The organism is Chryseobacterium hagamense, from assembly GCF_007991455.1.
In the GTDB taxonomy this organism is placed as follows: Bacteria; Bacteroidota; Bacteroidia; order Flavobacteriales; family Weeksellaceae; genus Chryseobacterium; species Chryseobacterium hagamense.
On record NZ_BJYJ01000003.1, the window covers coordinates 230687 to 277468 of the forward strand.

Annotated in this window: 40 protein-coding genes (1 of these 40 running past the window's edge); 9 read left to right on the plus strand and 31 right to left on the minus strand. The window is 45.5% G+C overall.

Features of this window, described 5'->3' with window-relative positions:
* On the plus strand, nucleotides 1–429 hold the 3' portion of the coding sequence (gene metQ, locus CHA01nite_RS05690; protein ID WP_146940343.1) for a methionine ABC transporter substrate-binding lipoprotein MetQ. Its footprint begins 384 nt before the window's first position; the window shows 429 of its 813 coding nt (coding positions 385–813); its start codon lies beyond the left edge, outside the window; the stop codon is at nucleotides 427–429.
* Between the two features lie 556 nt (nucleotides 430–985).
* Nucleotides 986–3247 (plus strand): glycoside hydrolase family 3 C-terminal domain-containing protein, encoded by a 2262-nt coding sequence (locus CHA01nite_RS05695; protein WP_146940344.1) that lies wholly within the window; start codon nucleotides 986–988, stop codon nucleotides 3245–3247.
* Nucleotides 3248–3853: 606 nt separating this feature from the next.
* On the opposite strand, the gene CHA01nite_RS05700 is transcribed toward CHA01nite_RS05695, so the two are convergent.
* On the minus strand, nucleotides 3854–4600 hold the full coding sequence (locus CHA01nite_RS05700) for a metallophosphoesterase (protein ID WP_146940345.1): 747 nt from the start codon (nucleotides 4598–4600) through the stop codon (nucleotides 3854–3856).
* 633 nt (nucleotides 4601–5233) lie between these two features.
* Complete coding sequence (locus tag CHA01nite_RS05705) at nucleotides 5234–6616, minus strand: MFS transporter (RefSeq protein ID WP_146940346.1); 1383 nt, start codon at nucleotides 6614–6616, stop codon at nucleotides 5234–5236.
* Between the two features lie 143 nt (nucleotides 6617–6759).
* Between CHA01nite_RS05705 and CHA01nite_RS05710 the strand changes: the two genes are divergently transcribed.
* Complete coding sequence (locus tag CHA01nite_RS05710; RefSeq protein ID WP_146940347.1) at nucleotides 6760–7230, plus strand: Lrp/AsnC family transcriptional regulator; 471 nt, start codon at nucleotides 6760–6762, stop codon at nucleotides 7228–7230.
* A gap of 298 nt (nucleotides 7231–7528) precedes the next feature.
* Nucleotides 7529–8296: a methyltransferase domain-containing protein gene (locus tag CHA01nite_RS05715; RefSeq protein WP_146940348.1), complete on the plus strand. Its 768-nt coding sequence runs from the start codon at nucleotides 7529–7531 to the stop codon at nucleotides 8294–8296.
* Between the two features lie 49 nt (nucleotides 8297–8345).
* Here CHA01nite_RS05715 and CHA01nite_RS05720 read toward each other — a convergent pair whose 3' ends face one another.
* The 13 genes from CHA01nite_RS05720 to CHA01nite_RS05780 form a co-directional block, all read right to left on the minus strand.
* Nucleotides 8346–9011: a hypothetical protein gene (locus CHA01nite_RS05720; protein WP_146940349.1), complete on the minus strand. Its 666-nt coding sequence runs from the start codon at nucleotides 9009–9011 to the stop codon at nucleotides 8346–8348.
* A gap of 6 nt (nucleotides 9012–9017) precedes the next feature.
* A complete protein-coding gene (locus CHA01nite_RS05725) occupies nucleotides 9018–10535 on the minus strand; it encodes a patatin-like phospholipase family protein (RefSeq protein WP_146940350.1) in 1518 nt (505 codons plus the stop codon).
* 476 nt (nucleotides 10536–11011) lie between these two features.
* Nucleotides 11012–11932: a helix-turn-helix domain-containing protein gene (locus CHA01nite_RS05730; protein WP_146940351.1), complete on the minus strand. Its 921-nt coding sequence runs from the start codon at nucleotides 11930–11932 to the stop codon at nucleotides 11012–11014.
* A 514-nt stretch (nucleotides 11933–12446) separates the two neighbouring features.
* Nucleotides 12447–13322, minus strand: coding sequence for an SDR family oxidoreductase (locus CHA01nite_RS05735; RefSeq protein ID WP_146940352.1), 876 nt, complete (start codon nucleotides 13320–13322; stop codon nucleotides 12447–12449).
* Nucleotides 13323–13745: 423 nt separating this feature from the next.
* Nucleotides 13746–15008: a threonine ammonia-lyase IlvA gene (ilvA, locus tag CHA01nite_RS05740; RefSeq protein ID WP_146940353.1), complete on the minus strand. Its 1263-nt coding sequence runs from the start codon at nucleotides 15006–15008 to the stop codon at nucleotides 13746–13748.
* A gap of 11 nt (nucleotides 15009–15019) precedes the next feature.
* On the minus strand, nucleotides 15020–16501 hold the full coding sequence (ilvC, locus tag CHA01nite_RS05745) for a ketol-acid reductoisomerase (RefSeq protein WP_146940354.1): 1482 nt from the start codon (nucleotides 16499–16501) through the stop codon (nucleotides 15020–15022).
* A gap of 158 nt (nucleotides 16502–16659) precedes the next feature.
* Nucleotides 16660–17250, minus strand: a complete 591-nt coding sequence (gene ilvN, locus CHA01nite_RS05750; protein WP_146940355.1) for an acetolactate synthase small subunit — start codon at nucleotides 17248–17250, stop codon at nucleotides 16660–16662.
* 130 nt (nucleotides 17251–17380) lie between these two features.
* On the minus strand, nucleotides 17381–19123 hold the full coding sequence (gene ilvB, locus CHA01nite_RS05755; RefSeq protein ID WP_146940356.1) for a biosynthetic-type acetolactate synthase large subunit: 1743 nt from the start codon (nucleotides 19121–19123) through the stop codon (nucleotides 17381–17383).
* Between the two features lie 229 nt (nucleotides 19124–19352).
* Entirely contained in the window at nucleotides 19353–21038 is a 1686-nt protein-coding gene (gene ilvD / locus CHA01nite_RS05760; protein WP_146940357.1) for a dihydroxy-acid dehydratase, read from the minus strand.
* A complete protein-coding gene (ilvE, locus tag CHA01nite_RS05765) occupies nucleotides 21031–21933 on the minus strand; it encodes a branched-chain-amino-acid transaminase (RefSeq protein WP_146940358.1) in 903 nt (300 codons plus the stop codon). Before ilvE ends, ilvD begins: the two co-directional genes overlap by 8 nt.
* Before the next feature lie 447 nt (nucleotides 21934–22380).
* Nucleotides 22381–22977: a Crp/Fnr family transcriptional regulator gene (locus tag CHA01nite_RS05770; protein WP_146940359.1), complete on the minus strand. Its 597-nt coding sequence runs from the start codon at nucleotides 22975–22977 to the stop codon at nucleotides 22381–22383.
* A 242-nt stretch (nucleotides 22978–23219) separates the two neighbouring features.
* On the minus strand, nucleotides 23220–23672 hold the full coding sequence (locus CHA01nite_RS05775; protein ID WP_146940360.1) for a hypothetical protein: 453 nt from the start codon (nucleotides 23670–23672) through the stop codon (nucleotides 23220–23222).
* A 115-nt stretch (nucleotides 23673–23787) separates the two neighbouring features.
* Nucleotides 23788–24639 (minus strand): cyanophycinase, encoded by an 852-nt coding sequence (locus tag CHA01nite_RS05780; protein WP_146940361.1) that lies wholly within the window; start codon nucleotides 24637–24639, stop codon nucleotides 23788–23790.
* Nucleotides 24640–24874: 235 nt separating this feature from the next.
* Between CHA01nite_RS05780 and CHA01nite_RS05785 the strand changes: the two genes are divergently transcribed.
* Complete coding sequence (locus CHA01nite_RS05785; protein WP_146940362.1) at nucleotides 24875–26014, plus strand: cysteine desulfurase family protein; 1140 nt, start codon at nucleotides 24875–24877, stop codon at nucleotides 26012–26014.
* Between the two features lie 453 nt (nucleotides 26015–26467).
* On the opposite strand, the gene CHA01nite_RS05790 is transcribed toward CHA01nite_RS05785, so the two are convergent.
* The 16 genes from CHA01nite_RS05790 to CHA01nite_RS05865 all read right to left on the minus strand — a co-directional run bounded on the left by CHA01nite_RS05790 (nucleotide 26468) and on the right by CHA01nite_RS05865 (nucleotide 42825).
* On the minus strand, nucleotides 26468–28708 hold the full coding sequence (locus CHA01nite_RS05790) for a xanthine dehydrogenase family protein molybdopterin-binding subunit (protein ID WP_146940363.1): 2241 nt from the start codon (nucleotides 28706–28708) through the stop codon (nucleotides 26468–26470).
* Nucleotides 28709–28737: 29 nt separating this feature from the next.
* Complete coding sequence (locus CHA01nite_RS05795) at nucleotides 28738–29757, minus strand: FAD binding domain-containing protein (RefSeq protein ID WP_146940364.1); 1020 nt, start codon at nucleotides 29755–29757, stop codon at nucleotides 28738–28740.
* Complete coding sequence (locus CHA01nite_RS05800; RefSeq protein ID WP_146940365.1) at nucleotides 29754–30233, minus strand: (2Fe-2S)-binding protein; 480 nt, start codon at nucleotides 30231–30233, stop codon at nucleotides 29754–29756. The genes CHA01nite_RS05795 and CHA01nite_RS05800 overlap by 4 nt, the downstream gene beginning before the upstream one ends.
* A 903-nt stretch (nucleotides 30234–31136) precedes the next feature.
* Nucleotides 31137–32048 carry a bifunctional molybdenum cofactor biosynthesis protein MoaC/MoaB gene (moaCB, locus tag CHA01nite_RS05805; RefSeq protein ID WP_146940366.1) on the minus strand — a complete coding sequence of 304 codons (912 nt, stop codon included), beginning with the start codon at nucleotides 32046–32048 and terminating at the stop codon, nucleotides 31137–31139.
* Between the two features lie 245 nt (nucleotides 32049–32293).
* Nucleotides 32294–32734: a molybdenum cofactor biosynthesis protein MoaE gene (locus CHA01nite_RS05810; RefSeq protein ID WP_146940367.1), complete on the minus strand. Its 441-nt coding sequence runs from the start codon at nucleotides 32732–32734 to the stop codon at nucleotides 32294–32296.
* A complete protein-coding gene (locus tag CHA01nite_RS05815) occupies nucleotides 32718–33836 on the minus strand; it encodes a HesA/MoeB/ThiF family protein (protein ID WP_146940368.1) in 1119 nt (372 codons plus the stop codon). The genes CHA01nite_RS05810 and CHA01nite_RS05815 overlap by 17 nt, the downstream gene beginning before the upstream one ends.
* 1 nt (nucleotide 33837) lies before the next feature.
* On the minus strand, nucleotides 33838–34065 hold the full coding sequence (locus CHA01nite_RS05820; protein WP_170234690.1) for a MoaD/ThiS family protein: 228 nt from the start codon (nucleotides 34063–34065) through the stop codon (nucleotides 33838–33840).
* Nucleotide 34066: 1 nt separating this feature from the next.
* Nucleotides 34067–34555 (minus strand): molybdopterin-binding protein, encoded by a 489-nt coding sequence (locus CHA01nite_RS05825; RefSeq protein ID WP_228458348.1) that lies wholly within the window; start codon nucleotides 34553–34555, stop codon nucleotides 34067–34069.
* 4 nt (nucleotides 34556–34559) lie between these two features.
* Nucleotides 34560–35294 carry a sulfite exporter TauE/SafE family protein gene (locus CHA01nite_RS05830; protein ID WP_146940370.1) on the minus strand — a complete coding sequence of 245 codons (735 nt, stop codon included), beginning with the start codon at nucleotides 35292–35294 and terminating at the stop codon, nucleotides 34560–34562.
* Between the two features lie 20 nt (nucleotides 35295–35314).
* Nucleotides 35315–36493, minus strand: a complete 1179-nt coding sequence (locus tag CHA01nite_RS05835) for a molybdopterin molybdotransferase MoeA (protein WP_146940371.1) — start codon at nucleotides 36491–36493, stop codon at nucleotides 35315–35317.
* Nucleotides 36490–37074, minus strand: coding sequence for a nucleotidyltransferase family protein (locus CHA01nite_RS05840; RefSeq protein ID WP_146940372.1), 585 nt, complete (start codon nucleotides 37072–37074; stop codon nucleotides 36490–36492). Before CHA01nite_RS05840 ends, CHA01nite_RS05835 begins: the two co-directional genes overlap by 4 nt.
* Complete coding sequence (moaA, locus tag CHA01nite_RS05845) at nucleotides 37074–38054, minus strand: GTP 3',8-cyclase MoaA (RefSeq protein WP_146940373.1); 981 nt, start codon at nucleotides 38052–38054, stop codon at nucleotides 37074–37076. Before moaA ends, CHA01nite_RS05840 begins: the two co-directional genes overlap by 1 nt.
* 1 nt (nucleotide 38055) lies before the next feature.
* Nucleotides 38056–39180 carry an XdhC family protein gene (locus CHA01nite_RS05850; protein WP_146940374.1) on the minus strand — a complete coding sequence of 375 codons (1125 nt, stop codon included), beginning with the start codon at nucleotides 39178–39180 and terminating at the stop codon, nucleotides 38056–38058.
* 368 nt (nucleotides 39181–39548) lie between these two features.
* Nucleotides 39549–41696, minus strand: a complete 2148-nt coding sequence (locus tag CHA01nite_RS05855; protein WP_146940375.1) for a xanthine dehydrogenase family protein molybdopterin-binding subunit — start codon at nucleotides 41694–41696, stop codon at nucleotides 39549–39551.
* Nucleotides 41697–41705: 9 nt separating this feature from the next.
* Nucleotides 41706–42338, minus strand: a complete 633-nt coding sequence (locus CHA01nite_RS05860) for a hypothetical protein (RefSeq protein WP_228458349.1) — start codon at nucleotides 42336–42338, stop codon at nucleotides 41706–41708.
* A gap of 19 nt (nucleotides 42339–42357) precedes the next feature.
* Nucleotides 42358–42825: a (2Fe-2S)-binding protein gene (locus tag CHA01nite_RS05865; RefSeq protein WP_146940376.1), complete on the minus strand. Its 468-nt coding sequence runs from the start codon at nucleotides 42823–42825 to the stop codon at nucleotides 42358–42360.
* 302 nt (nucleotides 42826–43127) lie between these two features.
* On the opposite strand from CHA01nite_RS05865, the gene CHA01nite_RS05870 reads away from it, so the two are divergent.
* The 4 genes from CHA01nite_RS05870 to CHA01nite_RS05885 all read left to right on the plus strand — a co-directional run bounded on the left by CHA01nite_RS05870 (nucleotide 43128) and on the right by CHA01nite_RS05885 (nucleotide 46590).
* Complete coding sequence (locus tag CHA01nite_RS05870) at nucleotides 43128–44045, plus strand: universal stress protein (RefSeq protein WP_170234691.1); 918 nt, start codon at nucleotides 43128–43130, stop codon at nucleotides 44043–44045.
* Between the two features lie 10 nt (nucleotides 44046–44055).
* On the plus strand, nucleotides 44056–44508 hold the full coding sequence (locus CHA01nite_RS05875) for a GNAT family N-acetyltransferase (RefSeq protein WP_146940378.1): 453 nt from the start codon (nucleotides 44056–44058) through the stop codon (nucleotides 44506–44508).
* Between the two features lies 1 nt (nucleotide 44509).
* Nucleotides 44510–45613, plus strand: coding sequence for an alanine racemase (locus CHA01nite_RS05880; protein WP_146940379.1), 1104 nt, complete (start codon nucleotides 44510–44512; stop codon nucleotides 45611–45613).
* 104 nt (nucleotides 45614–45717) lie between these two features.
* Entirely contained in the window at nucleotides 45718–46590 is an 873-nt protein-coding gene (locus tag CHA01nite_RS05885) for a helix-turn-helix domain-containing protein (protein WP_146940380.1), read from the plus strand.
* Nucleotides 46591–46782 lie beyond the last annotated feature (192 nt).

Consider the following 46782-nt stretch of genomic DNA (forward strand, 5'->3'; position numbering starts at 1 on the left):
AGCACGGTGGTGATCCCCAATGACCCTACGAACGGCGGCCGGTCTCTCCTGTTACTGCAGAAAAACGGCTTGCTGAAATTACGCGACGGTATCGGCTTACTGCCCAAGGTGACGGATATTGCCGACAACCCGAAGCAACTGAAAATCCTGGAGATTGAAGCGCCCCAACTCCCAAGGGTACTGGATGACAAAGAAGTGGTGATCGCCATCATCAACAATAACTTCGCCGCGCAGGCCGGGCTGGATGCCGATAAGCAGGGCCTTTTCAAAGAAGATAAAGATTCCCCGTACATGAACGTGATTGTTTCCAGAGAAGACAACAAAACCTCGGAAAAGGTGAAAAATTTCGTAAAGGCTTATGAATCGGATGAAGTAGCGGAAAAGGCGGAGAAAATTTTCAAGGGTGGTGCCGTGAAGGGATGGAAATAATGTCAATGGTGAATAGTGAATAGTGAATAGTGAAGGTAATTTTTAACTGAAAAATTGAAAACCTTTTGTTCCTATAAAATATTTTTTATTTTTATTAAAAGTATTATTTGGGAAAGCATTCATGTTTATCCAGTACAGACAGGCGAAACCCTGTCTGCTTTTTTTACGGATAGGATTGTATCCTACTCTGTTCTAAGCCATCACTTGGGAGCTTTCAAATAATATAAATCAGACTTTGGTTTAAAATAAAACCAAGACTGTTTTATTCAGGACTAAATAAGGACTTCTTCTGACAGAATAACAAAATGTCTGGTTTGATGATCAAAACCTATGGATCTATGTTTGACAGGGATGATTTCCGGCATCCGGCATTCCTCTCCCAGCTCTTAATCCAGATTCTTCTTCGAATTCACGGTACTATTGATGCTTTTGTGAAAGCTGAATTTACAGGCTATAAAGCTGGTTATTAATAACCATTTATCCTAATTTTTATTTTCTCAATTTGAGACTATAATTTTTTTTGCTATTTTTGCTATCAATCAAAAAAAGGATTTTTATGCTAAAGAAAACCGCCATTGTAAGTTTATTTACCTTTATTTCTGTTTCTTATATGGCTCAAAATACAAGACTTCCCGTTTATCTGGACGAGTCGAAACCTGTGGAACAGCGTGTAAAGGATGCCCTATCGAGAATGACGCTGGAAGAAAAAGTGGCGATGCTTCATGCGCAGTCGAAATTCAGTTCACCGGGCGTTCCGAGACTGGGAATCCCCGAATTCTGGACGACTGATGGCCCGCACGGGGTGCGCCCTGAAGTGATGTGGGACGAGTGGAACCAGGCGGGCTGGACCAACGATTCCATTATTGCCTATCCTGCCCTGACTGCTCTTTCCGCGACGTGGAACAAAAAAATGTCGTGGAATTACGGGAAAGCGCTTGGCGAAGAAGCCCGTTACCGGAAGAAAGATATCCTTCTGGGACCTGGCGTGAACATCTACCGCACGCCACTGAACGGAAGAAACTTCGAATACATGGGCGAAGATCCTTATTTAACATCAAAAATGGTGGTGCCTTATATCAAAGGCGTACAGTCCAACGGTGTGGCTACGTCGGTAAAGCATTTTGCCCTGAACAACCAGGAAATGTTCCGCCACACGAGCAACGTGAAAGTGGATGAACGTACGTTATATGAAATTTACCTGCCCGCGTTCAAGGCTGCCGTTACCGAAGGCGATTCCTGGACGATCATGGGCGCCTACGATATGTACAAAGGCCAGTATGCCAGCCAGAACCAGTATCTGCTGAATGATATCCTGAAAGGGGAATGGAAATACAAAGGCGTCGTCGTATCCGACTGGGGCGCGGTAAACAATACCGAACAGGCCATCCACAACGGGCTGGATCTTGAATTCGGAAGCTGGACCAACGGTCTTTCGGCCGGAACAAAAAATGCTTACGACAATTATTATCTGGCCAAACCGTACCTCGATCTTATTAAATCCGGAAAAGTGGGAACCAAAGAGCTTGACGATAAAGTTTCCAGACTTTTAAATTTAGCCTACAAAACAACGATGAACCGGAATAAGCCTTTCGGGAATATCGCTTCGGAAGAGCATAAAGCCGTTGCCAAAGAAATTGGCGAAGAAGGAATTGTACTGCTGAAGAACCAGGGGAACGTCCTTCCGATTGATCTCAGTAAAGGCAAAAGAATTGCAGTGATCGGAGAAAATGCCATCAAGATCATGACGGTCGGCGGCGGATCTTCTTCATTAAAAGTAAAATATGAAACCCTTCCGCTGGACGGCATCAAATCCCGGTTCGGAAAACAGTCGGACGTACAGTATGCCCGTGGATACGTGGGCGACATCGGCGGCGAATACAACGGCGTACAATCCGGACAGGACCTGAAAGACACCCGTTCTCCGCAGGAACTGCTGAATGAAGCCGTGGAACTGGCCAAAAGATCCGACTATGTAATTTTCGTGGGCGGACTGAACAAAGCGGACTTCCAGGACAGTGAAGGCAACGACCGTAAAAGCTATGGATTGCCTTACCACCAGGACAACGTGATCTCAGCTTTGGCCAAAGCCAATAAAAACCTTGCGGTAGTACTCGTTTCAGGAAACGCCGTGGCCATGCCGTGGATCAAAGAGGTTCCGACGGTAGTCCAGGCCTGGTACCTGGGTTCCGAAGCCGGAAATTCAATAGCAGCAATTCTGGCGGGTGATGCCAATCCTTCAGGAAAACTGCCGTTTACTTTCCCGGTGAAGCTGGAAGACAACTCGGCCCACCAGTTGGGAGAATATCCCGGAAATAAGGAAGAGCTGGCAGCCGATAAAGGCAAAGACCAGAAAAACCCGATCAATATTACCTATAACGAAGGAATCCTGGTAGGCTATCGTTGGCACGACACCAAAAAAATCAAGCCGCTGTTCAGTTTCGGTCACGGATTGAGTTATACGACTTTTGAATTCGGAAAAGCCAGAGCCGATAAAAAGACGATGGCTCAGGACGATACCATTACCTTTACGGTTTCCGTAAAAAATACAGGATCGAAAGCCGGAGCGGAGGTCGCCCAGCTGTATATTTCAGACCTGAAGTCTTCGGTACAGCGGCCGGCAAAAGAACTGAAAGGTTTTGAAAAGGTATATCTGAACCCGGGAGAACAGAAAGAAGTCACCTTTACCATCGATAAGACGGCCTTAAGCTTCTTCGACACCCAAAAACACGACTGGGTAGCGGAGCCGGGCGATTTTGAAGCCCAGATCGGAAACTCTTCGGATGCCATCAAAACCAAGGTGAAGTTTACCCTGAAGTAATTTTACTTATATATATTTCTAAACGTGACTGCCCGGGCTTTGGCCCGGGTATTTTGTTTGGCAGTGGTGACAGGCCGAATCTGTATTACTAATGGATAAACCCGGAAAACTCCGATTGATGGGCTGGATGAGGGAAGCCAGAGGTTGGAAGTATTCCAGTCATCCTTACAATCGATAACCTTAAATATTGAGAAATATTGATTTGATACTGATATTTTAACGTGAATTCGGCAGTATCTAAATTATATTCCGTTTTTCAATTAATTTAGAAAATAAAACTAATGCTAATTCGGTCAGCATTTTAAATGAAATCGCTCTAAGATAAAATGACAAAAGATTAAGTTTAATAATCAGGACCTGTGACCCTATTTTTGACAAGAAAAACTTCCGGCATCCAGCTTCCCTCTTCCAGCCTATTAATTCAAGTTCTTCTTCTTGTTCATGTTATTTTAATAAACACCGGACATCTTAGCCCCGATTGCAACGGCATCCTTTTTTGTTGCGGGTGGAGCGAAGCGGAGGCCGTGACAAAAAAGATACAGTGGAAAGCGGGAAATAGCTCCGAATAAAGGGTAAGGGTAAGAGAAATGACAAATCGTCTTTTCATTAAACCTCTACCATCAGTTCTTTTTCATAGCCATTATACCTTTCATTGATATAGCCGTGCGGGTTGCAGATGATTTCCGTTTCTCCGATATTGTATCTTTTCGGGGTATGGATGTGGCCGTGGATCCAGTACAGCGGCTGGTGATCAAGGATAAAATCTTCCAGGTCCGAAGCATAGGCCGACGTTAACGGATCTTCCTTAAAATGTTCCGGAACCGACTGAAGACTTGGGGCGTGGTGCGTCACTACAATATTCTTCATGCCTTTTGAACTTTCCAGGCTCTCTTTAAGCCATAATCTTGAAAACTGATGAATCTTAAAGATGTCAACCGACCGCATTTTCGAATAGGACGGATCCCGCCTGATCTGCCTGTAGTCGTTCATCCCGTTCTGGCAGACAAACCCGTAATACCTCGGATCACCGAATACCGAAAAATCAGTCCACAAGGTCGTTCCGTGAAAACGGACATCCTCAATATCTACGGAATCATTTTCAAGTACGGAAACGTTGGAATTCCGGGCAGCCTCTTTTATTTTATTGAGGGTTTTCGGATAGGAGCCTTTGTAATATTCGTGATTGCCGAGAACATAAATGACCGGCTGATCCGGGATTTTTTCTTTGATCCATTCGATTCCCTTGGTTCCCAGATTCACATCCCCTGCCAGCACCACGACGTCCGCCCTATCAAACGAAAGGTCGGAAACTCCGAATTCGCGGTGAAGGTCGCTGATGATCTGTATTTTCATAAATAATTGACTAAAAAGCAAAAGTAATAAAAGACAAATAAACTAACGTGGATTCGAGTTACAAACCGTACTTAAAAGGCTGGAAGAGGGGTGCTGGATGCTGGAAGCACTATTGTTCAAGAATATTGCCATTAATTTTGAATATCAACTGATTTTTTCACTACGCTAAAGCCTTAAGATCTTCACTTTTCTTTTAATTCCATTAAATCGCTTAAAAACAAATAAGTGCCATTGAATTCACATTAAACTTCCATCTTTTTGAGTCTGTGCGGAAGTACGACCGTTCAATAAGGTACAAAAAGAAAAACACCTTAAACACATAGGAGATATAAGATTTTTAATTTCTCGCTGTGCATATTTCAGATCACATAAGAATTTAAAAATCGAAGATTTTTTATTTAAACAGCCTGATATTCATTCTATCCTGTCGTCAGGTAAAGATTTCAGTGAGAATCTTTCCAGACTGTTCGTTGAGATCACATAAGCCCTGAAAAATCAAAGATTTTTCAGGGCTTATGTGATCTAAAAAATATTTTCAGACCGTTAAAATCTCTGTGACTCATGTGTTTCAAATAAAAGAACCGGCGCAGTGCACCGGTTCCCAATCAATATCATTTAGTTAAAGGAAAATATTTATGAGACGGCGATTTCTTTCTGCCGGATCCGAAGGTTCCGGAAAATCAGATACGAAAGCATGGCCAAAGCAAAAACAGCGTATCCGATCAGAATGGTAATGCTGAGCGTTCCTACTGCCAGCGCGGAAGGAAAAACCTGGCTCATCAGGGTCATGAACGACAATCCGAGTCCTGCCCCCAGGAAATAGCTGGTAGAACCCAGGCTGGCCGCCACCCCATAATCCGAGGCGCTCACATCCCGGATCCCCAGCACGGATAAAGCCGTAAAACAGAAGGTCATCCCGATTCCTGAAATACAGGCGGCTCCCGATAAAACCAGCAGCAACGGATGCCCCGAATGCACGGAGATTAAGAGCAAAACGGCACCCGTAAGCATAAAGACCCAACCGAAAATTCCCATCTGCGACGGATTCATTCTTTTTGCCACATGAGGAAGGACAAACTTCGCCACCAGTGCCGACAGGATGCTGAACGGTACCAGCATCAGTCCGGCCGATGCCGCGCTTTGCCCCATGTCTTTCTGAAGCATCAGCGAAATCAGGAATAAAAACCCGATAAAAAACGCCCCTAAGGCAACAAATGCAAAATTGGAAACCGTTAACGAAGTATGCCGGAATATAGTAATGTCGATCAAAGGTTCAGGCTTCGATTTGAGGCGGTAAACAACCGACAGAAGCAGTACGGCGGCCAGCGCCAGAGATCCCGTCACCATGAAGATATGCGCTCTGATATGGACCAGTTCATGCGTCCCGTAGGTCAGGCCCAGCAATCCCAGTACCAGCAGTACCCCTGAGAGCAAATCTGTTTTCTGAGCTTCTCTTTTTTCATCTTGCGGAAGATAACGGAGGGCAAAGATTAAGGTCATCAGTAAAACCGGAACATTGATCAGGAATACCCAGTGCCAGCTCAGATATGTGCTGATGATCCCTCCCAGTGACAGCCCGCTCCCCGACCCGATGGCGGCGAATGAACTGAAAATCCCTATGGCCCGGCTCCGCTCGCGTTCTTCCCGGAAGGTATGGGTAACAATCGACATGGCCGAAGGCATGATAAAAGCGGCACCCAATCCCTGCAGAGCCCTGAACACAGCCAGCGTTCCGAAGCTGGTTGATAAACCGGCTCCCAGGGAAGTGAGCATAAAGATCAGCGAACCCCACAGAAAGATTTTCCGGCTCCCGATCTGATCGGACAATTTTCCGCCGATAATCAGAAATCCACCGAAAAACAGGACATACAGCGTCTGCAGCCATTGCACCGTCTCCGCGCCGATTCCGAATTGTGCCTGAATCGAAGGGATTGTCAGGTTAATAATGGCAATATCCAGTGCTTCTACAAATGTTCCCGCCGAGGCAATCATCAGGATCAGGTTCTTTCTTTCCATATTTTTCAATTATGCTGCAAAATTAAAATTAACAGGACGCTTGTCAAAATTAAACAGTAATTTTGGAACACATTTAAATTTAAAAACACTTTAAAAGAACAAAATCTCCGTTTAACCTTATTTTATCATAAAAAACAGAACAAATGGCCACCGAAAATTATGTACCGGACGAAAAGGACCTCTCCATCCTCCGTATCCTGCAGAAAGACGCGAAGCTGAGCGTCCGTGACATCGCTGCCCGCATCAACCTCAGCCCTACGCCGACGCATGAAAGGATCAGGAGGATGGAAAAACTGGGCATCATCAAAGAGTACACCACCGTTATCGACCGGAAAAAGGTGAATAAAGGAATGATGGTGATCTGCATGATTGCCCTGAATGTCCACAATAAAAAAACAGCCGGCAAATTCATTGAGGAAGTGAGCAGGCTGAAGGAAGTGGTGGAATTTTACAACATCAGCGGTGATTTCGATTTCATGCTGAAGATCCTCGCCCCGAATATGGATGAATTCCATGAATTCTTTGTCAATACCTTATCCGAAATCGAAGGCATCGGACAGACCAAAAGCATCTTCGTGATGAACAGCATCAAGGAAAGCCCGCAGATTTTATAATCCGGTTAAGCGATAATCCGGCGGTAAAGTTTTTATTAATTTAACGTGAATTCGGATGAAACGGCTGGAAGAGGGATGCCGGATGCAGGAAGTTTTTTCTGTCAAAATAGGATCAGAGGCAATTATGATCAAGCTGCATCTTTTGTCATCCTGCCGGAAGAAATTCCATTTAAATCCTAACGGGATTGGCCTTAATTTTATTTTTGAATAAATTAAACATTTGAACATCAATTGAAAACGCTCGAATTCACTTTAATTTAAATAAAATCACTATATTCCATGGTCTTAAAAAACAGTTATGCCCTGGAATCCCGAAGTCTACAACCGGTTTAAAAATATCCGTTTCAAACCTTTTTTCGATCTGTCTGATCTGATTACCGATCACGGAAACATGAAAGCCATCGATCTCGGCTGCGGGACCGGCGAACAGACCGCCCTTCTTGCTGAAAAATTCCAGCAGTCCGTCTTTACCGGCATCGACTCTTCCCCGGAAATGCTGGCCCGGGCAGAAAACCTCCGGCATGAACGGCTGCATTTCAGGCAGACGACGACAGAAGAAGTCCTGGAAAGCGATGAACGCTGGGACCTCATCTTCAGCAATGCGGCGCTGCAATGGTCGGACCATCACCACGACCTTTTCCCGAAACTCATTTCCAGACTGAATCCGGACGGCCAGCTGGCAGTACAGATGCCCTATCAGCCGGGAAATCTCCTGAACCGGATTTTATTTGATCTGGCATCGGAAGAACCTTTCCGTACCCAATTGGATGGCTGGAATATCCATTCTCCCGTATTAACCCTTGATGAATATGTACAGATTCTTTTTGAAAACGGCTTAAAAGATTTAAATGTATTCCAGAAAGTATATCCGATCATCGCAGAAGATCATGACACCTTATTTAATTTTATCTCCGGCTCTGCCCTGATCCCATACCTGGAACGGCTCACCGAAGATCAGCAAAACGCTTTTACCACCGAATTCAAACGCAGAATTGCAAAAGAATTCCCGAAACTCCCGGCGGTGTATTCTTTTAAAAGGATTTTGATGTATGGACGGAAGACCTGAAAAGCTGCTTCTCCGGTCAGAAGCTGCTTTTCAGGTTAGATTCATTGTATTAACCAAATAAAGTAGACATCGCGTACCATCGGATGGCATCAATTCTAGCAAACAATTCCGAGATCAAAGGCTGAACGGATAGAACTATCATGACTGTCGCCATTATTCCGATGACAATGACGATCCTGTAAAGAATATTGAAGTTGTTCCTGAAATATTTTTTATCAATAATGATACAGCCGGCCAGCGGGCATAAGGCCAGCAGCCATTTCATTTTCGCCAGGAACGGCAGCCCGGAAACAGTAACGTCGGTACGGCTTATAATTTCACAGTACAGCCGGTTTTCCCACCAGTCGGAAATGACATAGGCAACGGAAACCACCAGTAGAACATTTAAAATCGGGGTCATTTTTTTCCGGTCTTCCTGTCGGATTTTTCTCATTCGCTTATCATCAGCGTTGATGCTTTTAAGCGTCAGCACATAAGTAATGAGGAAAATCCCGTATACCCATAAAAAGATATCATCATAATTAAGGGTCGTAAACTCTGCGGCCCTCAGGTGAGGAAATCCCCGGTAAACCTCCTGAAAATCCGCTGATGAATTAATTTCAAATGATTTTCCTTCCAGAGCCATTACAGCCTTCGGTAGCTGCAAAAACATGATAACCCCATACAGGGCAGCGGCGAAAAGGATGCAGGCATCTTTTAATATTCTCAGTATCATATCAGTTTATTTAATGTTCTGTCTTTGTATTTTATATTCTTTCCAGTCGAATTTTTCCAAAAATTCCAGAGCGGCTTCTACGCCTTCCAGGAACAGGGCATCTTTTTCCTTTGAGGTCAGGTTGAAATTCAGCCAGCTGATTTCCGTCCGGTACACTCTGATCTCAGAAATACAGTATTTTTTATAGAAAGGGTTGATGGCCAGGAATGAATTGTCTTCATTGTTGCGGATGGTATCGATCATCTGTCCTATAAATCCTCCGAAAGAAATATTTGCTTTTGTCTCAATACCATTTCTCACGGCTCTTTCCACAGGGCGCTCGTCTATGATCCTGACACCGAAGATCGGGAAGCGTGGTACCGAAATCTCGCTGTTATGAAAAAGGTTGATTGGAAAGTTGGACAATGAACCGCCGTCGATCATAATGCCGTAGGATTTTACATCTTCCCTGTCGATTCCTTTCCAGATTTCCCACAGGAAACTCCTGCTGCCATCCTGCTCCACCTTTTCGGTATAAGTCTCAAAAATTTTAGGCTTGAAAAAGAATGGGATAGCCATGGATGACCTGACGTATTGAGCCGGATTGTTTTTGGCGGCTTCAGATTCACCGAAGTACAGATTCACTTCTTTCGGAAGTACAACCTTGCACTTATTGTAGATATCCGTGGTTACAAACGAATAATCTGTTTTAAGTACGTCATAGCCCGTCCGTAAAACGTCTTCCGATTCCAGATTCAGGCGCATCGTGCTTTTTCCGGCAGCGGTATATGATTTATCAGCTATATTCAGGCTGAACTTGAGTTTAGCTTTATCATCCAGCTCTTCCTGGCTGGTAATCCCGAAACCGGCCAGTTCCCTTTCCAGAAAGGCTTCGAACTTATCTCCGGGATTAATTCCGAACTGATTGGTTGCAAATTTTCTGATCAGGAGAATGAGATATCCGGTCCACAACAGAAAGACTACCGTAAAAATCCCGTAAACCACTTTTCCTTCGTTTCCGACATGGCTGAGCCAGGGCAAGGGAAAAAGCATCAGCAGCAGCAAAACCAGCGAGATGCCCAGAAAGTTCATGACGAGCCCTTTTCCCCTGAGAATAAGCTGCCTGAGCAGAATGTTTTTGGTATCCACGAAACCTTTTACGTCAAACCGGCTTTCGTTGAAGATCATATCATAGAGTTCCGGGCTTTTAGGATCATTTTTCTCACCGATGGCCGCCAGAAAAACCGTATTGATGGCGCCTGCGCTGGTACCCGCCAGCTTTAAAAAACGGATCCCAACATATTCCAGCACAAAGGTATATCCTACCAGCGCATAGCCGAGAACGCCCCCACCCTGTTGAACAAAATCTACCCAGTACAGCTTTTTACCGCCTTCCGCAGAAGTAATGTCGGAAAATGTTTTATCGGAAAGCTCTTCCATTCTTTTCAGAAGCGTCCCTATTTCTTCATTTCCTTTGAAAATACAGGTTCCGTATTTGTCCAGGATCGTATCAAAACTGGTGTTAATGTTTTTTTGATGTTCCATAAGTATTCGTTTTTAAAAAAATTGAGTTTCCATTTTCATCTTTCGAACGCAGGGTCCGGTAACGCCCATAAGGTCTCACAAGTGTTACAGTTTCCCCTGAAAGCAAAATAAGCCTGTAGATTTCCGGTACAGACCAGAAACTGCAGGGTTAATTCGGGACCATGGCTCAGCCCGGGCATATGATGATGGTACATAAATAAGTTAAGTCCCGCGAAGGGTAAGAAAAAGGTGAATTTTAAGGAAAAAGACAGAGGCTCTCCTATATCAGGAATAGCCGGTAATTGACTGAAATTCATGGGACTTAGTTTTGGATAAAGTTAATAAATAATTATATTTCAAAAGTACTTTTTTTGAAAATTTTTAACTTTAAACACAATCCATGCTGAGCAGGTGTGGGACTCAGGTTTTATTTTCAATCTTATTTAGTCCAAAACAGAATAAGATTTTCCATAATTTTAATTAAAGATTTTGCATCCTCAATTAAACCCCTGCCGAAACTCCAGCGGCGACTGTTTCGTTTTGCTTTTGAAAAGTTTGCTGAAAGACTGGGAATGCTCGAAGCCTAGCTGGTAGGCGATTTCACTGACGGAAAGGCTGGTGGTGGAGAGTTTTTCCTTGGCTTTTTCAATGAGCTTTCCGTGGATGTGCTGCTGGGTGCTCTGGCCGGTGAGGACTTTCAGCAAACCACTTAGATATTTCGGGGAAACGCCGAGTGCTCCCGCAACGGATTTCACCGACGGCAAACCTTTGGAGATCAGATCGTCGCTGTTGAAATACGTGGAAAGCTGGGCATCGAGACGGCCAAGGATTTCATGGCTGGATTTTTCCCGGGTGATAAACTGGCGATGGTAGAATCTTTCGGAATAATGCAGCAGGGTTTCGATCTGCGAAATGATGATCTGCTTGCTGAATGCGTCAATCGCCGAATGGTACTCCTGCCCGATCGTACTTACGATGGCATTCAGCGTTTCTTTTTCCTTTTCCGAAAGAAAAAGGGCCTCGTTCACTGAATAGTCGAAGAACTCATACCGTCCGGTTATATTGGCCAGCGGCGTATTCCACAGGAAATCGGGATGGATCATCAGCATCCAGCCGGAACGTTCGGCATTGGGATTTTTCGCAGCTTCGATCCGGAATACCTGCCCGGGTGCCATGAAGAACATCAGGCCTTCGTCAAAATCGTAATCCTGCTGGCCGTACCTGAATTTCGTCATCATTCCCTTCTTCAGGCTGATCTGGTAAAAATCAAGTACCCAGCTGATTTCGCCGATGTCCTCGGAGTGCACGATCTTCGAGTAATCGACAATGCTGATCAGCGGATGTTCCGGTGGCGGAAAACCGCGCAGCCGGTGGAATTCGCTGATGGTTTTTATTCTTTGGATGGGTCGCTGTTCCATAATCCGAAGGTACGGTTTATTGTTTAATGGTTTTAACACTTTATTATTTCTGTGATTTAGATTGAGCTGAAAAAATTTAAGCACAAAAGTTATGACACATCAGTCACATCAGATTTTGTTTACATTCGTCGCGCATATTTTAGATCACATCAGAAAAAATCAAAGATTTTTATGCTCCCTCGTTAAATCATCGGAATCACCGGTGGCTGAGCGGAGCCGAAGCCACATCATAATAGCTCAACCACAAAAGCCACAAAAGATATTCATACTGTAGAATAAAGATGAATACCTGATGCCTAATAAAGCGCACCAAAGTTTTTAAAAATCTTTGATTTTTAATCTCATCTGTTCTGAAAATATACGCAACCTTTTAGAATCTTTCTTTGTGACTTATATGTCAAATAAACGCATTTATTCAGCGAAATCTGCGGGAGATCTTTCAGATCCCGGTGGCTGAGGTTACCGAAGTCATGCCATCATCCGGGCCTCGGCTCTTTTCAGCTACCGGCTGTCATCAGATGAAATAGTTTTCTGTTATATCTTCCAGCAGTCCCGGATGTTGCGGTTCCCAGTTCAGGGCTTCCCGGGTGCGGGTTCCTGTCGCGGCACCTTCATAAACCAGGAAACGGCTGAGCCAGTCGAAATGGTTTTCCATTTCTACTTCTGACAATGGCTGCACCGGCAGATTCAGCTTTTCACCAATCACCGTGGCAATTTCCCGGAGCGGAATTGAAGAATCGCCGACTACATTGTATATTGCACCCCTTGCTCCTTTCTCAACAGCCAGGCGATAAGCACGGGCAGCATCCAGGCGATGAACGGCCGACCAGTTTTTTTCGTCTGCAGGATAAGCCGACACGCCGTTTTTGCGGGCCTGACCGATGATAAACGGTACGAAGCCTTTGTCCCCTAGGTCATGAACCGACGGCGGAAGACGGATCACTGAAATGTCAGCCCCTCCTTCTGCCAAAGCCAGGGCGGTGGTTTCAGATTTTCTCAGTGAATGGTCTGCCGAACTTTCTTCGGTAATAAACCCGTTGATCAAAGGTTGCCCCAGCAGTCCTGCCGTTACAACCATCGGCTTTCCGCTTTCCTTTACCGCTTCGGCCATGGTCCGGATCGCCGTTTCATCGACCTCACCGGATTTGTGATACTGGGAAAAATCATGGATAAACGCGGTGTGAATAATCCCGTCGGCCAGAGAAGCCCCCTGCTTTAAAACATCAAGATCTTCCAGTCCTCCCGATAACACTTCGGCACCCGCCTCCCGGATGGATTTCGCCGATTCTTCCGAACGGGCCAGTCCGATCACCTGATGGCCGGCATTAATTAATTCCTGAACAACGGCCGAACCTACAAAGCCCGAAGCTCCTGTAACAAATACTTTCATTTTAATTATTTTTGATACAGCAAAGTTCAGAAATTCATTGCAAATCCTTGTAGCCGATTGTCATGATCTTGTAGCCGGAATTTCCGATTGGGGCATATCAGTATTAATTTTTTTCAGAACCAATAAACAATGTATCATTTATCCCAAAACTAAAATTTCAGACGATACATGTGCTTCATATTTATTTTGGCTATCCCTATAGATGTGCTTGCATTTTATATGCGCCATCTGCAAAATCTGCGAGATGCTTAATAGCCTTATTTAACTATAAATGATAAAAATTAAAGCTCTGTTTTATAGTTTATGTATATATGAAATAAATTCGAAAACCTTTCCAAGGCTACAAACTTTTATATGCTGCTATGCGTTTTATATTCAATTTTTATGCAACATGAATATCTTTTGCCGCTTCTGCAGTTTAAATCACACCAGCATATTCAGTACATCCGGGTTGTCATTAAGATAAGATTCGAAATAGCCGAGCTGCTGCATCCTGGATTTCAGTCCTTCAAAATCGGAAGGATCCGAAAGTTCAATACCGACGATGGCCAGCGCTGTTTCCCTGGAATTTTTCTTGGTGTATTCGAAATGGGTGATGTCATCATCGGAACCCGGGACGTTCAGCACAAAATCCTTCAGGGCCCCCGGCCGCTGCGGGAATTTCACCATAAAGTAATGCTTCAGCCCTTTGTACAGCAATGCCCGCTCCTTGATTTCCTCCATGCGCGTAATGTCGTTGTTGCTTCCGCTGACGATGCAGACCACCGTTTTCCCACGGATCCGGTCCCGGTAATGGTCCAGTGCGGAAATCGATAAGGCCCCGGCCGGTTCAAGCACGATGGCATCTTTATTATAGAGCTGGAGGATCGTATCACAGATCCGGCCCTCATCCACCGCGATACAGTCGTTCAGTGCGTGTCTACAGATCTCGAAATTCAGGTCTCCTACCCTTTTCACCGCAGCTCCGTCGACAAAGTTATCGACTTCCGGCAGTTCCGTATTCGAATTGTTGCCGATGGATATTTTCATGGAAGAAGCCCCCTTCGGTTCCGTGCCGATCAGGAGGGTATCCGGAGAAAGGGCTTTGAATACCGTTGCAATTCCGGCAGCGAGGCCGCCACCGCCGATCGGAATGAACATGAAATTCACCGTTTCCTGCTGCTGTTCCAGGATTTCCAGGGCCAGGGTAGCCTGTCCCTCGATAATCTGAACATCGTCAAACGGATGGATAAAGGCCGCTCCGGAAGCGGCAGCAAAATCCAAGGCGGCACTTTTAGCGGCATCAAACGTATCACCAGCCAACCGGATATCGATGGTACCGCCACCGAACATTTCTACCTGTTCCAGCTTCTGCTTGGGCGTCGTTACCGGCATAAAGACGGTTCCCCTGATGCCGAGCTGCCGGCAGGAAAAAGCAACGCCCTGGGCATGGTTTCCCGCACTTGCACAAACAATTCCGGCATGGGTTTTCCTTTCCTGGAAAAGGCTTTTGATTTTGTTATAGGCACCCCGCAGCTTGTACGACCGCACCGGCTGCAGGTCTTCCCTTTTCAGAAAAATACGGGCGCCAAACTTTTCCGATAACCTCTGACTGTACTGCAGTGGTGTGTAATTTACAACACTTTCTATATTTTTCCGGGCTTTCTCCACAGCTTCCAGGGTGGGCAACATCAGCGTTTCGTTCATAATCTTTTACTTTAAACGGTTCTGATCGATTTCATGGCCGTCATGGCCCGGCGCAGTTTCCTGCCCACCACTTCTACCGGATGGTTTCTCAATATTTCATTCACCTGCACCAATTGCGCATTGTCTACCGTATGGTCTTTCCCTTCATTAAAATCCTTTCCGGCCACATCGGTGTCCATCTTTTTCATAAAGTCTGCCAACAGCGGTTTACAGGCCTGATCGAACAGGTAACAGCCGTATTCTGCCGTGTCGGAAATGACGCGGTTCATCTCGAATAATTTTTTCCGCGCAATGGTATTCGCAATAAGCGGTACTTCGTGCAGGGATTCGTAGTAAGCGGATTCGGGTCTGATCCCTGCTGCTACCATGGTTTCAAAAGCCAGTTCTACACCGGCCCTGATAAAAGCCGACATCAGCAGGTAATGGTCGAAATATTCCTGTTCGCCGATTTTCGTCTCTCCGGCAGGCGTTTTTTCGAAGGCCGTCTCCCCGGTTTCTGCACGCCATTTCAAAAGGTTAGCATCGCCGGCGGCCCAGTCTTGCATCATGGTTTTGGAAAATTCGCCGGAGATGATATCGTCCTGATGTTTCTGAAACAGGGGACGCATAATTTCTTTAAGTTCTTCCGACAATTCAAATGCTTTGACTTTGGCAGGATTGGATAACCGATCGAGCATGCCACTTACCCCGCCATGTTTAAGGGCCTCGGTAATCACCTCAACACCGTACTGCACCAGTCTGGACGCATATCCCGGTTCAATTCCTTTCTCCAACATCTTATCGAATGAAAGGATAGAACCGGTCTGCAGCAGTCCGCACAGAATCGTCTGTTCGCCCATCAGATCCGATTTCACTTCGGCCACGAAAGAGGATTTTAAAACCCCGGCTTTATGACCGCCGGTTGCGGCACAATAGGCTTTGGCTTCAGCCCAGCCTTTTCCCTGAGGGTCATTCTCGGGATGCACGGCAATCAGGGTCGGAACCCCGAATCCCCGCAGGTATTCGGCACGGACTTCGGAGCCCGGGCATTTCGGGGCGACCATAATGACGGTCAGGTCCTTTCGGATCTGCATTCCTTCTTCCACAATATTAAAGCCGTGAGAATATGACAGCGTGGCACCTTGTTTCATAAGAGGCTGAACGGCATTGATCACGGCAGTATGCTGCTTGTCCGGCGTCAGGTTGATCACCAGGTCTGCGGTGGGAACGAGTTCTTCATAGGTTCCGACCCTGAAATTATTTTCGGTTGCATTTTTCCAGGAATCCCTTTTTTGATCGATCGCGTCATAACGCAGCGTATAAGAAACATCCAGCCCGCTGTCCCGCAGGTTCAGACCCTGGTTCAGACCCTGGGCACCGCAGCCTATGATAACGATCTTTTTTCCTTTTAGAGCAGCAACGCCGTCGGAGAATTCCGAGCCGTCCATAAATTCCGCCTGTCCCAATTGGTGAAGCTGCTCTCTGAGTGACAGGGTATTGAAATAATTTGACATGTTGAATGATGATTGTAATTAATAATTGATCAATGATAAATAATGATTGATCACTGATTTTGACAAACTTTACTTTGTCAAAGTTGAAATCCTTGACAAAGTTTATTTATAACACCCGTCCCGAAATCATCCGGAACTTTTTGACATCGTTTTTTATTTTACATGGTAAAAACGTGGTCCCGTTGATCCAGGAACTCATTTTCAACAATAGTCGGGGAAGGCGCGCGGTTTTCGAACTGCAGGACTTTCTGGTGGATGCCCGCACTGTTTTTGATGATGGCAATTCTTGCCCCGCGCACAAATTCGATGAGCCCGTATTTGTTGAGCTCTTCGGTCAGCCGGTCTATTTCCTCACGGTGCCCGGCAGTTTCAAAAACGATGTAGTCCTGACGGATTACGACCGTAGACGCGCCGTACTGACGGAGCAACCTTTCCACATAGACTTTCTCGGTCACAACCTCTGCCGGAACTTTGTAAAGTGCCTGCTCCTGCCACACGATTTCATCATCGGTATTAAAGTAAGCCTTCATGACATCCACCTGCTTCTCCAGCTGCCGGCAGAGCTTTCTGACGATTTCTTCACTTTCGGTAATCACCAGGGTAAACCGGTGGATACCTTCCACTTCCGAAGGCGAGGTGTTCAGGCTTTCGATATTGATCTTCCGGCGGGAAAAGATTCCGGCAATCCGGCCAATGAGCCCAACCGAGTTTTCCGTATATAAGGTGATGGTGAATTCTTTTTTTTCCATGAATAAATGATTTAGGTTGAGGTTGAGGTTAAGGCTAAGGTTTAGGTTTAGGTTTAGGTTTAGGTTTAGGTATAAATATTCCCTGACTTCTCTATGCTGTCTTAACAGTTTGAATTTCTTTCGGATGGTTTTATTTTAAACGGATTTCCGAAACGGATGAACCCTGGGTAACCATCGGGAAGACGTTGTTTTCTTTCCCGACCATTACTTCCAGAAGATAAGCCCCGTCATGATCAAGCATGGTTTCTACTGCGCTTTTCAGGTCTTTTCTTTCTGAAATCCTCTGTCCATCGATGTAGTAGCCTTTGGCTACGGCAACGAAATCGGGACTGGTGATGTTGACGAAGGAATAACGTCTGTCGTGGAAGAGCTGCTGCCACTGTCTTACCATTCCTAGGAATTCATTGTTGAGGATCAGGATTTTTACTTTCGCACCGAACTGCATGATCGTACCCAGTTCCTGAAGGGTCATCTGGAATCCGCCGTCGCCGATGATGGCCACGACCGTTTTCTCCGGAGCTCCGTACCATGCGCCGATCGCGGCAGGCAATCCAAACCCCATCGTTCCAAGACCTCCTGAGGTCACACTGGATCTGGAATTATTGAACCGGGCATACCGACAGGAAACCATCTGATGCTGCCCGACATCGGTGGCAATGATGGCATCGCCGTTTGTCAGTTCGTTTAATATCCGGATCACTTCGCCCATGGTCAGGGTATCCGTAACAGGATTCAGTTCGTTCTGAATAACTTCCTTCACCTCCTCTTTTTCCAGCTCGCGGAATTTCTGTAGCCATTCTGAATGGTCATTTTCCTGAAGAAGTGCCGTAAGCATCGGAAGCGTCTTTTTGCAGTTGCCCCAGACCGGAACGGTGGTCTTTACATTTTTATCGATTTCAGCAGGATCAATATCAAGATGAATAACTTTCGCCTGTCTGGCGTACTTGTCGAGACGGCCGGTTACCCGGTCGTCGAAGCGCATGCCTACGGCAATCAGCACATCACATTCGTTGGTCATGACGTTCGGAGCGTAATTGCCGTGCATGCCCAGCATCCCGACATGAAGTTGATGGCCGGTCGGCAGCGCGCTCAACCCCATTACCGTTGCCGCTGCGGGAAGGTTTACTTTTTCAATAAACGCTTTGAATTCTTCTTCCGCTTTTCCGAGAATTACGCCCTGGCCAAACACCACAAACGGCTTTTTTGCCTGATTGATCAGTTCTGCCGCCCGTTCTATGTACTCGTTTCGGATCTCCGGCTCCGGACGGTAACTGCGGATATAGCTGCATTTTTTATATCCTTCATATTCAAACAGCTGCAGCTGCGCGTTTTTGGTAATATCGATCAGGACCGGGCCGGGCCGGCCGGTTGCCGCAATATGAAAGGCTTTGGCAATGGCTTCCGGGATTTCAGTAGCATCAGTCACCTGGTAGTTCCATTTGGTGACGGGTGCGGTAATGTTGATGACATCGGTCTCCTGGAAAGCATCCGTTCCCAGCAGCGAAGCAAATACCTGCCCGGTAATACATACCAGCGGGTTGCTGTCAATCATCGCATCGGCAAGACCGGTGACCAGGTTAGTCGCTCCCGGCCCGCTGGTGGCAAAGACCACTCCTGTTTTTCCGGAGGTCCGGGCAAACCCCTGGGCCGCATGGATGGCCCCCTGCTCGTGTCGGACCAGAATATGCTTCAGCTTCCCGGAATAATCATACAATGCATCATAGATCGGCATGATGGCTCCGCCGGGATACCCGAAAACCGTGTCTACATTCTCCGCCAGCAAAGTTTCCAGCAGTGCCCTTGAACCGGATAACTCTACCGTTTCCTGTTGCGGTGCCTGCTTATTTTCTGTTTTTGATAGGATTGTATTCATTTTTTGTTGTTTTAAACAATAAATAGTTAAGCCTTCACAAAGACCGTCGAAGACTGATTTGGTTCGGCTGCTAATTTTTAAGGGAATCCCAGAAAATTTATTCAATAACAGAAAAACAATATTCCGTTGTGTTTCCTGAGTTTATTTAAAAAAATAAAGTTGATAATGGCAGGAAAAACTTCCGGCATCCAGCTTCCTGCGCCCAGCCTATTAACCTATTTCCTGAAACTTATAAATCTGTAACACAGCCCTCTGAGGCATCCGCTACCGACTTTGCGTATTTGTAAAGGATTCCTTTCCTGACTTTATAATCGGGCTGCTGAAATCCTGCCTTTCTTGCGGCCAGTTCCTCATCAGACAATAAGGCATTGATGGTATTTTTTTCGGCATCCAATTCGATGATATCACCGTCTTTGACCAGTCCGATCAGTCCGCCACAGAATGCTTCAGGGGTGATGTGCCCGACGACAAAACCGTGGGTTCCTCCAGAAAACCGGCCGTCTGTAATCAATGCTACGTTTTTTCCCAACCCGCTGCCCATCAGGGCAGAAGTCGGCTTCAGCATTTCCGGCATTCCGGGTGCGCCTTTCGGTCCTTCATTTTTAATCACCACGACATTTCCTTCCCGGATCTTCCCGTCTTCGATACCTTTGATGAATTCTTTTTCTCCGTCAAAAACAATTGCCGTTCCCCGGAAATAGCTTCCTTCTTTTCCTGTGATCTTAGCTACCGATCCTTTTTCAGCAAGGTTTCCATACATGATGCGGATATGCCCGGTTTCCTTGATCGGGTTCTTAATATCACGGATAATATGCTGCTCTCTGTCGATAATGGACGTTACGTGTTCCAGATTTTCCGCCACCGTTTTGCCGGTTACCGTCAGGCAATCGCCGTGAAGCAAACCCAGATCCAGCAGGTATTTCATGACTGCCGGAACGCCGCCTGCTTTGTGCAGGTCTTCCATAAGGTATTTTCCGCTGGGCTTAAGATCTGCCAGGAAAGGCGTTTGATTGCTGATGCGCTGGAAATCGTCCAGGGTAAGGGCATAACCGATAGCTTTGGCAATAGCAATAAAATGAAGAACGGCATTGGTGCTGCCGCCTAAGATCATGATCAGCCGCAGTGCATTTTCAAAAGCTTCCGGGGTCATGATATCCGATGGTTTGATGTCTTTTTCCAGAAGGATCCTGATGTAATGTCCGGCAAAACGGCATTCTTCTTTTTTCTCCCGGCTCAGCGCAGGATAAGAAGAAGAATACGGCAGGCTCATTCCCAGAGCTTCGATGGCAGAAGCCATGGTATTCGCGGTGTACATTCCTCCACAGGCGCCTGCACCCGGGCAGGAATTCCGGATCACACCCTGAAAATCTTCTTCGGAGATCCTGCCTGCGATTTTATTTCCCAATGCTTCAAAAGCGGAAACGATGCTCAGATCTTCGCCTTTATGATGGCCCGGGGCAATGCTGCCACCGTATACCATGATCGAAGGGCGGTCCAGTCTTGCCATGGCGATCAGGGAACCCGGCATGTTTTTGTCGCAGCCCGGCACCGTAATCAGCCCGTCGTAATACTGTCCTGCACAAACGGTCTCGATGGAATCGGCGATGATGTCGCGGCTGACGAGTGAATACCGCATGCCGTCCGTCCCGTTGGTCATTCCGTCGCTGATCCCGATGGTGTGGAACATCAGTCCGACCAGATCCTGATCTTTTACACCTGTTTTTACCATTTCAGCCAATCCGTTGAGGTGCATGTTGCAGGTGTTGCCATCGTACCCCATGCTGGCGATTCCGATCTGCGCTTTATCGAAATCTTCCTTCTGAAAACCGATCCCGTAAAACATGGCCTGGGTTGCAGGCTGCGTCGGGTCTTTCGTCAGGGTTTTTGAATATTTATTGAGTTCCGTATTACACATATTGCGGTTGGGTTTTCAGGTAAGCATAATCTTCTTCAAGCACCAGATGGCGGTAGGCCTGCTGTATTTTGGCAGACAGGCTATGTTCCCAATCCAGAACGAAAGGAACGTTGTCTAAAGAATCCAGGGCTACGATCTCGGCTGCCGTACCGCAGAAAAATCCGGCATCGGCGCCCTGCATTTCGTCCGGCCTGAAGAATTTTTCCATGGTGGGGATTCCCAGTTCTTTGCAGATTTCAAGGACGGTGGCCCGGGTAATTCCGGGAAGGATATTTCCTTTGGCCGGGGTGAAAATCGTACCGTCTTTTTCGAAGAAAACATTGGCACCGGAACTTTCCGCTACATTTCCGTTTTCGTCCAGTACCAGGGCTTCATCAAAACCTCTGTCCTTGGCTTCCTGGCAGGCCAGGATGGAGTTTACATAGTGGCCGCTTACTTTGGCTTCCACCTTAAACGCTTTGGGATTCGGGCGCTGGAAAGAGGAAGTCATAATCCTCATTTTATTGGCTAAATAACCGTTGTCCCAGTTCCAGACTTCGATCACCAGATAACTTTTCTGACCTTTGGAAAGGGCCATATTGGGTGAACAGATAACAATCGGACGGATGTACGCATTTTCAAGCTGATTCATCTCCAGAAGTCTATAGGTAGCGTCTACCATCTCCTCCGTAGAATACCTGAATGGCATGAGCATGGCTTCGGCAGATCTCCTGAGCCGGTCGTAATGTTCCTTTGCCTTGAAAATCCGGGTACCATGCGCGGTTTTATAGGATTTGATTCCTTCGAAAACCGCATAGCCATAGTGTAGGGATTGCCCGTATAAATCGGTTTTCGCATCTTTTGCTTTCATATAGTCTCCATCGAAAAAGAGAATGCTGTCATCACTGTAATACATATTATCCTGTTTTTTTATATTCTATTTTTAAATTTCAGGGAATAAAAAAACCATTCCCGTGATGAGAATGGTTTGTGCTATGTAGTTTCAACAGATTATCACGAGCCATTACCCATCACCGGAAGTCCGGTAATGATAGAAATGACAATAATAATAATCGTGTAATTCATTTTGATATTTAATAATACAAATGTATAATTAATTTTGACAGATACCGTATTTTTAATAAAATTTATTCGTTTAAGCTGATGAAATCTTATAATGAATTCATTTTATTTACAATATTCATTAATTCAAAAGAGAGTTACAAACAATTGATTTCCAATGGATGAGCCAGATAAGAATTACGATGTCCGAATCTTGATTTTTCAGATTGAATTTCGGATCATTCTGAAAACCGACGGATTTTTTAATTGGATTGAGTATTAGTTTTTTTTCCCTGCATTTCTAGTAATAAATTTTGGTATTGTCGATTTTAAGGAGGTTCAGCTTTTCCATTTTCTTTACCGTACGGATCAGGGTTTCTACCCGCATGCCGGTGAGAGAGGCCAGCTGAGACCGGGTAAAGGGGACCAGGAAGCTGTATCTTTCATTGTAGCCGAAATAGCCCTTCAGGTGGTCCAGGAGCTTCTGGATCCTGATCTGCGGATCGAGAATCGCCAGGAAAGAAGAAATGACGTAACGGAAATGCAGACGTTCAGCACTGTAGCGGCTGACTTTAAAAAAGATGTTCGGCTGCTGATGGATAAGATTAAGGTATGCTTTTTTATCCAGTTTGATGATGGTACAGTCGGTAACCGCTATGGCATTAACGGCGTACTGCTTATCGGTAAGAAGATAGGTCTCACCAAAACAATGGCCCTCAAAGGGAAAACCGTGGACAAATTCTTTACCGTCTTCAAAAAAGTTATTGATTTTCACTACGCCGGCTTTTATTTGAAAATAATACTGTGCAAAACCACCTTCCTTAAAAATAAATTCATCCAGCGCAAAATCCTGCACCATCCCTCCATGTTCCAATAAAATTTCTTCAGATATAACCATATAGTGATTATTGTTGTATTTTTAGGTAAAATTAAAAAAAATTACCTGATATTTCAAATCTATTCAATTAAGTTATTCATATTAAGAATAAAAGAATAACCATAATCCGTATCTGTTAAACCAAACATACTCAGACTCTTCATCCTGAAACTAAAACAACTGAAAAATAAAAGACTTGTACTTCGCTTTCTTCAATATTTTGTAGTTTAAAATCAAACTGACAATCCCTGCTTTCAAACTATTCAACGGCACCTCCAGATTACCTGGTGAGCAGGAACACCGGCATTTATGTTTTTAATTGTCACTATAATCTGTTCTCTGATATAGTTGATACCCGGGTTTCCCTGAAGATCTCTGTATTTTTCCAGCATAAAACCTTCCTTGAGCAAATCGTTATGAAACGGCTCTATTTCTTCCTTATCATGTGTAACCAGTGAAAGTGCCAGGCAATTTCTGGCATCCGTAAATACGGTAAGCACTTTAAAATGGCTGACGTCCCGGTCTGAAGCGGCATATACGCGGTTTCCGGGATCTTCCATATCCGGGTTTCTTTCCAGATTAAAATGGGCTTTCAGCCTGGCATCCAGATTCCGGAGCGGGCCGGAGGTTGAATTGCGGAGATTATTGACGGTCAGCAGCTGAGCAGTCAAAAGGTTTCCGCAAGCGATCAATAATAACAATAAGGCTTTCATCATTTATTTTTAATTCAATCTATAGCATTTTATGATTATGGTCACAAGTCTGCCTGAAAAATCAGCGACCGGGTGATGTATGGCTGCGTGCATAAAGATCAGGAAAATCGGAATTATTCTACCCGCAATTGTTTTTTAATGTCTGAATATTTTCCAGCTGTCCGGAAGACAGATTGATCCGGCATCCGTCTGTCAGCATGCTCATGATGATGTTATCAATAAAGACCGGCTCCCCTTTCTCCACCGATCCGCAGTTGGTATGCTGAATGTTGTGCGGATTCAGAACCACGGCCATTCCCGAGCCTCTGCAGACGGCATGGGTTCCGCTCTCAATAAGCAGTGCCGTATCTTCACCCAGTCCGATCCCCAGGCAGTCCCTCTGCATGGTTATGGCATGGGCCAGCCTTCCGATCCTTCCCCGGTTCATAAAATGCGTATCCACAATACAGTTTTTTATCAGGCCAAGACCGGAACCCAGAGTCAGGTCATTTTCCAGTATGGCTTCTTCATCCAGCGCATCACAGATAATGTGTTGCGGCATACACATCGCTCCCGCACTTGTGCCTGCTATCATAAAACCTTCTTCATGAATATATTTTTCGATAAGCAATGGTGTAATGGGAGTCTCCCTGATTTCCTTACAGATCCTATTCTGATCTCCGCCGTTAAAAAATACCGTTCTGGCTGCTACGATCCGGTTGTAATATTTTCCCGCATTCTCTTCAGACAAATGAATATATCCCACATTGGTAAAACCTGTTTCGGAAAAAGTCTCCGCATAGCTTTCACGCATACTTTCCGGTTCCGAGCTGGCTGAGGTAATGACTTCGATACGGTCGTCATGATGACTAACGAGAAGTTTCAGGATCTGATAAGGAGAAAAATTCTTATTATCATCTTCAATGGAAACCCGGTTTTCTTTTTTGTCTTCATTACCGCCGATAATGAGTAATTTTCTTTTTGGATTCATTGTTTTTTGCTGTTTGGTGGTGTATTTATATTTTCCCGGACCGAAGATAGAGACAATGCCCAACAATATTATTGATCGTAATCAAAACCCAGTGAAATAAGGTAGTTATATGGTATTTATAATGATTTTAATGAGGATAAAAGTACGCGTTAATCCTGCTTCACGATTTCGGAACCTCATCTTACAAAAGGATTTCGTATATTTATAGTACATCTGAACAATTTCTAATTTTGATATGACTCCCCCAACCATTTATCTCGATTATAATGCGACCACCCGGCTTGACGAAGAAGTATTGCAGGCCATGCTCCCTTTTTTTACGGAATATTACCAAAATCCGGGCAGCAGCCATCTGGCCGGACTGACCGTAAATGAATTAATTGAAAATGCCTGCTGGCAGGTAGCTGATTTTATCGGAGGCAAACCAGATGAAATGGTATTTACTTCAGGTGCTACCGAATCCATTAACCTTGCAGTAAGAGGAATTTCGAACGGTAAGAGGGATCATCTCATCACCTTATGTACCGAACATAAGGCAGTCCTGGATACAGTAACCGATCATGCAGTTAAAAATAATTTAGCCTGCTCCATTCTTCCTGTTCAAAACGATGGCCTGATTGATTGGGAGAGGTTCGAAGAAGCGATTACGGATCAAACCCTTCTGGTAAGCATCATGCTGGTGAATAACGAGACCGGTACCATTCAGAATATCAAAAAAATCAGTGAAATGGTCCATGCCAAAGGGGCTTTCCTGCTGTGTGATGCCACCCAGGCCGTAGGTAAAATCCCTGTGGATGTCCACGAGCTGGGCATTGACCTGATGGCTTTTTCCGCGCATAAGTTTTATGGGCCGAAAGGAGTCGGTGGCCTCTATATCTCAAAAAGCGTCAGGAAATATCTGGAAGCACAGATTACCGGTGGCGGCCAGCAGAAAAACAGGAGGAGCGGCACATTGAATGTTCCAGGGATCATCGGGATGGCCAAAGCCTGCGAGATCGCAAATAAAAGGATGGATCACGACGCCACTTACGTAAAATCCCTCCGCGGGCATCTGGAAAACAAATTACTGGAAATTGAAGGAACTGCCGTCAACGGTTCTGTTGAACACCGCATTTTCAATACTTCAAATATACTTTTTAAAAACGTATTTTCAGAACAGATGATCCTCTCCCTGCAACATATTTCAGTGTCCAGCGGATCGGCCTGCTCGTCTGTAACTACTGAGCCATCGCATGTCCTGAAAGGTTTGGGACTAAATGATGAAGATGCTTTATGCTCCCTCCGGTTCAGCCTTGGAAAAGGCAATACGAAAGAAGAAATTGATGTGGCGGTTCAAAGAATTTCCGGACTGGTGACACAGTTCAGGAAAGAATAAGATACTGTGCCACTATTATCATCTCCACCATCCCTAACAGATTATTTTACCACAAAAGAGATTAATGCTGTTTAAAAAGTTAAATGCATTATGGTAATAAGTTCACAGAAGCTTTAAAAAAAAATCAAGATTTTTATTTGCTGTGATTAAACAACGGCTGTTCCGGTAGCTGAGCAGAGCCGAAGCCATATGATGATCTGTGAAAACCTGCGTAAATCTGTTGTTTTAAAATGGAACCGCGAAAATTAAGTGCAAAGATTAAAAATCAATGATTTTTAATCTGATCTGCTCTAAAATATACGGGCTTGACTGCGCACAGCCACCAGGAAATTACATCTGATGTGATTTATGTGTTAAATCGCTGTGATGTACAAAAATTTGTAATAGTCTTAATATCGTTCATAAAAAAAACGGACCGAAGCCCGTTTCTGTTAATTATTTTATATCGAAAGATTATTCAAGCAGATAATCAAAATGGATCGGCAGGTCGTAAATCCTTTTGCCGGTAGCGTGGTAAACCGCATTGGTAATTGCCGGCGGCATGCCTACTCCCCCGATTTCACCAACTCCCTTAACGCCAAGGTCATTTACGAACTTGTCGTCTTCCTCCACGAACAACACCTGCAAATCATGAATATCCGCATGAACGGGAATATGGTATTCCGCCAGGTCGTCATTCATATATTTACCAAGCGTATGATCGGTAATAGTTTCCTCGTGGAGCGCTTTGCTGATTCCCCAGATCATCCCTCCCAGTAATTGGCTTTCGGCCGTTTTAGGATTGATGATTTTTCCGGCGGCAACTGCCGTTAAGGCTCTTTTCACTTCGATCACGCCCAACTCTTCATCGATTTCCACCTCTACAAAAACGGCGCTGTGCACCGCCCTTGCTTTTTTTCCGTAAGTCAGCGGATTAGGCATTGCCGAATTTTTGGTGCGGATTTCTTTTCCATCGTTATGCTTTAAAATTTCGTCATAACCGATTTTTGTTCCCGGATTGTCTTTCAGGAAAATATAGCCATCTTTGAACGATACATCTTTAAACTTTGCTTTGGCAAAGGCAGATCCTTCCATCAAACCGGCGATTTTCAGCAGTTTTTTATTGAGTGCTTCGCAGGCTGCCTTTACTGCCGGACCCACGGTAGCCGTAGTAAAGGAACCTCCCTGGATCGGGGCAAATGCCATTTTACTGTCAGCGTAAGAAAAGGTAACATCCTCTAAGGGCAAACCGAGCTGATCGGCAGCAATCTGTGTCATGATGGTGAAAGTTCCCGTTCCGATATCGGTAACGGCACTTTGTACTTCCACTTTTCCATCGGATTTAAGAATGGCTTCTGCCCTTCCCAGTAACCGGTTGGCATCCCACATTCCGGTAGCCATTCCGTAGCCGACCAGTTTATTTCCGCGCTTCATGCTCCTGGGAACCGGGTTCCGCTGATCCCATCCGAATTGCTTGGCACCCCGGAGGTAACATTCCTTCAGTTCTTTACTTGAATATTCCTTTTCACTGCTCTGATCGACCATCGAGTAATTGATGAGCCTCAGCTCTACCGGATCGATGTTCAGCCGGTAAGCAATTTCATCCATCGTTACTTCAATGGCGTGCATTCCCGTACTTCCGCCGGGTGCCCTCATGTCCAGAGGACTGTAAACATCCAAAGGAACGATTTTGTGTTGCAGCAACGTATTTTCAGCCGGATACAACATATTGGCCCAATTGACTACAATTTCCACATAGTCTTCAAATTGAGAAGTCTCCCCGATGGCTTCATGAAATATCGCGTTCACCTTCCCGTTTTCATCAGCCCCGAATTTCGTATGCTGTAAGGTTGGCGGACGGTGGCCGATCATGTACATCTGCGCACGGTCAAGGGTTACCCTTACATTTCTTTTTAAATGCAGCGAAGCCATAACAGCCATAAACAGCTGATGCTGCGGCCGGAGTCCTGATCCGAATCCCCCGCCTACAAACGGTGAAATGACCTGTACGTTTTTCATTTTAAGCCCGAAAACATTGGCAACATACATCTGGGAATTGATGGTTCCCTGGGTTTTATCGTAAATTTTCAATTTGCCTTCGCCCTCATAAATCACTGTTGAGGCATAGAGTTCCATCGGATTGTGATGCTCTGTCCCGTGGCTGAACCGGCTGTCCGTTTTCACGAAAGATTCTTTATAAGCGGTATCGAAATCGCCTTTTGGTTTTGGCGGCGGCGGTTTCAGTAAGGAAGCCAGTCCTTTTTTAGGATCACGGGCTTCTTCAAGATTGGCAGCCATTTCCGTGGCAAAGCCTTCCGTTTCGTATTCTATTTTTATCTTGGCAGCGGCATAGCGTGCCATTTCAAAGGTTTCGGCAACCACAAGCGCAATCGGCTGACCGTTATAACGGATAACGTTATCTTTTAAAGGTTTAAAGACCGTTCCCGGAGGTGCATCCATATCGGCATACTGGAAATCGAACCAGGCCGTGGAAGGACGGTTTTCATGGGTGAGAATCTCAACAATGCCTTCCAGGTCTTTCACTTCAGAAGTATCGATGCTTTTAATTTTTCCTTTGGTAATGGTGCTGTTGACCACATAACCGTACAAAAGCCCGTCAACATTGTAATCACCGGCATATTTTGCACTGCCCGTCACTTTCAGGGCGCCTTCCAGGCGGTTGTGCGGCTGTCCTATCGATGGTAAATTTTTCATAAATAATTTTTGGGTTGGTGTTTGGATGCTTACAAAGAAGGTTTTGCACCCGGTCTCTGGGTTTCAGGTTCCAGGGCCATCATACAATTGCGGATGATTGCTTTTTTAGCAAGGTCAATCTTAAAACGGTTATGCTTAAACCCTTGTGCTTCTGCTAAAATAAGATCGGCAGCCTGGGCAAAGTGTTCCCTGGAGGGTGCTTTTCCTTTAAGGTAGCCTTCGGCTTCCTTATTACGCCAGGGCTTATGGGCAACTCCGCCTAGAGCGATCCTGGCTTCGGTGATCCGGTCATTTTCAATTTTAAATGCTGTGGCAACTGAAATCAGTGCAAACGCATAAGAACTGCGGTCTCTTAATTTTAAATACGAATAATTCTGTGAAAAGTCTTCAGCAGGCAATTCGATTCCGGTGATGATCTCTCCCTGTTTCAGGTTGTTGTCGATCTCCGGCGTATCTCCCGGCAGCCGGTGAAAGTCTTCAAAACCGATCTGTCTTTCACCTTCCGCGCTTTGTACATGCACCTTTGCATTCAGGGCTGCCAATGCCACACACATATCGGAAGGAAAAACGGCAATACAATCCGGTGAGTGTCCCAGGATCGCATGGATGCGGTTGTACCCTTTAACGGCCGGACATCCTGATCCCGGCTCCCTTTTGTTGCACGGAACCGAGTGATCATAAAAATAATAGCAGCGCGTTTTCTGCAGCAGGTTACCACCGTTGGTAGCCATATTCCGGATTTGTCCGGAGGCGCCCGCCAAAATGGTTTTTGAAAGTAGAGGATATTTCTGTTCGATCACCGGATGATAAGCGGTCGCTGCATTGGTCATTAAAGCACCAAGCCGTATCCCGCCGTTTTCCGTTTCAGACAATTCATCCATTCCCGGAATTCCGTTGATGTCGACCAGCGTATCCGCTTCTACGACAAAATATTTCATCAGGTCGACGATATTCGTTCCGCCTGCAATGGCTTTATGGTTGGCATTGTCTTTCAGCAATACCGACGCATCGGCGATCTCTTTTGTTTTGGTGTAGGAGAAATTGTTCATTCCGTTTCGTTTTTAACCGCCATGATGGCATTGATAATTCCTCTGTTGGCTCCGCAGCGGCAAAGATTTCCACTCATCAGATCCTGCACTTCTTCTCTCGTTTCGCCTTTCCCTTCTTCAAGGAGACCGATGGCGCTGCAAATCTGTCCGGGCGTGCAATAGCCGCACTGGAAGGCATCATGTTCGATGAACGCTTTCTGTACCGGATGTAAACTGTCAGGACTTCCGATTCCTTCGATGGTGGTTACTTCGGATCCGTCTTTCATCACCGCCAAAGTCAGGCAGCTTAAGACCCTTTTGCCGTCTACCAATACGGTGCACGCGCCACACTGTCCGTGGTCGCATCCTTTTTTGGTACCGGTAAGGTCGAGGGTATGTCTGAGGGCATCCAGCAGGGAAACCCAGGGCTTGAGCTCAAGCCGGTGCTGATGTCCGTTTACCATTAAGGCAACCGACTGATTGTTCTGATCAAGCATAGTATTGAGATTTGGTTTTAAATTCTTTTTATGCAAAAAAAGAACCGCAATCCTATGATTACGGTAAACTGAGGTATGTAAAATGACAGAAGTCTGCATTTATCGTGGAAAGCGATTCATCATTCCTGAACCTGACGCTCATCAATAATTTTGATAAAAAAAATCACAACAACATAAACCGCTGAAATTCAGATATTAAAATATTTTAGTTCCAAAAACAATTATAAAAACAACAGCAGTTCCCTAACTCAATTTCCGGTATTAAGAATAGATCTAAATTTCTTTAAAACTCTTCGTGCTGATCGGATTTTGATAAGCCTTCGGCATTTTATTGCTTCCTGTTCGTCTCTAAAAACATGTTTTACCCGATGGTGCCTCTTTCTGCGGGCTGCTTTCATTAAACACCGGGTTTTATCCGGGCCTATGATCGTTATGGTCTTTCAGGGCATACCTGATTGCTGTTATTTTTTTGCTATATTTAACGTAAATTCGACCGTATTAAAATCATTTTCAGCCGATTATTTAACTCAAAAATAAAAATCAGAATGATTCAGTCGGGATTTTGGATACCACTCATTCTGGCAGAATGAATAAACGGTTCACGCTTCTGATCGGATTTTATCCTATCCTGTACCAAGCCGGCCCTTCAGGACTTTAAAACGATATTCATCCGTCTCTGATTGGAAAATAACCAAAACCGGTTATCGGGGATTACATAAAAACTCCTCTGATAAAGTAATAACCTATTCAGTTTGATGATCAATACCTTTGATCCTGTATCTGACAAAAGAAACTTCCTGCATCCGGCACCCCTCTTCCATCCACTTGGTCCAGATTCTTCTTCAGGTTCAAGTTATATTTAGTAAATCTTCCAACATCCAATAAATCCCTCAACCATCATTCTTACCCGTGTCTTTTTCCTTCTTTCACTTCAAAAACGTGAAGAATTTGCGGAAATAGAGATTGCATGTATTCAGCGGCTCCTTTCTGGGAACCCGGGAAAGTTAAGACCAGCGTTTCACCGCTGAAGCCGGCAATTCCCCTTGATAACATGGAAGTTTTGATGCGTTCCTGGCCATAAGCGCGGGCGGTTTCCATAACTCCCGGAAGCGGCCGGTCGATCATCTGCTGCAGGGCCTCAGGGGTCACATCTCTTGGTGACACGCCGGTTCCGCCGGTAAAAATAACGAGATCCGATTTATTTGTTTTGTATCCTGCAAGTGCCTGCTGAATCGTCTCTGCTTCATCCGGAACCACTACATAATCAATATCCGTGAACCCGTATTCTTCCAGTTTCTGAACAATTATTTTTCCTGAGGTATCTTCATTCTGCCGCTGATGAACCGTGTCTGAGCATACAACGACAGCGGCTTTCAATTCGCCGGATGTAAATTTTTTATCGTCGGATTTTCCGCCTTGCTTTTCCAGCAGCCTGATGTTCCGGATTTCTACGTGTTTATCGATGGGCTTCAGCATGTCGTACATCACCAGTGCCGCTACCGATGCGCCGTGCATGGCTTCCACCTCCACTCCGGTCTTATAGATGGTATGCACTTCCACCGATATAATGATCGATAAATCTTCAATTTCATAGGTCACCGCCGTGTATTCCACCGGCAGCGGATGGCAGTCGGGAATCACATCGCTGGTTTTTTTCACGCCGAACAGGGCCGCCGCTCTTGAAAATTCAAAAATATCCCCTTTCGGGACCTTCCGTTGCCGGACGGCATCAATGGTAGCCTGGGATGAAGTTTTAACCGTCGCGGTGGCAATTGCTTTCCGCAGGGTTGATGATTTATGGGTAATATTGACCATTTTGAGAGTTTAAAGTTTAAAGTTCAGAGTTTAAGGTTTAAAGTTGATGCCCAATGTTTAATTCATGAATGTTGAAGATCAATTCTCCATATAGGCAGTTTCCCAATTGATGTTATTGCCTTAATCTGATTCCATTGATAAGTTTGGCTGAAGCCAAAGGATTTATTCTTTTTTGACGACGGGCTAAAGCCCGCCCCTATTGATATACATAACACATTTTATCAAACTGATATGAATTCATTCAACTACTGATTGACTTTCCATTGATGGGAATCGTCTCCGAAAATTTCACGGCCCCAGATGGGAAGTTCTTTTTTGATGCGTTCAACGAGTTCGTTGCAGCTTTCCATGGCCGCCAGCCGGTGTTTTGAAGAAGTGAAGACGAAGAGGCAGATTTCTCCGGCCCTGATGGTACCCAAACTATGGTAAACATGCAGGCAGGTAAGATCGTATCTGGTAAAAATATCCTCCCGGATCTGATGCATTTTTTCCAGTGCCATTTCTTCGTAAGCCGTATATTCGATCGCTGCTACAGGCTTTCCGTCTACGACATCTTCCCGGATCTGGCCGAGAAAAATCCCGTGTGCCCCGATGTTCCTTTTAGCGGAATGCCCGGCAATGCTTTCCGAAATAAACAGCGGATCGATAGCGCCTTCCCTGAATATATTTTTAATTTCTTTTTTCATTTTGTTTCTTTATTAATGCCAGGATTCCTCCTTCAAGATGGCTTGGCCGGTTTGGTGTCTTCCTGTTTTGTATAAAAATTTCCGCTGCTTTCAGGCTGCGTGTTCCACCCTGGCAGAAAAATGCAATCTCTGTTTCCGGAATTTCGTTTAAACTTTCTTCCAGCCGGGATAACGGGAGATGGAGATGGGAAAAACCGGCAGCCGGAAGTTCACCTTCTTCCCTTACATCGATGGCAGTCATTTTGCCGTCCTTTATCTTGCTTAAAAAACTTTCAGGGTCCAAAGCCAGGATGTCCGGATGAGACAATCCGCAAAGGAATTGGTAATCGGTCTTTTCAAGCTCTTCCCTGTTCCCCGGCATCAGCTTGTCCGGATCTTTCGTTTTAGAAAGCTCAAGGACCATTGTTTCATAGGTAAGCATATTAAATGTCAGTAACTTACCGTTAAATCCGTTGCCAATTCCGGCGATGTGCTTAATGACTTCATTGGCCTGCATCATCCCGATCATTCCGGGCAATACACCCAGCACGCCCGCTACATTGCAGTCCTGGACTTCACCGGGACGCGGAGGCTCCGGAAAAAGATCCCGGTAGCTGATGTACTGCCCATGATCATCAGGACCGAATACCGCAACCTGGCCTTCATACTGAGATACCGCACCGAATACCAGAGGCTTCTGCAACAGGCAGCAGGTATCGCTGATCAGATAACGCGTGGCAAAATTATCCGTGGCATCCACCACCAGGTCATATCCTGAAATCAGATTCCAGACATTTGAGACGGTCACTTCTTCGGTGTAAGCCGTAATAGTAATCTCGGGATTTAAAGCCCTGAGCCTTTCAGCAGCCGTTACCGATTTCAGTTTTCCGACTTCTTCAGTGCTGTAAAGCGTCTGCCTCTGCAGGTTGCTCAGGGAAATCCGGTCATGATCCACAATACCTATGGTCCCGATGCCCGCCGCTGCCAGATACTGCAGGACGGGACAGCCCAATCCGCCGGCCCCGATTACGAGGACCTTTGCCTTTAAAAGTTTTTCCTGCCCTGCTTTCCCGAATCCTGCAAGGCTGAAATGCCGGGAATATCTTTCGTTGTGCTCTTCCATACTATCCTCCGGAATAAGGCGGCATCAAAGCCACCGTATCATTATTGCTGAGTACTCTGTTTTCTTCAGTCACCCTTTTATTAAGGGCCACTGCAAATTTCATATCGGCGAGCTGCGGAAACTGTACCGCCAGCTGCTCTTTTAACGTATCGGTATCGGATGCCGTAACGGAGAATTCTTTCCCCGTGATTTCGGCAACCTTCCCGAAAGCTATGACTTTCACTTCCATATCAATCCGCTTTTTTAATAACAATTTCTGAAAGGTTTTTAACATATCTTCTTCCTGTTGCCCGGTCTCCCGGCGTAATCAGGGTGATTCCTTCTTTTGCACCGGAAGCCGGGGCTCCGTTCTCACTTGTAATCAGCATGATGTGATCGCCGGCTTCCGTATTGAACAATTCGTTCCATGAATAGACAACTTTATAGCCGTCTTCCGCCGTACAAACCAGATAAAATATACTGAGTTCTTTCGGGGTCGGAGCATCAAAGATAACCCCACTTAAAACATCTTTAAGCAAAACACCTTTCAGATTTTTAAGGTTTTTCTTAAATTCCATTTTATGGTTCAGGATATCGATGCTTTTCACTTCATGCACCGGATATTTTTGCAGATCTTCATAAGTAAACGTTACCGCTTTACTGAGGTCTCCTTTTACGGAAATTTTCTGCGCTTGCAGGAAGATGGATAAAAATACGGATAAGGCGGCGAAATATTTCATTTTTTTAAGCTTTGGTAAGTAGAAGTTTATAGGAAGCCATCAGCAGAACCGTAGCCAATACATATTTCAAAACATTCTGGTTGAATTTTTTAGAGCCTAAATAAGCTCCCAGAAGTCCTCCGGTAAAGGCAACGATGACATACATAAACATGTTGTCGGTAAACCGGATACCCTGGGTCAGCATCCCGCCCAGTCCGGAAAGGGAATTCACAAATATAAAGGCTGCACTGATGGCCGCCGTCTGTTTCTGGTTGGTCCATTTAAGCAGAAGCAAAATCGGGGAAAGGATAATTCCGCCACCGATGCCGATCATTCCGGATAACAATCCGACGATTCCGCCGGTCACCACGGCTACGGCAATATTCTGCTCTTTCAGCTCATGGTCTTCCGTATTTCTGAAAAAGAAAAACCGGATCACGGGAAACAGCAGAAGTACACCCAGAATGCGTTTGTAAATATTTTCTTCCACCGTCATCATTCCACCGATAAAAGCCAGCGGGATGGAAGCGGCGGCAATGGGGATAAACAGTTTCTTTAAAAAATATCCGCCCCGGTAATACTGGATAAACGACGTCAGGGAAACAAACAGGTTCAGGACCAAAGCCGTAGGCTTCATTTCTTCGGGAGCCACGCCGTACAGCGCCATCAGTGCCAGATAGCCACTCGCTCCGCCATGACCTACAGCAGCATAAAAAAAGGCGACGACAAAAAGGACGGCATAAAACAATTCTATACTCATTACTTCTTTTTAAATTTTAATTAAACCGGCAACCGATGGATTTCCACGGTATCGCCTTCCCTGCATCCTGTTGACTCTTCAGGCAGTACCAGGAAACAGTTGGCCTGGGCAAAAGAATGCAGCCGGTACGATTCCTGGGCATGAAGCGGCGTTACTTTGCCTTCTTCATAAAAAGCTTTGAGGAAATGCGTCAGTCCCGCAGGTTTTGCATAGTCATGGGTCGCTGTTGCATGAATTTTCCGTATTGAATTTTTTAATCCTGCAAGCTGTTCAACGGCCGGCAGGACATATTCGTAAAAACATGTCAGCGACGACGAGGGATTTCCCGGCAACCCGAAAACCAGCTTTTCCCCTTTTGTTCCGAAGAATAAAGGTTTCCCCGGCTTCTGTCTGATTTTGTGGAATTTTTCTTCGATGCCGCAATGTTCTGCCGCCCGGGTCACGAAATCATAGTCCCCGACGCTCACTCCTCCGTTGAGCAGGACCATATCGCTTATTGCCAAAGCCTGATCGAGAATCTGCTGCAGCTTTCCGGGATCATCTTCAGCCCTGAAAATATGGATTTTTTTCACACCTGTTTTTTCCAGTGCGGCTTTAAGCTGATAGGAATTCGCTTCATACACCTGTCCGAAAGCCAGTTCTTTTCCCGGATCCTGCAATTCGTTCCCTGTTAGGATCACTGCGATTACAGGCGGGCAATATACCTCAACCCGGTCTTTTCCTATTCCTGCCAGAAATCCGACGGCTGCCGGACTCAATACCGTTCCTGCGGCCATGGCAACAGTGCCCTGTTTTACTTCCGATCCTTTAGGACGCACGTTGAGCCCCTGACCCAGATTCTCATCATGAATAACCAGCCTCTGATTTTCCACCGTTATTTTTTCCTGCATCACAACAGTATCGGCTCCCCCGGGCAAAGGCGCTCCGGTAAAAATCCTGGAGGCCTGGCCGTTTTTTATCTGTAAAGCCGCCGTAGTTCCGGCTGCCATTTCACCGATGATCTCAAGGGGTAAATTTTTATCTTCAAATTTTAAGGCATAGCCATCCATTGAGGACTGCGGAAAGCCCGGAATATCGGTACCGGCAATTACATCAGATGAAGTCACCAGGCCGGCCGCCTCGGAAAGCGGCAATACTTTTGTTTTCCTTTCCGGTACATCGTTAAGAATGATCTGTTTTGCTTCTGTAACTGAAATCATGGATTGATTAATTTTTGATAGTCTTCAGGAGTGTCGATATCCCATGAACCCTGTTCAAATGGTACGGAAGCCGTATCGTCTCTGTATCGCTGAATAAGCTTCCGTGCTCCTTCCTGACCGTTTAAATTGAATAATTCTTTTAGATAGGAACTGCTGAACAGCACCGGAACACCCAACGTATCCGCATAGGCCGATGCCACAATTCCTTTTGGCGAAGTGTTTTTTTTCTCTATTAAAGCTTTAAAAACTGAAGCGCTGATAAAAGGCTGATCGCAAACCGTAAAAATAAACTGTACGGTTTCCGGAAAACGCTGTAAAGTTTCCTGCAGCCCGGTTTTGAGGGAAGAGGCCATGCCTTCCGCCCAGTTTTCATTCGGGATGCAATGAAAGCCGGTGAGCTGTTCAGCAATCTCCGGATTTTCTTCTCCTGTTACGATGAGCACTTTTGATGTTACCAACGAAGCTTCGTCTGCGGTGTGACGCAGCAGGCTTTTTCCTTTGTAAGTCAACAATTGTTTGGGTTCGCCCAACCGGGATGAGTTTCCTGCTGCCAGGATGATGATTGCCGTCTGGTCCTCCATTACCCTCCGATGGTTATCATGCTGCGATTTTCGATTTTCGCGGCATCAATATTCTGGAAAACCCCTTCAAACTGTCCGCCCAAAGCTTTGGCTTTAGCCAGAATGGTGGACTGGATCAACGGCTTAATATCTTCTCCTTCCCGTAATGCGGACAAAAGATCGGTTTCCCCTTTTGAGAATAGGCAGTTTTTAAGCTTGCCGTCGGCGGTTAACCGGATCCTGTTGCAGGACGAACAGAAAGGGGCACTCATTGTACTGATAACGGCAAAATTACCGGTAAATCCGGGAATCTTAAATCTTTTTGCCGTATCGTGCGTTTCATGAGGCAATGCGATAAGATCATACCGGGTTTGTACTTCACAAAGGATTTCCTCCAGGGTTACCACCTGATTACTCGTCCACCGGTTGCCGCTGAACGGCATAAATTCGATAAAGCGTACTTCTATATCATGATGCCGGGTCATTTCGACGAAATCATTAATCTCGTCGTCATTAAGGTCCTTCATCATCACTACATTGATCTTGACACGGAAATTATTTTCCAGTAAAATGGCAATGCTTTCTTTCACTTTATCAAAAAGATCCCTTCTCGTAATCTTCTGAAACTTGGCGGCATCCAGGGTATCAAGGCTGATGTTGACGGTTTTCACTTTCGCGGCCAACAGTTGCGGCAGCAGTTCTTTTACCCGTACTCCGTTAGTCGTAATGGCCAGTTCAATGCCGAGCTTTCCCAGTTTCTCCAGAATCAGCGATGCATCTTTTCTTACCAGCGGTTCCCCGCCGGTCAGTCTTATTTTTTTTACTCCGGCGGCCACGAAGATTTTGGCAACCGTCTCGATTTCATCAGGCTGCATTAATCTGGAAGCCGGCGCAAAAGCATATTTCTCGTCGGGCATGCAGTAGAAGCACCGGAGATTGCAATTGTCCGTGAGTGAGATCCTGAGGTAGTCGTGGACGCGTCCGAATGTATCCGTTATCATATTATTGGGGATCACCACTGATGGCGTGGTGAATTTTATCTTTTTTGTATCGCAATGAATTGCCTTTCTTACCTTCCAGCACCGCTTTTATTTCAGCAGCAATGGAAAGTGCTATTTCTTCCGAGGTTTCTGCCCCGATATCGAGCCCGACCGGCCCATAGATTCTCTGCATCTGCTCTTCGGAAACCTCAACATCTTCTTCTGCCAGGTCATTGAGCATTCGGTTCAGCTTAGATTTCGGCCCCAGAACGCCGATGTAGCGGTTGTCACGGTTCAGCATGTCTTTTAAGACCGTGAGGTCGTACCGGTAATTGTGCGTCATCAACACGACAAAAGTATGTTCGTCCACAACGAGTTCATTTAAAAACTCTTCGGCACCCACCACTTTTACCGTTTTGGCCAATGGAAACCTTTTTTCCGTGGCGTGGCTTACGCGGCCTTCCGCCACTGTTATTTCCCAGCCCATAACAGATGCAATTTCAACCAACGGCTTTACATCATTCCCTGCTCCTGCGATCACGAGTGAAACGGCAGGCGGAAGGTATTCGATCAATGCTTCACAGGAAACGTTTTCATAAATAACCGTTTTAACCATAGACGACCGGCTTTCCAAAACTTTTTTTGCTTCTTCAGACAAATAATCCGGATCCCGGTTTTCAGGCCATAAGGTATTGCGACTGTAAAAAAGAACCGTCCCGATCTGGCTCTGCCCTCTTTCCAATGAGAAAAGACAGGCCAGAACCGAATCCCGGCGTTCTTCAGCAGCTTTGATCAAAAAATCGATCGGGTGGCTCTGATCGTAATTTATGTATTCGAATAAAATATGCACAATGCCGTTACAACCGAGCTGTACCCCGAAATCCGAATCTTCTTCGTTGCTGGTATCGTAGGTAATCAGCTTGTTCTGTTGCTGATGAATAGCAAGCAGCGCTTTCTTCAGCGCGTCTCCTTCCAGGCATCCTCCGCTGATCGCACCCGTAAGTTCACCGTCCTCGGTAACCAGCATGCGGGCGCCGGGTTGGCGGTACGAAGAGCCTTCAACCTTTACCACTGTTGCCAAAGCGGCTTTCTTATTTTCAGCTTTTGCTTTTTGGTATGCCTGTATTATGTCATTGATTTCTTTCATAAGGTATTCGGTACTTTCCGGTATCTCAGCATTCCGGTTAAAGGTAGAGGACACCTTTTTCCCCGGACTACCATAAAGTATCAAAAATTAAGCTAATCATGGTAATTCCATGAAAAAACGCGAAAAATTTAAAGCCAGCTCCTAAACATTTCTACCACATCACCTCATCATCATTCTGATCTTTAGCCGGTTTTATTCAAATCCTGTAAAACTTTTTATTTTAATTAAAACATAAAGCGGACGTTATAAAAAGGACCGGTTGTTATTATCCCGTCATTCTGACTCCGTCCGCCTGCTGTTTATCAAGAGGTCTGCAATCTGTCTGTAACGCTTAACATTCTGCCGTTAAGCCTCAGACGCTGATCTTTTCAGATCTGCGCCAGATCAAAAGGCAGGGTTCTGATTCTTTTTCCGGTGAGATCGAAAATAGCATTGGCCAGCGCAGGGGCAAACGGCGGCAGTCCGGGTTCTCCTACTCCGCCTGCATCTTCCTTATTTTCCATGACATGCACTTCAACAGGTGGAATGTCATAGATTCTTGGCAACGGATAGGTGCTGTAATTCATCAGATCTGCTTTTCCGTCGGTAAAGGTCTGTTCATGCATGGTAGCGCCCAATGCCATCACGATGGAGCCTTCCACCTGTGCCTGGATGATATCGGGGTTTACATACCATCCGCAGTCGATTACCGCCCAGACTTTATCGATCTTCACCCCTCCGCCTTTCCGTTTGGAGACCTTTACGACCTGTCCGACGGTGCTTTTGAAACATTCGGTAATGGCTATTCCGTATCCTTCCTGCGGTCCGCTGCTTTTCCATTGGCTCACCTGCTTAAGTCTGTCAATCAGCTTCCGCGTTCTCTCATCATCCATGTACTGCCTTCTGAATTCCAGAGAATCCATGCCCATGCTGCGGGCGATTTCGTCCATAAAACTTTCATAGGCAAAACCGTTGGTGGAAGCATACACGGATCTCCACCACAATACCGGCACCGGTGTTTCAAAAGGAATATCCGAGAATTTTATATTTTTAATGGTCTTGAAATACGGCTCCATAAAACCTTCCGTCGTGCTTGGATTGGCAGTTCCTTTTTTGCCGCTCTGCCAGTGGTTGATGTTCTGCCCGACCATCCTGAATTTAAGGTCCGTTAATTTTCCGTTTTCGATAATCCCTTCGCCACGATAGGAAACTCCGGGTCTGAACGGCCCCTGGGTCGCATCATCTTCCCTTGACCACACTACCTGTACCGGTGCATTGATTTTTTGGGAAATGGCCACCGCTTCATTGGGGAAATCGGTAAAGGCCTTTCTTCCAAAGCCTCCACCCAGGAAGGTCATGTTGACGGTTACATTTTTCGCGTCCATATTGAATGCTTTGGCGACGTCCTTCTGAATCCAGTCCGGTGCCTGAATTGGTCCCCAGATCTCAATCTTATCCTTCTGGTAATGGGCGATACAGTTGATCGGCTCAATAGCGAGATGCGATTGGTACGGCGTCATGTAAACCGCTTCAATTTTTTTTCTGCTTCCGTCGGCCGTTGTATTGACGCTTCCCTGTTCCTTTGCGGTAAGGCCTTCTTCCGTCACAAGCAGCTCCTGATGTTTTTTATAGATCTCCGGTGTATTGACGTGCTCAAAGCCTGAATCGTCCCAGACGATCTTCAGTGCTTTCCGGCCCTGTAAGGCTGCCCAGCTGTTGTCTGCGATCACGGCTATGCCTTCCCGGTCGGTATCCCAGACTTTCATGGTAATCTTGATGACGTCTTTTACGCCTTTTATTTTCCTTGCCTGGGAATCGTCAAAGCTTGCCACCTTCCCTCTGAGTCTGGGATTCCTTTCCACAGAAGCGAAAAGCATTCCCGGAAGCCGCTTATCCAGTCCGAACACGGCGGCACCGTTTGTTTTCAGGTGGGTATCCATTCGTTTTACCGGTTTTCCGATAATTTTATATTCCGAACGCGGCTTCAGATCCACTTTTTCAGGCGGGGTAAGTTTGGAGGCTTCCGCAACCAGCTCGCCGTAATGGAACTTGCGTGAAGTTTTTTCGTGAATGATGTTTCCGCTCCGGGCCATACATTCTGCCAACGGGACATTCCACCGCTTCGCTGCAGCCTGGCGCAGCATTTCGCGGGCAGTAGCGCTTAGTTTTAAGAGGTTCTTATAAGAGGTTCTGATCGTAGAGCTTCCTCCGGTGATCTGGCTTCCGTATTTCGTACTTCCCTGCGCAAAGATTACATCCACCTGGCTGAGATCCACTTCGAGTTCTTCCGCAATAATCTGCGGCACGGAATGATAGGAACCCTGTCCCATTTCCGCCCGGTGATCCACCAGCGTAATCCGGCCTGACGTGTTGATAATGATCCACGCATTCATTTCTATGTTTTCCGCCAGAGCGGCGCCTTCCGTAATAACGGATGCTTTTGAAATTCCCGGAAATATTCCCAGGCACAATGCGGCTCCGCCCAATCCTGCCAGCTGCAGGAACTTTCTTCTTGAAAAATCGGTTTCTTTAGACATATTCCTGTTTTATTTAGCGGGAGCATAGGCTCCGGTGGTTAACCATGTGATCCAGGCTTTTTTAAATTCCGCATGGGTCAAAGGCGGTTTTTTCAGTCCGTCTGCCGGATTGAACCCCGCCAGGACCAGGCCGTCGTCGGCATGTTTAATGAGCGCTTCTATATTTTTGTTTCCGTTTTCTTTTTTATTGAGCAATTGTATGGCCAGCTCATGAGCCGTTTTCCCTTCGAAAACCATTTTCATATCGGCCGGCGGGAGGTGCCATTTCGGATTTCCCGGCGGCATGTGAAGACCCGGTGTATTTTCATCCTGGTGACAATTGGCACACTTCATTGCATACAGTCCTTTCCCATCGGGACCGCGCTGCGGATACATCTGGTGAACATGGCTGTCGTCACCTTGCAACGGAATATCCCCGGCCGGGTGGCAGTTGAGGCATCGCGGACTCATCAGAACTTTATACACTTCCCCGAATGCTTTCACTGAAGCAACGCTGTCTTTTTTCACAATAGAAACCGGAGCGTAGGTTTTGTTCACGTTCCGGCTTACCATTCCGAAGGCACTGGCAGAAATAGCCACCACAAAAAAGCCACGGAATAAATATCCTGACTTCAGTTTTATCTTTTTGAAAAATGTGATCATAATTTTTCGTCTTTCAAAATTAAACGGTTCCCTTTTTCTGTAAATCCGCAGCAATCTTAATGGCTTTACGGACACGGGAGTATGTACCGCAACGGCATAGGTTCCCGGCCATCGCCAGATCGATATCTTCATCGGTCGGCGAAGGATTTTCCCTTAAGAGCACTGCTGCCGCCATAATCTGTCCCGAATGGCAATAGCCGCACTGCGGGACATCAATTTCCTGCCACGCCTTCTGTACCGGATGGTCATTGTGCTGCGATAACCCCTCGATAGTAACGATTTTCTTGCCTGCCGCCCTTTTTACTTTGGTAACGCAGGATCTTACCGCCTCGCCGTCCAGGTGCACCATACAGGCACCGCACTGGGCAACGCCGCATCCGAATTTGGTTCCGGTAAGGCCTACGATATCCCTGAGTACCCACAAAACCGGCATGTCTTCGCTCACATCCAATGTATGGGTCTTTCCGTTAATATTTAATGATACCATATCAATAGTTTAATGATTTTTTAAATGATGATTCTTATTCTCCTTATATTCCGGTGTGGTTATTCTGAGCGTGTATTTTTTTAAATTTAAAATTTAATCCAGCCGCTACCTTAGCAGAAAAGTATAATATTTTATCTAAATATAACTATTTTTTAAAAATTGTTAACTATAAAATATTTTAATTAAAATAATATTAATAAAACCTCCTCTACCACATAACGGTAAAATGTACCATGATGCGCATGATTCTTGACATCTTCAAAGAGATATTTTATTTAAATTTGAAGTTTAGCCAGTTTACAATGAAAGATTTTATCAGCATCAAGACCATTTTGGTAGCCACGGACTTCTCAACCAGGTCCGATCAGGCCGTAAAGGTAGCCGTTCATATGGCTAGGCGCCATCAGGCAAGGATTATTCTTTTCTATAATTTCAACAGCTTCTTTATTATCGACAGGACCGGCCGGCAGATGGTAGGTAAGGAAACCATCAGCGAGAATTTCGAACAGGTGGAAAACAGCCTGAAACTTATTAAAGAATACCTGTATGAACAATATGATTTTACAGACTGTAAGACGGTAACCGGGAATGATACGCTGATCAGCAGCCTCAACAAAACGATACAGGAAGAATCCGTAGACCTCGTCATTACGGGAGCATCCGGAAAGCAGGGCATCAAAGAACTGATCCTGGGATCATCTTCCTACCAGATCCTTACCGCCGCCAACTGTTCAGTGCTTCTTGTTCCTGAAGATTCGCACCAGCTGAATTTTAAAAAGATCCTTGTTCCGGTACGGGTGCTTGACAAGCTGCATGAAAAGTTTGACCTTTCCAGGCTGATCGCTGAAAAAAACAAAGGAACCATCCGTCTTTTGGGTATTTCTCCCCAAAAGCAGCTGGCGGATATCCGGAAAGCCTATATCGGCTTAAGGAAAGAACTCAGGAAAAGCAACATCGAACATGATGCTTCTTTTATTGTCACCAATGATAAGGCTATGGAGATCTCCAGGGTTTCCAACGATTCCGAGTTTGATCTGATTATCCTGAACTATCAGGACGAAGGAAACTGGAAATCGTTTTTCTCGGAAAATTTCCTGAAGCGGATCATCAACCGGACGTCGGTTCCCCTATTATTTTTTAAAGATCCAAATAATACCAATCCACCAACAGATCCTGAAGAAGGTATGGGCTACGACATTACCCTTCCATTCCCGGGATAAAAAGACTTTTATGATAGAAATACACACCTTTAAAACCAACACTGAAAACACAGGCCATACCCTTGATACAACCGAAATCGTAAAATTTCTCCACCGGCACCTGGAACAGTACGGGGATCCGGAAGAAGATATCGCCCGGGCACTCGACTACTGTATAGGCAAAGACCGGAAGCCCGGAGGCCTGCTTATCACCGCCCGGCAGAAATCAACGCAGGAACTGGCCGGTGTATGCATCCTCAATAAAACCGGGATGAGCGGATATATCCCCGAAAACATCCTGGTGTATATTGCTACCGATAGCAGGCTGCGCGGCCAGGGCATCGGAAAAAAAATAATGCAGGAAGCCATCGGTCATACGGAAGGAGATATTGCACTGCACTGCGAACCTGATAATCCCGCTTTCCATCTTTACGACAAACTGGGCTTCAGAAGTAAATATCTTGAAATGCGATTAAAAAAATAAAATGTCTTACATAACCCTCAATACTGATAAACTCAAACACAATTACCTTTTTCTCAATCAGCTTTTCAGCCGTCACCATACCGAATGGGCCGTGGTTACCAAACTGCTCTGCGGGCATGAGGCTTTCCTCAAGAGCCTGCTGTCTATCGTGGGCAAAGACGCCTGCGATTCCCGGCTGAGCAATTTAAAAAAGATCAAAAAGATTTCTCCGGCTACCCGAACCATCTATATCAAGCCACCGGCAAAAAGGTTGGCGGAAAGCATTGTAAAATATGCGGATGTAAGTTTCAATTCGGAACTGGCAACTATAAAAGCCCTTTCCGGAGAAGCCCGGAAGCAGGGCAAAACTCACCGCATCGTTATCATGATTGAAATGGGTGAGCTCAGAGAAGGCATCCCTGCAGATTCACTGATGGATTTTTATGGGGAAGTGATCCAATTCCCCTGCATTGAAGTCATCGGCATCGGCACCAACCTCAACTGTCTAAACGGAATCCTGCCCGACCGTCAAAAGCTTACCGATCTGGTTTCCTATAAGAAATGTACGGAACAGCGGTTCGGACAACCGATTCCTTATATCTCGGCCGGATCATCCGTTACCATTCCTTTGCTGATGAATGGAAATGTACCTGCGGGGATCAACCATTTCCGGATCGGCGAAACCCTGTTTTTCGGGACAGATGTCTTCAGTGATGCGGTTATTCCGGAGATGTGTCAGGATGTTTTCCGGCTTACGGGCGAAGTAATTGAAATTTATGAAAAACCCATGGTACCCAGCGGAAAAGCAGGAACCAATCTTATGGGTGAAAGCCCCGAGTTCAGTGAAGAAGATATGGATAAGACTTCTTTCAGGGCCATTGTTGATATCGGCATCCTGGATATCGACGTGAAGCAGATTTTTCCCCTGTCGGACGGAATTGAAATCCTGGGTGCCAGTTCGGATATGATGATCCTGAATATTACCGACGACCGGAACCTTTGCAAAGTAGGCGATGAAATCGATTTCGGCATGAATTATATGGCCGTTCTGAGAGCCATGAATTCGGATTATATTGATAAAGTACTGGTTGATGATAAAAAAGAATCTTTTATTTCAGAGCTTTAAGAGATCCGATCCTGTTTAGCCTTTTTTCTTTACCAAATCTTATTTGAATCATCATTAAAAATAAATGCGGTTCCCTATCTTTGGAGAACAACAATACCTGATTATTGGAGCAGAATATTAAAACTTTACCCCTTCATCATTTTGAAAGCCGGAATGCTTTTAAGACCGGAATGCTGATGATGACCATTCCGGAATTTCTTGCCGGTATTGATCCGGAACAGCATTCCACCAACCGTTTTTACACCGTTCTGTATTTTAAAAAAGCCAGCGGATCCATTACCATTGATAACCGGGCGCATCAGCTCCGGGAAGACCGGATCTTTTTCCTGAATTATAACCAGGTGTACCATTTAGATCCTGAAACTTCAGCCAGCGGCTTTGTGATGATGTTTACAAAATCATTTTATAACCATCTTTATACGGGAAACCGGCTCATTAAAAGCGAAACCGTACTGAGTGACGTTCCGGTCTTCATCGATCTGAAAGCCGGATCTAAAAAAGAACATGCCGGTGCATTTGAAGAAATTTTAAAGGAATACCGGAAAAACGTCTTGTTTTCCGCAGAAATTATTTGCCTTCACCTTAAGATCTATATGCTTAAATACCTGAGGACCGCCAGTTCAGGTCATGCCGCTCCCCTTCTTCCGGATCACAAGAAAGAGACGGTACAGAACTTTTCCGAACTGGTAAACCGGCATTACAAAGAACATAAAACAACCGCTCCGTACGCCGAAAAGCTGAATCTTACCGCCAATTACCTCAACAGCTTGGTAAAAACCCAACTCGGCATCAGTGCAGGAACCCTGATTAAAAACCGGATTATCCTGGAAGCGGAAAGGTTGCTGCTTCATACTACTTTATCGGTTACGGAAATATCCTATGAGCTTGGATTCACCGACAATTCCCATTTCGGCAAGTACTTCAAATCCGTAAAAGGAATTTCACCCAAAAGCTACCGGGACCATAAGCATTTCTAAAACATTTAATTTTTGGAGCGGTGATATGCTGTAAAGTTTATAAACAGAATTTTTTAATTACATAGAAGGATGATGAAGTTAGAATCACGAAAGATGTTAACACATAAGGCCTATAAGATTTTAGTTTCCCGGTGGCTGAGCGGAGCCGAAGCTACGGTACTTTTATCCGTGAAAATCTATGCAATCCGTGGG

Bases quoted from the DNA above. Each gene is read 5' to 3' on its own strand.
- CHA01nite_RS05695 (WP_146940344.1), top strand. From the start codon at position 986: ATGCTAAAGAAAACCGCCATTGTAAGTTTATTTACCTTTATTTCTGTT.
- CHA01nite_RS05700 (WP_146940345.1), bottom strand. From the start codon at position 4,600: ATGAAAATACAGATCATCAGCGACCTTCACCGCGAATTCGGAGTTTCC.
- CHA01nite_RS05705 (WP_146940346.1), bottom strand. From the start codon at position 6,616: ATGGAAAGAAAGAACCTGATCCTGATGATTGCCTCGGCGGGAACATTT.
- CHA01nite_RS05710 (WP_146940347.1), top strand. From the start codon at position 6,760: ATGGCCACCGAAAATTATGTACCGGACGAAAAGGACCTCTCCATCCTC.
- CHA01nite_RS05715 (WP_146940348.1), top strand. From the start codon at position 7,529: ATGCCCTGGAATCCCGAAGTCTACAACCGGTTTAAAAATATCCGTTTC.
- CHA01nite_RS05720 (WP_146940349.1), bottom strand. From the start codon at position 9,011: ATGATACTGAGAATATTAAAAGATGCCTGCATCCTTTTCGCCGCTGCC.
- CHA01nite_RS05725 (WP_146940350.1), bottom strand. From the start codon at position 10,535: ATGGAACATCAAAAAAACATTAACACCAGTTTTGATACGATCCTGGAC.
- CHA01nite_RS05730 (WP_146940351.1), bottom strand. From the start codon at position 11,932: ATGGAACAGCGACCCATCCAAAGAATAAAAACCATCAGCGAATTCCAC.
- CHA01nite_RS05735 (WP_146940352.1), bottom strand. From the start codon at position 13,322: ATGAAAGTATTTGTTACAGGAGCTTCGGGCTTTGTAGGTTCGGCCGTT.
- ilvA (WP_146940353.1), bottom strand. From the start codon at position 15,008: ATGAACGAAACGCTGATGTTGCCCACCCTGGAAGCTGTGGAGAAAGCC.
- ilvC (WP_146940354.1), bottom strand. From the start codon at position 16,501: ATGTCAAATTATTTCAATACCCTGTCACTCAGAGAGCAGCTTCACCAA.
- ilvN (WP_146940355.1), bottom strand. From the start codon at position 17,250: ATGGAAAAAAAAGAATTCACCATCACCTTATATACGGAAAACTCGGTT.
- ilvB (WP_146940356.1), bottom strand. From the start codon at position 19,123: ATGAATACAATCCTATCAAAAACAGAAAATAAGCAGGCACCGCAACAG.
- ilvD (WP_146940357.1), bottom strand. From the start codon at position 21,038: ATGTGTAATACGGAACTCAATAAATATTCAAAAACCCTGACGAAAGAC.
- ilvE (WP_146940358.1), bottom strand. From the start codon at position 21,933: ATGTATTACAGTGATGACAGCATTCTCTTTTTCGATGGAGACTATATG.
- CHA01nite_RS05770 (WP_146940359.1), bottom strand. From the start codon at position 22,977: ATGGTTATATCTGAAGAAATTTTATTGGAACATGGAGGGATGGTGCAG.
- CHA01nite_RS05775 (WP_146940360.1), bottom strand. From the start codon at position 23,672: ATGATGAAAGCCTTATTGTTATTATTGATCGCTTGCGGAAACCTTTTG.
- CHA01nite_RS05780 (WP_146940361.1), bottom strand. From the start codon at position 24,639: ATGAATCCAAAAAGAAAATTACTCATTATCGGCGGTAATGAAGACAAA.
- CHA01nite_RS05785 (WP_146940362.1), top strand. From the start codon at position 24,875: ATGACTCCCCCAACCATTTATCTCGATTATAATGCGACCACCCGGCTT.
- CHA01nite_RS05790 (WP_146940363.1), bottom strand. From the start codon at position 28,708: ATGAAAAATTTACCATCGATAGGACAGCCGCACAACCGCCTGGAAGGC.
- CHA01nite_RS05795 (WP_146940364.1), bottom strand. From the start codon at position 29,757: ATGAACAATTTCTCCTACACCAAAACAAAAGAGATCGCCGATGCGTCG.
- CHA01nite_RS05800 (WP_146940365.1), bottom strand. From the start codon at position 30,233: ATGCTTGATCAGAACAATCAGTCGGTTGCCTTAATGGTAAACGGACAT.
- moaCB (WP_146940366.1), bottom strand. From the start codon at position 32,048: ATGGTCAATATTACCCATAAATCATCAACCCTGCGGAAAGCAATTGCC.
- CHA01nite_RS05810 (WP_146940367.1), bottom strand. From the start codon at position 32,734: ATGAAAAAAGAAATTAAAAATATATTCAGGGAAGGCGCTATCGATCCG.
- CHA01nite_RS05815 (WP_146940368.1), bottom strand. From the start codon at position 33,836: ATGGAAGAGCACAACGAAAGATATTCCCGGCATTTCAGCCTTGCAGGA.
- CHA01nite_RS05820 (WP_170234690.1), bottom strand. From the start codon at position 34,065: ATGGAAGTGAAAGTCATAGCTTTCGGGAAGGTTGCCGAAATCACGGGG.
- CHA01nite_RS05825 (WP_228458348.1), bottom strand. From the start codon at position 34,555: ATGAAATATTTCGCCGCCTTATCCGTATTTTTATCCATCTTCCTGCAA.
- CHA01nite_RS05830 (WP_146940370.1), bottom strand. From the start codon at position 35,294: ATGAGTATAGAATTGTTTTATGCCGTCCTTTTTGTCGTCGCCTTTTTT.
- CHA01nite_RS05835 (WP_146940371.1), bottom strand. From the start codon at position 36,493: ATGATTTCAGTTACAGAAGCAAAACAGATCATTCTTAACGATGTACCG.
- CHA01nite_RS05840 (WP_146940372.1), bottom strand. From the start codon at position 37,074: ATGGAGGACCAGACGGCAATCATCATCCTGGCAGCAGGAAACTCATCC.
- moaA (WP_146940373.1), bottom strand. From the start codon at position 38,054: ATGATAACGGATACATTCGGACGCGTCCACGACTACCTCAGGATCTCA.
- CHA01nite_RS05850 (WP_146940374.1), bottom strand. From the start codon at position 39,180: ATGAAAGAAATCAATGACATAATACAGGCATACCAAAAAGCAAAAGCT.
- CHA01nite_RS05855 (WP_146940375.1), bottom strand. From the start codon at position 41,696: ATGTCTAAAGAAACCGATTTTTCAAGAAGAAAGTTCCTGCAGCTGGCA.
- CHA01nite_RS05860 (WP_228458349.1), bottom strand. From the start codon at position 42,338: ATGATCACATTTTTCAAAAAGATAAAACTGAAGTCAGGATATTTATTC.
- CHA01nite_RS05865 (WP_146940376.1), bottom strand. From the start codon at position 42,825: ATGGTATCATTAAATATTAACGGAAAGACCCATACATTGGATGTGAGC.
- CHA01nite_RS05870 (WP_170234691.1), top strand. From the start codon at position 43,128: ATGAAAGATTTTATCAGCATCAAGACCATTTTGGTAGCCACGGACTTC.
- CHA01nite_RS05875 (WP_146940378.1), top strand. From the start codon at position 44,056: ATGATAGAAATACACACCTTTAAAACCAACACTGAAAACACAGGCCAT.
- CHA01nite_RS05880 (WP_146940379.1), top strand. From the start codon at position 44,510: ATGTCTTACATAACCCTCAATACTGATAAACTCAAACACAATTACCTT.